Origin of the sequence: Paenibacillus sp. GCM10027629, from assembly GCF_042676425.1 — a bacterium.
Taxonomy (GTDB): Bacteria; Bacillota; Bacilli; order Paenibacillales; family Paenibacillaceae; genus Paenibacillus_K; species Paenibacillus_K terrigena.
In genome coordinates this window covers 1-57,671 of record NZ_JBHTGZ010000017.1, presented here as the reverse complement: position 1 = coordinate 57,671, position 57,671 = coordinate 1, and the positions used below count along the sequence as shown (strand labels likewise).

The following is a 57,671-nucleotide window of genomic DNA, read 5'->3' as shown; positions in this document are numbered from 1 at the left end:
TCATGCCAGGAGGGGATCGAGACGTATACGATAAAGTCGCGCCCATTCTTACCAAAATAGCGGCTCAAGTGAATGGCGACCCTTGCTGCGTTTATATCGGTCCGAGAGGAGCAGGACATTTTGTAAAAATGGTCCACAATGGGATCGAATATGCAGATATGCAATTAATCGCCGAAGCTTATACCTTTTTAAGAGAAAGGCTAGGGCTATCGGTGAATGAAGTCGCTGATATTTTCGAAACATGGAATTAAGGGGAACTCAAAAGCTATTTAATCGAAATTACAGCAGAAATTCTAAGAAAACAGGATGCCTTAACGGGCTTGCCGCTAATCGATGTGATTCTGGATAAAGCAGGTCAAAAAGGCACGGGCAAATGGACGAGCATCCAAGCGATTGATAATGGGATTCCGACTTCTATTATTACGGAGTCTTTGTATGCCCGATATATCTCATCTTTGAAAGAGGAACGTGTGATTGCGGAGAGCATCTTGGCAAGTCCCAACATAGATCAGGAGCATTTACATTTAGATAAAACCTTGTGGATTGACTACGTTAAACAGGCATTGTATATGGGGAAAGTTTGTGCATACGCGCAAGGATTTACACAATACAAAATGACTTCCGAACTGTACGGGTGGGATTTGCCTTTGAAGGATATTGCGCTCATTTTCCGCGGCGGTTGTATCATCCGTGCAGAATTTTTAAACGTAATCAGCGAAGCCTATGAGGCACAAACAGATCTTGCCAATTTATTAATTTCTCCATACTTCGCGGAGAAGGTATCGACATACCAAGACGCGTTGCGGGAGATCGTCTGTGAAGGGATGCGTTCCGGAGTTGCGCTGCCATGTTTAAGCTCATCGCTAACTTATTTCGATAGTTATCGGACCGGCATGTCGAATGCGAACCTTTTGCAAGCGCAACGTGATTATTTCGGTGCTCATACGTATGAACGAAGCGATCTGCCAGGCGTCTATCACACAGACTGGCAGTGATTCTCTCATCGCAAACGATGCGGCCTCCGTCCTGTGAAATTCAGGACGAAGGCCGCATTTTTTTCTCTTTATTCATTAACCCAACGTATTCTGAGCTTCGGATGTCGCCTCCTGCGCAATGACCGATCCGTCTTCAAGCCGCATCCATGTCTTGAACGCTCGGCTGCCCTCCTCAAGCTGGATCACGCGCGCACCTTTCAAGAACCCTTCCCTGCTATAGCTGTTGTATCCTGTCTTGCGGCCGTAACAGAGCTGGATTCGGTGCAATTCACCGATATAATCATTCGTATGGTCATGGCCGACGAAGGTTCCCATCACATCCCCCATCTCAACCATCGCGGCGAACAACCCGGTATTAATACGAGGGCAGCAGACTGGTTCGAACCGATCGCCTACCGTGTTGCCTTGCTCCCATGCAGTGACATATTCTTGGAGTGGAATGTGGAAGAACGCCAGCGCTGGCAATGGTGTGCCCCCATTCTTGGCCGTATAGGCCCTTGATTCCTGCTCATACCACGCGATCTGGCTGCGATCAATCCAGCCATAGCCGTCCACGTGAGAGACCGTCGATACGCTTCCGGAATCCAGATGATAGAGCAGCGCTGCCGGTACGCCTTGCGCATTCACAACCTCCAGACAATAATTACCGACGCCGGCGATCGATGCTGGACCCGGAACGGCGAGACAATGCGAGTTCTTCATTGCTTGTTCCATCAGCTGTTCCCGCGTAATATTGACTTCGGTATCATGGTTGCCGAATACGACCGTCCAAGGCACTTGACGCTCTTCGACGACCTGGACAGCCATCTGGAACGATTCCAGCTGATGATCTCCACAGTGGTGCGCTTCAATGACATCGCCTGTAAATACGACCAGATCCGGCTGCTCCACATCGACGATTTGACCGATCAACGCACAGGTCTGCTCATCCTTCGCGTCGCGACGCTGAATATGAATGTCTGTAAATTGAACGATTTTGAATGTACGATCCTCACGAAATTGTAATGTTGTCATTTCCCCATATCTCCTCTGTCCTCATATTGTAATGAAGCGCCTGAGCGCTTGTCCATTCATTAGAAGACTTGGCAGCCGTATTAGAGCGTTCAAAAAGTCGGCATTTCAGCACCGAGAAGGTTGCGAGAACCTGAAGGGTCTATGCTTCCGTAGGGAGTTTTTCTTCGAAAAACTTTCAGAGTAACGGAGTTTAGGCAAAACCTAAATGAGTACCTGAAATGTTTCCAGAGGAAACATACTTCGTAAGCATATTCTCTCGAAGGTGAACGCAAGATTCGATGTCGATTATGCTTCCTGAATGACTTCGTGATCAAATGATGACTTTTTGAACAATCTCTATTAGAGCGAATCTCCTACGGTCTCAAGTCCATAGATGCCTTCCATTTCGGCTAAAGTCACGACCACCTCCTCATATCGATTCACACGCTTCAGCTTCAGATGTAGTCTTACAATCAATAATCCATCCGAATCGACAACTTCACCTTCCTCTTTCTCAACGACCAGCTTATTCATCTGAATGCCCTTATCACTCAAGTAATCCACAACTTGGTTCAGACTTGAGGACCCCCGGGCCATCTTCAGGACCAACTGCCTTGTTGCCTTAGTCCGTGAGAACCGCTTCTCCATCTTATTCAAGAAGAACAAGCTGACGACGACGAGCAGGGTTAGAATACCCGCTCCGTAATAGAACCCCGCGCCAGCTGACAACCCGATTGCCGCCACCACCCATAGCGAGGCTGCTGTCGTAAGTCCTGAGATCGTCAGCCCCGTTCGTAGTATTGTCCCTGCTCCAAGAAATCCGATTCCGCTAATCACTTGTGCAGCAAGCCTTGCCGGGTCGAGACGCACATTCGGGTCAGCCGCGAATGCTGCGAAGCCATACATTGATAATAACGCGATCGCAGCAGAACCCAGACAGACTAGAATATGCGTTCGAAACCCCGCAGAATGGCCGCCAAGCTCGCGTTCCAGTCCGATCAAACCGCCCAGCAGAAGGGCAAGCAACAAACGAATGGTCATCTCTAGATTGCTAATGTGCCAAATCATTGGATCATATGTCGTGTTCACCTGGCATCTCCCTTTTACCCATCATCATGCTAACGCATTCAAAACACGGCAATCCTCCACTGGGAGGAACAGCCGTACATTCGTACCTTCCCCAACCCGCCTTGTATCCTGATCATGCAATCGATCGACGATCACCTGCATGGCCTGCACGCGAATGAAATACCGTATAACATTGCCAAGAATCATGCTGCGCTCCACCCTTCCTTCGCCGAGGCGCATCCATGCCGCATCGAACAAGCCGTCTTCTTCCTCCGTAGGAACAATCCGAATCGATTCCGGCCGCACGGCGTACAGCTCCCCGGGCGGCATCTGTGCCAGCTGGCTCTTCGAGAGCTCCTCCTTGCGCCAGACATTATAGCTGCCGATGAACTTCGCGACGAATTCCGTTGCCGGCGCCGTATAGATCTCTGCCGGCGTTCCTTGCTGTTCCATGATGCCGTTATTCATCACCACAATCCGATCCGAGATCGTAAGCGCCTCTTCCTGATCGTGGGTCACGAAGATGGTCGTCATCTTCAGCTTCCGCTGGATGTCGCGAATCTGGTGCCGCAGATGCCTGCGAATTTTGGCATCGAGCGCGCTCAACGGTTCATCCAGCAGCAGCACCTTCGGGCGCTTCACGAGTGCGCGGGCAAGTGCGACCCGCTGCTGCTGACCGCCAGATAATTGCGCAGGGTATTGATTTTCTTTGCCGCGCAAATCGATTAATGCAATCATCTCTTCCACGAGAGGGGTATAGTCACGCTTCGTCATCTTCTCCATCTTGAGCCCGAAGGCAATGTTCTCGAAGACAGACATATTCGGAAATAACGCATACGATTGGAATACCATCCCGACCTGCCGCTCCTTCGGCGACAACTGTGTGATATTCCGCCCACCGACAATGATCGAACCCGAGTCGATCGAGATCAGACCCGCGATGGCGCGAAGCAGCGTGCTTTTGCCGCAGCCAGAAGGACCCAGCATCGTGAGGAACTCGCCCTCTTCGATCGTAAAATCAATATCCCTCAGAACGGTCTGTCCTTCATACGTCTTACGCACCGTATCAATATGAATGTAGCTCATTGATCCTCTCCCCCCGGTTTCGGATGTGCGAGATAGCCTTTTGGCTTCCGCTTGCCCAGCTTCAGCACGATGCCTGAGATCAAGAAAATAAACAAAAAGTACGTTACGACCACGGCGCTCGCCGATGGACCAGACACCTTCATCGCATTATATAGATACTGTTGGACCGTCTCGAACTCCCCGCCAACAAGCATCCGACCCATGACGAACTCGCCGAATACCATCGAGAAGGATAAGAGGCAAGCGACCAACGTGCCGGACCATATATTCGGAAGAATAATTCGGAGGAACGCATTCATCTTCCCTGACCCGAGCACTTCAGCCGCTTCCATCAAATCCTTCGCATGGATCGTCCTCAGGCTGCTCCGCACGCTCTGGTAGATGAACGGCTGGATGAGGATGAAGTAGACCGCAATCAGAATCCAGATCGTACCTGTTAATGGTACTGGACCGCCGGAATAAAGCTTAATCAGACCAATCGCTGCCACAACAGGCGGAAATGCAAACGGCAGCATCACGGAAATCTGAAGCAGCTTCTCCCACTTCGGAAAGTACACGGCGAGGACGAAAATCACCGGCACCATCACCGCTAACCCCAAGGATACGGTCAACACGCCAACGAGCAGCGTACGCAGCATAGCGAACAAAAATCTCGGATCGCTGAAAATATGCCCATACCACGATAGCGTATAGCTCGTAGGCAAAATGCTAGATTGCCAATCCTTCGCGATGGAGAAGAGCAGCGTCGCGACGATCGGAAGAAATAAATAGAGTAAGAGGATCGCAATGATGATCCTCGGCCCTGCTCCCTTTCTGCGAGCAGCCGCCGGCTGCGAAGATCGCCTCATAAGCCTCTCCTCCTCGAATACCGTGTCATCCACTCATTGAGGAACATCGCGAGCAGCATGATGATCGCGAGAATCACCGCTAGTGCGCTGCCAAGCTGGAAGTTCGGGAAGATATCGCCCGATACAAGCGCGGCGATCCGGATCGACAGGAGATTGAAGTTGCTGCCGGTCAAGGCATAAGCTGTCGCATAGGCCCCTAACGCATTCGCAATCAGAATACTGAATGTCCCTAGAATGCTCGGGAGCATCGTCGGGATCCCGATATGCCTCCAGAACCGCCATGCGGATGCGCCGAGCAGCGCCGATGCTTCCTTCCACTCCTCGCGAATCCCGTGGAAGATCGGATAGACGAGCAGAATCGCGAGCGGGATCTGGTAGTAGATGTATAGTAAGAGAAGCCCGTTCTCGGTATAGAGATCGAACTTCGAGAGTGAATCCAGCCCCAGCTTCTGAAACAGCAGGGTAAATGCTCCGTTGTTGCCGAGCATGATCATATATGCAAAGGCAAGCGGCACACCGACGAAATTCGTAATCATGTTGGATGCCATCAGCATCCGATCGCGAAACCCTTCGGAGAGTCGGGTAATGGCATACCCGCATACCAAGGCAATGATGATCCCGACAATGCTCGAGATGAGCGCCACCTTCAAGCTGTTCCATATCGCCTGCAGATAAATATCGCTCGTGAAAGTTCTTATGTATTGGCCAAGGGAGAACCCTTGGCCGCTATCATCCTGAAAACTCATCACCAGCATGCCTGCAATGGGCAGCAATTCAAAAGCCACAATCCAAATCAATAACGGAATACAGACGAGCAGCATTACTTTATTTTGGATTGGACCTGTTCTAGCCATAATTGTGGCAGCTCCTTAATCGATTTCTCCCAAGCCTTGAAATCACTGATCGGTTTGGCATTCGCATACTCATCGCTGCTAATCAATTTGGAGGCAACATCATCCGGCAGCTTCACGCTGGAACGGATGGGGCGCGCATACCCTTTGGCTAGATTGATCTGACCCTCATCACTGAAAATATAAGCCCGTGCCAGCATCGCTGCGTTCGGATTCTTCGCATTTTTGTTAATGACGGAAGCATAACCGCTCGTTACGCTGCCTTCTTTCGGGATATGAATCTCAAATTTTGCCGGATCGATCTGATCCCGATACCCTAAGGAGTTGAAATCCCATAGTGTGACCACTTGGATCTCGCCTTTCTGGATGTTCGGCACGGTTGCATCGACCTTAGAGATCCGATCTTTCGACGCTAAATCCGCGAAGTAATCGAGTCCAGGCTTCAGGTTGGTCACATCCCCGCCGAACGCCATCGCCGCGGCGAGCACAACATGCTGTGCTTGGGCTGCTTTGCTGACGTCACCAAGTGCGACTTTGTAATTCCCTTCCTTCAGATCCGCCCAGCTCGTCGGGCATTTGTCGACCAAGGTCTTGTTGCAGAGGAACGAGATCGTGCCGGTATACCCAACCATCCAGTCTCCGTCATCATCCTTCGCCCATGCCGGGACTTCATCCCAGAATTCCGTTTTATATTTGAGCGTTAACCCTTTCTCTTCCGCGACCGGACCAAAGGCAATGCCAACGTCGCCAATATCGGGCGGACTGCCTTTCTCCGTCTCGAATTTGGCTAGCTCTTCCGCGCTGGACATGTCTGTATCCGTGTGCTCAATTTTGTATTTGCTGAGCAAGTCGTCCCATGTCCCTTTCCAGTTCGCCCAAGAGTCCGGCATCCCTACGCTGGCTAACTTCCCTTCCTTCTGCGCGAGCGGTACCAGCTCTTGCAGCGTTAGCGTCTTGCCTCCGTTTCCATTCGAACCCGAATCATCCCCCGTCTTCGTGTCTGATGAACAAGCTGCCAGTAAAGTCATGCTCGTTAGCGCCGCTGCAAGTGCAAGAATTGTGAAGAACCTTACGCCTCTCCAAGACTTCATACTTCCACCTCTCCCCATATCGCTAGGATTAAATCTATACAACCCAACTCCGTGAATCCCGGAATCAGAGCGGTAACTGGATCGGGTGCTGCGACTCTCGTATGCAGAGACTTATTTCACTATAAGCGTGCTTGTTCTTCAATATTCATGAATTTCTGATTAAAACAGGTATTACAATTTATTTATGTTGTTTCTTGTTGTTTATGTTTGTTTCTTTTTTGATGTTATCGCAAATTTGCGGTAGGTTCAACAATAATTCTATCTATCGGGGCAAAAAAAAGTGAAGGATCACCTTCACTGCATAACCACGCAAATGGAAATGGGTTATGCTCACACGTCAAATAAAAAGAGCATCGACCTCTCGGTCCATGCTCTTGGCCTTACTTCGATATAATGTTCTTCACGCGTCCAACTTGTCCGCTCGTGAGTCGCACCTTAATCCCATGCGGATGCTGCGGGGAATTCGTGAGAATGTCCTTCACCGTCCCTGCTGTCAAGGCACCTGTCCGCTGATCTTGTTTCAACACGATTTCCACTTCGAGACCCGGGCGAATATTCGCGCGTAACTGTCCACTCATCGCTGTCACTTCCTTCTTAGGCTCTTGGCTTGATGATCGCAATCACTTGCTTGCCGCTGACTTGAATCCCCCGCTCTAACTGGCCGGATTCAGACAAGTCGCGGACCATCTCTTCTGCAACCCGCTTCGCAGGGTCCGTCTGCTTGCGATCAACGAGTACCGTCAGCTGCACACTGTTCCCGGTGCTGAGAATGCGCTCCGCCTGTCGCTTCTTCGTGTCGTAGTCATGCTCCTCGATCGCCGACGTCACGCGAATTTCTTTGACTTTGGCAGGGGCTGACGCCTTGCGCTCTTGCTGCTTCTGCTGATTCTTCTCTTGCTTATGTACGTTCTTCGCTACGAGCTTACACGGCGGCGGGCTCGACATTAACGAGAGACAGACGAGATCGACCTTCAGCTCTCTCGCCATCCGAAGCGCTTCGGCCGTCGCCACCACTCCAAGATCCTCGCCATTCACACCGGTCAACTTCACTTCCGACGCTTTGATTTGTTCATTTGTAATCATTTTTCAACCTCCTAAACCTCCTGACTCCTCATTCAGTTATAGCATACCCTTAGGTAACAAATATACGAACGGGATGACAATGACCGCAACCAGTAAGATCATACAGAATACACTTTCGCCAAAAGACCCCGTATCGATCGCCATAAACTTCGGCAGAATACGGAATTTCCTCTTCCATGGCCAGAATAATGCTACACCCTGTTCATTCAACAAGTCAATGAGGGGATGGGATGCATACGCTAAGAGACAGGTCCAATAGAAAAAGTTCGATAAGGGCGATAAGAGAAAAGCGAGTGCAATGAGTGCAACAATCGAGTGCGTTAAGGTTCGATGCTTCACGCCGAGGAATTGCAGCAAATAAGATAAAGGCAAGAAAACCTTGGCCATTGTCGACCCTTTCTTATCGATATCCGCTAGCGGCCCGGCGAGACATCCGATCAGCAGCGCTGCACCAGATTCCCAAGAGATGAGAGGCTGCTGAAAATAAATCATAACACCTTCGGCGGCAAGCACGCCGGCTAGGCTGTGTGTTTTCTGAAGCATAATTCCATCCTCCGCGTTTCTACTATGGTGTATTGTATTCTCCTAACGGAGTACTTCATTATAGCAAACATACGATCGCATGGCGAGAGAAGATTGGTAAGCGCGATCAAAGTCAAACAATAAATAGAAAACATAGATTAGAAATGGTAAAATATGACGGATAGAGGTGAGGATATGCGGTACATATCATGTGTTCTAATCATTATATTTATATTAACAGGCTGTGCATCAGACTCTGGCAAAAACGGGCCTACCACCATCACATTAACGCCTGTCGACATGTTCAGCGGTAACGCTGCGAAATTGAAACCATTTCTTGGCACCATGTCCGGCGCATTCAAACTGCGTTATGAGGGGAAAAGGCCTAATGCTAGTCTAGATATCGATCTATGGAAAAACGGAAAAAAAACAGCCTCCTCCGGATCTATTGGGGATTTGTTCTTTAGCCCGAACGAAGAAGATAACGAAATGGAAGTCATGATATCAATGGATACGGATTACTACGCATCCGAAGGACAAGAAAAGATGATCAAGGTGAAAGTCGGAATCACCCATGCGACTGGATCCAGCCTAATGACCTTTACCATCCCATGGGATAAAAAATACACTGCGCTGGGACTGCTCAGCGAGTTTGAACCACGTACCTTCCACAAAGATGACGCGGTGCCTGTATGGGGCATGCAAGCAACGAGCACGAATACCATTCGGACGGCTGACTTGTCGACTGAATCCCTAAGCAGACTGGAAGCGGCGATCCTCTTCACGCTGCGCATTGAGGACCAATAACAGCAAGGGGAACATCAACGGACTTGATCCGTGATGTTCCCCTTGATTCGTGTTCCGGTCATGAAGCCGTCATTCGACGCTATCATTTTATCAAGTGACAGCAGAAAAGCCAGTTTCCCCCTACTATAAGGAACACCGGCTTTCATGTCGTTTCTACTCTTTTCCTATATACTTATCCATAAAGCGATCTACTTTTTGGAAATATTCAGTGGGGTAATGATTGATGGCATCGATATGCTCCGTATTATGCGGGTACCATACTTCTGCATACGGGTCGTCTTTTAATGACTCCCAAATTGCTTCTGTATTTTTATAACTAATTTGCTGATCTCCAGTTCCATGAATCAGCATAACTGGCTTGTCTTTCATCTTCTTTACTGCATCCATAGGAGATACGGAATCAAGATCAACCTTTAAGACCCATTTACCCACCCATGTCGATGTATAACTAAATGGAAAAGAAGGTAAACCTGAGAAGAAGGGCAAACCCTCTCTCAGAAATAGACCTGCATTACGAAAAGGACTATCTGCAACTACAGCTTTGATGTCTTCACTTTCACTTGCGGCTAGCAAAGTAGTAGCAGCACCCATTGAAAAGCCAATAACTCCAATGTTATCACCAGCATGGTCTCTGGATTTTAAATAGCTTACAGCTCCAAGCAAATCATATTTTTCATTGAGGCCAAGTGTAATCATATTACCATCGGATTTACCTTGCGAACTGAGGTCAAATGCCAATACATTATAGCCTTTCGGAACGAAATGCTCTACTAACTTTTTGGTCCGCCCTTTGACTAAACGATTGCTTGTATATCCATGGACGACAATAATCGTCTTATCACTTGCCTTATTGGAAAGACCAGTTGCATGAAAGAAGGAACCTCTAATCGTATTATCATTTTTCAAGCTCTTGAACTCAACCTCTTCGTAGGGAGTTTTATCGATATTCAAGTCGTAGCTGACATTCGTGTCTCTAGGATGGTGCATCAAGGTATCCATTACTTTATAGGATATAAAAAATACTAAACCCACCACAAGCAATAGCACGATCCCTAGGATCAATATAATTTTCCTCCGTTTTTTCGAACGAACGTTTAATGTCAAATTTGGTTGTAATGATGTTTCACTCATTCAGATTACCTCGCATTTTTTTATGTTGTGTAGGTGCGAACAAATATAAGGCGTGCTCCTTCAAATTTCCCCACTCGGGGTGATGAATAATACTTTCTCCAAGAGTTAAGCCTATCCCATTTAAGAAAGAGATATAGGCACGAGAGATCATAGCTGGTGAAAAATTTTTGTTGAATTCTCCCATTAACTGTCCCTTGGCATAGACGCATTCGATAGTATCTGTCATTACTTTTGTACTTTCAAGGACCTTCTGTGTAAGTTCAGGAAATCTTATCCGTTGTCCTAAGACATATTGAATAAGCCGCAATTCATTTGTATAGCAATAGATATGATTGAATTGTTCTTCTACCATGTTCTTAATCAATACGCCCGGCGTCCCCTCTTGTTTTAGACAAGCAAGCGACTTCTCCTGAATATCAGCAAGCGGCTCAATGACAGCGGCGTAGAATAAGGCTTCTTTGCTTGGGAAATATTGAAAGATGGTTCCAGCAGTCACTCCCACACGCTGCGCAATGAGAGCCGTTGTGGTATTAGAATATCCATTTTCTGCAAACAGGACAACGGCTTCTTTTAGTATACAACTACGCCGCTCCTGTCTTTTTTCTTCATTGATTGGTCTTGCCAAATTCATTCCCACTCTCTATAGATTTATTTGTAATTAGTTAATTAAATAATCAATCATTTAATTAATAATATATCTTTAATTACGAATTATTGCAAGCGTGAATTCATCCTACTCATGAGAAGAATGGAACTCCACAAATAAAAACAAGCCAGAGCGCTCCCAACATGCGCTCTGGCTTGTTTTTTTATATTACTTTGTTAGATCTAATAGCACCTTCTTGTCCGCAGGTGTTAGCTTATGCAAGCTATCCACCCGCAGCACACGATGCCATGTCGTCTCTTGCCCATTCTGCGTCTTGTATTCGCCAAGACGAACATTCGCAGCCCCTTCCAACTCGATATATCGCACATGCTCTGACACATCAAAAAAAGCGACCCATTTTCGAAGTTATCTCCGGAATGGCCGCTTATTTTTGCAAATATTAAACAATTAATTATTGCGCATTGAATGTATCTGTCAATACAGGTACGATCTGCGACTTACGAGATACAACACCTTTTAGAACTGCTTTGTTGTCCGACAACGTTACGTTGTAAGCTTTCTCCACGATGTGTGCCGATGCGCCTAGGGCTAGACCAACGGAATCATTGTTCAAGATGTCTGTTACCACAAGCAGGAACAAGTCCAATCCTTTGTCCTCGATGATTGTGTTCAGCGCCGCTTCCAGCTCGACTTGACGACTAAGAACATCGTTCACATCAACCGCATTCACTTGCGCGATTTCGACTTTTGCATTACCCATTTGGAATTCTTTCGCATCCAGAGAGATCAGTTGCGCAATCGTCTTGTCGCTTAGGTCTGCACCAGCTTTCAACATTTCAAGACCATATGCGTCTGCATCCACACCTGCGATTTCAGCAAGCTCACGCGCTGCAGCTACGTCTTGCGCTGTGCAAGTCGGGGATTTGAACAGCAAGGAGTCCGAGATAATCGCAGACAACATCAACCCTGCGATTTGCTTGTCGATGACAATACCGTTCTCTTTGTACATTTTGTTCAAGATCGTCGCTGTGCATCCTACCGGCTCAGCACGGTAGTAAATCGGACCGCTTGTCTCGAAGTTCGCGATACGGTGGTGGTCGATAACTTCGATAACACGCACCTTCTCAATGTCGTTCGCACTTTGTTGACGCTCATTATGGTCGACGAGGATAACTTCCTTCGCTTCATCCGCAACATTCTCTACAAGACGCGGCGCTTCCACCTGAAAATGCTGGAGCGCGTACGCTGTCTCGCCGTTCACTTCACCTAGACGAATAGCCTCAACGTTCGCGCCAAGCTTCGTCTTCAAGTCTGCATAAGCAATTGCAGAGCAAATCGTATCTGTATCAGGGTTTTTGTGTCCGAAAATCAATACTTTTTCCATCATCGTACTCCTTATTGATCGAATTTTATTATGTTCAAAGTATAACGTACCACTTCCATTACAATCAAGATTATAACGTGAATTTTCTTATATTCCAATCCCTTTAATAGGAATAAATTGTGAGATTCGTAGAAAATCATAACAAACACAAAAAGAGCCGATGATTCGGCTCTTTTCGCTATAGATAAGACTTATTTCGTAGCAGCTGCAGGAGGTTCTACTGGTTGCGTTATTGGTGGTGTTACAGGATTATTGAATAAATTATTAAATGTGAACCCGTTCGATGAAGTGGATAGGCTGTTGAGCGATGCACCACTTCCATTCGCTACAGACAACACATAAGCTTGGTACTCGACGTTATAATCAAGTTTTTTGCCGTAGGCATCGGTATCCGCCATCGTGAAAATTGCCATATTCCCGCCTGTCTCCACTTTTTTATAATTGCTAGAAACGACCCCGATGGCTTCCGCTAAGTTCCAATTGCTGATTTTCGATCTAGGAACTAACATCACTGCGTAAGACGAAATATTACTTTCATTTGCTGCACGATCAAAAGTGACTTTAACCGTCTGACCGTCCGCTTCTACGTTACTCTTTACATTACCTGCAGCCGGAACCGATTGATCGATCAGCGTGAACTCGCTGGAAGGCATGGAGAGTACATTACTCGCGCCAGATCTGCTATCCGCTACCGTAAGAACATATACGCGGTAAGTAGCCCCTTTGATCAACTGCTTGCCATATACATCTCGGACTTGATCGGAAATCGATTGTTTAATGATGGTTGAGTTCTGTTTCGCAACTCCTGTATAATTCGTTGCGTTCACACCATTGGCTACCGATAGATTGAAGCTGTTCACCTGATCTTTCGGAACGAACATAATGCGATACTCCGCCACGTTTGTCTCATTAGACGATTTCGTGAACGTAACCTCAATATCGCTGCCGCCGCTTTGATTGTTCACGACATTGCCTGTCACTTTCGATGCGCCGTCAATCGTTACGTTCGTTGCAAGCGTAATGCCCGTTGTATTTGAAAGTGAAGACAACGCGTAGCTGCCAGTGTAGTTGCCTCGGCCCACAGCTAGAACAAAGATCTGGTAGCTAACGCCATTACGGATGGCTGCACCATCCACATCTCTTGAATTACTATCAAGTGTCAAGCTAAGATTGCTGCCCGTTTTGCTTACGTACTTGTAGTTCGAACTCGAAATGGAGCTTGCACGAGACAACGTAAAGTTCGACGCATTGCCGGACTTCACGACCATGACACGGTAATGGTCGATATTGGATTCATCGTTCGAACGATTGAACGCAACTTGTAAGTCGCGGCCATCATTGTAATCCGCCACATCCGTACCTACGACATACGTCGGTGCGCTAATGTTGTAATTATCTGCTAATCGAATCGTCGAAGATGCATTGGATAATACATTGTCCCCGCTATTGTTGCTGTTGCTTACCGACAAGACGAAGACTTGATAATTCACGCCGTTGCGGATCGCCGCGCCATCCACGTCGCGCGCATTGGCGGCCAAGTTCATGCTGATGTTGCGGCCCGTCTTACTGACATATGTGTAATTGGAGCTAGAAACTCGGTTCGCGTCGGATACGCTGAATCGGCTCGCATCCGAAGATTTGACGACCATGATCCGGTAGTGGTTGATATACGATTCATCCGCAGCACGCGTGAATGATACGAGCATGTCGCGACCGTCATTATTGTCGCTGACATCGCTCACACTAACATTCGTCGCGCCTGCGCCCACGTTATTCGATAATCGAATCGTCGATGACGAGGAAGATAGCGCATTGTTATAGGCGTTCTTATCGCTTGCAATCGCCATCACGTAGACGCGATAGTCTTCACCATTTCCAATAGAGGAGCCATTAACCTCTCTTGCATTCGATGGCAGTGTCGTTACGATATTGTAGCCCGTCTTCGCAACGTCATAGTATCTACCGGAAGCGACGGCATTGGCATCGGATTGCGAGAAGTTCAATCCATCTCTTACACGCACTACAAAAATGCGATAATGGCTGATTTTCGATTCATTCGATGATTTGTTGAAGCTCACTTGCAAGTCGCGTCCGTCATTATAGTTGTTCACATCTGCAACGCTAGTAATGACAGGTGCACCAACAGTACTGCCTAACGTGATCGAAGTTGATGCGGCAGACAATCGGTTCGTATTCTTCGAATTGTTGCCCTCCGCAAGCACGAACACGGTATAAGCCACACCGTCTTTAATATATTCGCCAGACGTATCACGCGCTGAGGAACTCAGTGTCGTCGTTACATTCTTCCCTGATTTGTTGACAAGGGTCGAGTTCTGCGAGGACATAGCATTCGCTGCCGTAAGGTCGAATTTGTACGCGTCTTTCGTCTTCACAACAAGGATGCGATAGTTCGCAATGTTCGTCTCGTTGTCAGGCTTCGTGAAGCTAACGTATAGATCGCGTCCATCACCATAGTCGCTCACGTCGCTTGCTTTCACGTTCGTCACGGCCGATACCGGCGTGCTTGCCGTTACCGTAATCTTCTGAGAGCCGCTGGAGAGCGCGAATTGATTGCTCTTGCTAGCTGTTAGAACATAAGCAACGTACGATTGGTTCGCACGAATCAAATCGCCGTCCACATCCCTTGTTTGCGATGTTAGCGAGATATATTGATCCCCGCCAATACCGAGTACCGTCGTATAGTTTCTCGAAGATACGGACTGTGCTGTCGATGTCGTGAAATATCCTGATTTTTCAGCCTTCACGAGCATTACGCGATAATGATCGACGTTCGATTCTTTTGGTGCCTTGGAGAAGATCACCTCGATATCGCGTCCGTCACCGTTCTGCCCGGTAATACGTGCATTGACATTCGGTACAGACGTTACGCCGCCTGAAGATGTCTTGATGTATACTGCTTTGGACGAAGGGTTCCAATCCACTTCTTCCCCCATCGCTTCACTGACGAACCGAACAGGGATCATTGTACGGTTCTTGATGCTCTGTGCGGGAACATCCAGCGCTACCGACTCCCCATTGACCGTCGCCGTTTTGGATCCTAACTTCAGAACGACTGTTGTGTCATCCCGTTTTGCCGTAACCACTTTGGTCCGCTCATTCCAATCGACACTTGCATTCAAACCTTCAAAGATCGCCCGTAGCGGCAGCAGCGTTCTTCCCCCGATCGAGACTGGCGGCTGATCTGTATACAACTGATTCCCATCGATATAAATGCTAATTGAATTCGTAGGTGCCGCTTTGACGTTTGCCTGTGGCGTGAACGTAACAACTAGCGCACCAGCTAGTATTGCAGACAATAACTTTCTCACATTTTCATCCTCCCAATCACATTTCAAAACGACATGTCGAAACATGGTCTAAGAAGTTTGACGCAGTACACCCTGCAAAAGTTCCAAGAATTATATGAAAATTGTTTGTCATTTTTATAAAGATTGCAAAAAGATGGGAACCAAAACATGGTATTCTGCCTGTCGCTCACTCATCCAACAGCTATCATGGATTCTCGCAGTAACTTGTACACTAAATACCATAGTTAGTAAGCTATCGTGGATATTTGCAGCAACTTCGCATTGATTCCGACTATAAGTGACGATTCTAGCCCTCTATCCTGCAGGATTCCACTATAGCTCGCCAAAAGGCGGAAACTCAGCTGCTACAGTGGATGAAATCCAACATAGCCGAGCCACGAACTGTGCCCCAATCTAAACTAGAGTCGCTAATCACAGGTTAGTACCTCCTCGAGCACATCGAACCCGCTACTGAATCTCAAATTCCACCATCATCGCCGCATGGTCCGAAGGATAACGTACCACATGCGTGTTGATCGTACGTGCCTCTTGCGGCTGCAGCTTCCTCGTATAGCCGAAAAAAAAGCACGGGCCAAGAGAGTTACCCACTCCCAGCCCGTGCCCGCTGCACGTTCAACACGTCTACGGTATCAATAATATTTTCCCCGTACTCATGCGACTCTCTAATAATCGATGCGCTTCCGCGCCTTCGGATAATGCAAATCGCTTCGGCGCTTCAAGATGCAGTCGACCGCTACGAATTTCTTCGAATAGTGCGTTCGCACGCCTAATACGATCTGCGCGCGACGTCACATGATTCCATAAGTCTCCGCCTGTTAAGGTCTTCGAAGTATCCATCAGCATCCGAGGATCAACGGGTGCCGGATCTCCTCCAGCCATCCCATAGAAGACGATATTCCCTTTTATCTGTACTGCTGCGAAGCTATCCATTAAAGTGGAACCGACGGAGTCGTAAGCTACGCGAACGCCCTTCTCCCCTTGCGACCAACGGATAGCACCATTCACCCAATCAATGTCATACAGGAGCACCTCATCTGCCCCTGCTCGAAGCGCGACCTCTCGTTTGGCAGCCGAGGAGGTGAGCCCCAGTATGCGTGCCCCTTTGCTAACGCCCAGTTGGATGAGGAGCTGCCCCACACCGCCTGCTGCGGCATGGACGAGCATGTCATCACCAGGTTGTACCGCATAGCTGTCGTTCACGAGGTAATGTGCTGTCATCCCTTGCAACAGTACCGATGCCGCTTGCTCGAAGGAAATGTCCGAAGGCAGCGGAATGACTTTGTCGACAGGAACTTGAACCAGCTCCGCATTGGCATAAGGCACATCAGCGAACGCGATACGGTCACCGGGCTGAATCCCGTGAACATCGTCAGCGACGCGTTCCACGATCCCTGCCCCCTCATAGCCGAGAATATAAGGCGGCTGCCCCGCCAAATGGTAATTGCCGCGTCTACGATAGACGTCTGCGAAATTCAGACCGACAGCTCGCATCCGCACGACAATCGTACCTGGATCCAGAGCAGGATCTGGAATCTCCATATCGTGAAGGACCTCCGGTCCGCCAAATTGCTCAAATACCAATGCTCTCATTCTGGCTTTCCTCCCGTCGTTATCGAATAATGAAGTCTTGGTAACGCTCGTAATCCACCGAACGACATTCTAGGACTAACTTCGTCCCCTCGTTCTCATAGCTGGTCTCCTGAATATTCGCATGCTCATTGAAGTAGGACACCAGATTTCCTTTATCATAAGGAATCATCATTTCGCACTTGATGTAGTCTTTGAAAATATGCTGACGAATCACCTGTACCAGCTCATCAATCCCGATCCGCGGCTTGGCAGCAAGGTATATACGATCTTCTTGAACGCTTGGAATCGGGAAGTCAATCAGATCGGATTTGTTATACGCATAAATGGTTGTAATGTCTTGCACGCCGATGTCCTTGAGCGTATTGTTCGTGATCTCGATATGCTGCTCATGATTCGGGTTCGAATTATCCACGACATGAATGAGCAGATCTGCCTCGGCCACTTCCTCCAAGGTCGATCGGAACGCCTTGACGAGATGATGCGGTAGCTTGCTGACGAACCCGACAGTATCCGTAAGCAGGAACGACTTATTATCCGGCAGCGGAATGTTCCGAATCGACGTCTCCAACGTTGCGAACAGCATATCCTTCTCAAAGACCTGTTTCGCGGCGGTTGGATTAAACCTCTCCACGAGCGCATTCATAATCGTCGATTTCCCTGCATTCGTATACCCTACGAGTGAGACGACCGGCACATCGTTCTTCTTCCGCTGCTTGCGCTGCGTCTGGCGATGTGCGACGAGTGCCTCCAATTCTTTATTAAGTACATTAATCTTCTCTTCGATCCGACGGCGATCCAGCTCGAGCTTAGTTTCCCCGGCACCTTTATTCTTCGTACCGACACCGCCGCCGCCCTGCCGACCAAGTGATTCACGCAGACCAACTAATCGCGGCAGCATATATTGCAATTGTGCAACTTCAACCTGAAGTTGCGCTTCCTTCGTTTTGGCCCGCTGGGCGAAAATATCCAGAATGAGAATCGTACGGTCAATGACCTTGCACTGCAGGTCCGCTTCCAGATTCCGAATTTGCGATGGCGATAGTTCATCATTGAAAATCACCATATTGGCCTCATGCGCTTCCATGTGCGCGATAACTTCTTGGATTTTACCTGTACCAATGTAATGGGAAGACGTAACCCTCTGCAAATTCTGAGTGACTAAGCCTACAACCTCGACATCACAAGCCTCGGCCAGGTTCCCGAGCTCTTCCATGGAATATTCAAAATCTGTTTGTTGATTCAAATTGACTCCGACCAAAATTGCTCTTTGAATGAGTTGTTCCATATATTTATTCCTCCATTATTCACACAAAATAAAAAACACAGACTCATCGCCTGTGTTCATCGCTAACGGGTGGAGTTCAGCAAAGAAACCGGGCAGAATCCCGGGATATGCACAAAAAAAAGCACATCCCTGGTTCACGACCAGCACATTTGCTCCTCGGGTAAGGATTATTGATTTGTCCATTGTTGTTACAATTGATTCCCTGTTACAAGGCAGACCAATCCCGTTCGCTCTGCACACACGCAGAGTCTTTGAGCACTATTCAGTTAGCGGCACAAAGCATTGAAACGTAATCTGACTGCGTAAATATTGTTCACAGGAAACCCTCCGTTCATTATTCGTTAATTTCGATTGTAGCATACACCTCTGACAGACACAAATAAATTCTGAAGCCCTTGTCCCGTAAGCCTTTCGATAGCAGCGTAGCAGAACTTTATATTCCTAGTAATTATAGGAGGGCTATCTGGAGACTAGTAAATTCGTATTAAGACACAACAAGGGCTGCCGCAAGTCATTTTCTAGAATGGCTTGCGGCAGCCCTTTACGATGTTTCAGCTTCTCTCAAACTTTCGCATTCCGAAGCGATAGAAGGATGTGCTCATGACCGTAATCACCGCCATGACCGTAAACAAGGTTGCACCGCCGAAATACATGAGCAGCATCCCGCCCACCCATGGTCCAAGGAAAAATCCAAGACTATTAAACGATTGTGCCCCATAATAAGCCCCTCGCATCTCATCCGGTGCCAATTCGTCCACGAGTAGGTTCGAAGACGGGAAATTCAATACTTCGCCTAGCGTAAATACGGCCATGGACAGCAAGAACGTTACGGCATTCCATGAGAAAGCGAACCCGATATCGCCGAGCGCGAAGAGAATATTGCCCGCCGTGATAGCAACAAGAGGAGAGCGTTTCTCCGCCCACTTCGCCAGCGGAAGCTGGAAGGCGACAACAACAATCGCATTCACGCTCATGAGCAGCGCGAACAGCGTCACCCCATTCGCAACACTATTATTCACGTACTGTGATAACGTAACGGTCATCTGGGAATACCCAATTGCGCCAATAATTCCGCCGATCAAGTAGTATCTCAGCGTAACGTCTTTCCTAATAACATGCCATGTTGCCGCAATCGTGACCTTCGGTTTCTTGTCTCCTTCAATCTGCTTAATACCAAAAGCCATAAGTAACCCGTATAATACAACCGCATAGATGAAATAAATAAATCCTGTAATCAGAAAAGGTGTTGTTCCGCTGCGCATACCGAAATAGGCTCCCAGCAGAGGCCCCACCGCAACACCAATATTAATAGCTAAATAGCGAAGCGAGAACATCTGGAACCGTCGTTCCTTCGGTGTCAAATCGGCCATCAACGCCTGAGAGACCGGTTCATAGAACGATCGGCATAATCCGTTCACCATATTTAACAACATAATAATAACCGGTGCCTTGAAGATGGAGAAACCGACGAACGCGAAGACCCAGCCAAACAATGCGGCCATCATAATAACCCGTCTTCCGAATCGATCGGATAATGCGCCGCCAATAAAACCGCCGAACATGCCGGCTAAGGACCCCGCGCCGATGACGAGTCCGATCATGACAGCACTCATGGACGTTGTTTTCGATAAATAAATCGCCAGGAACGGCATACTCATGGATGAAGCTGCTCTCGCTAAGACCGTTCCGACAAGCAATGAATTGACGATGGGATGCTGCGAACGAAGCGTGTTATAACTGTTGGTCAATAATTGAATGAATCGTTTCACATGATCCCTCCTTGTAACGATAAGATTCTATTAAACTGTGGTAATCTATTATTTCCACAAATTGTTATCATAATTTATCAGAATTGGGATAGGGGTTCAAGTGCTTTTCGAAAAATCCAGAGATATTTTTGCTGCCTTCAAGTAACATGGTGGAAGATAGAGCCTAATGGAAAGAAGCGATAACAATGGCATTTGGCATAAAAAGAAAAGAATTGGAGCAATGGAAAGATGCTGTCTCGCGTGGTGAGATAGCGTATATCACCCATTATTGGGTGGAGCCGCGCTTCCCTGGAATCACGACGATCACGAAGGTCGGCTGTGCGGATATGGATCGATTGCGGGCATGGTGTATAACGCACAAACTACCACCAGAGCGAATTCATCAACGGGATGCCTTCCCGCATTTCGATCTAATTGGACCACGGCAATACGAGATCCTGAAGCAGGAGCAGCTATGGGATCAAATCGAGCGCTTCAAGCTGCAAGAATGGTACGAACAGAATCAATAGCTAACGAATCGTAGTGTGCTTATTTACAAAAAAGTGAGCTGTTTTTCGAACTAACGAATCACAGCAGCGTTATTGGGCCTAAATTGGGTAGTTTGAGGTGCTTTTTCTAGAAATAACGATGCTGGAGTTCGTTAGATGAGATAAGGCCTCATTTCTCGAGGAATAAGAACCGTACGATTCGTTAGCGATGTCATGCGAATAGGTAATCCGATAGAACAATTAAAATGAGTGATTACTCACTTCTCAAGATGAAGGAAGTAACATATAATAGGGGTGTATTGAAAATGAGTGATCACTCACTTTTATGAGGAGCGTGAATTCCTTGTCCAACATCTTAGAAATTCGCGATATATCCCGTTCTTTTCACGGGCGAACCGTCCTGCAATCGATCCATCTTCAGGTCGAGCGCGGCGAGCTTTTCGGCTTACTCGGGCCATCCGGCTCCGGGAAGACAACCTTAATCAAGTTAATGACCGGCATGGACCGTTCCGACAGCGGGGAAATTCATATCCTTGGCGAGAAAGTCCCAAAGCTCTCCCTCTTGAAGCGTATCGGTTACATGGCGCAATCGGATGCACTGTATAATGAGCTAACTGCTCGTCAGAATCTGCAATTTTTCGCATCCCTCTATGGACTGAGTGGGGCTAGACGGAACGAACGGATCGATGCGGTACTGCGTGTCGTCGATTTGCTCGATCATAAAGATAAGACCGTTGCAGCGTACTCCGGCGGCATGAAGCGACGGCTATCACTCGCGATCTCTCTCCTGCATGAACCAGAATTGCTTATTCTGGACGAACCGACAGTCGGTATTGACCCCGTGCTTCGGCAATCGATTTGGCAAGAGCTGCTCGCCTTGCGCGATCAGGGAACGACGATTATCCTCACCACACATGTCATGGATGAGGCAGACAAATGCGATCGCATTGGCCTCATTCGTGATGGTCACTTAACCGCTGTCGATTCCCCTGCAGCACTCAAAGAACGAAGCGGTACAACGACGCTCGAAGATGCGTTCATTGTCCTTGGGGGAGGTGTCCTCGCATGAGAACACGTGCATTAGCCTTACGAATCATTCGCCAGTTCCTTCGCGACAAGCGGACACTCGCGCTTATTTTCCTAGCACCGCTGCTTATCTTAACGCTGCTGAACTTCATCTTCAACGGTCAACCGATTACACCGAATATCGGTACTGTCCAGCTTCCCGCCCCGGTCATCGAGCGGTTAAATAGCACAGATGCGAATGTTACAACCTATACCAATCAAGCGGAAGCGAAGCAAGCCCTAGAAGCTAGAGATCTCGATGCGATCCTATCGCTTACAGACGGCAAGCCTGACTTGATACTCGAAGGCAGCGACCCCTCGATGAATCAAGCGATTCTCCTTCGGCTTCAGAAGGTGATGCAAGCGAATACGCCGACGATTCAACCGAACATTACCTATTTGCATGGAAAAGAAGGCATGTCCTCCTTCGACTACTTCGGACCTGTTCTGATCGGATTCTTCTCCTTCTTCTTCGTATTCATGATCGCCGGCGTCTCCTTCCTGCGCGAACGCACGACAGGAACGCTTGAACGGCTGCTTGCTACACCGATCCGGCGCTCCGAAGTCGTCGGCGGATATCTATTAGGGTTCGGCATCTTCACCTTGCTGCAAGCCACGCTTATCACGTGGTTCGCCATTGAAGTGCTCGGCATGTATATGGTCGGCAATTTTGGGCTCGTGCTCCTAATCAACCTGCTGCTCACCTTGACGGCACTGACACTCGGCACGCTGCTCTCCTCTTTTGCCAGCAGCGAGTTCCAGATCATTCAGTTCATTCCGCTCGTCATCGTCCCGCAAGTGTTCTTCTCCGGACTCTTCAATCTGGATGCAATGGCGCCTTGGCTGCAGAAGCTGAGTTACATCATGCCGCTCTATTACGGGGCTGATGCCATGCGAGGGATTATGATTCGCGGGGAAAGTATTGGCGACATTCAGCTCGATATCTATATCCTGCTTGGATTCTCGATCGTCTTCGCACTACTCAATATCGCAGCGCTGAAGAAGCAGCGCGCGATCTAATCTAGCAAGGAGTTGACCTATATGACCAAATCGCTGGAGCCATGGATGGAGGAGCTCTTGCAAGGCGATCCTACCGCTCCACGAACCGCCAAGCAAGTGCGAATCTTCGAAGCAGCGATTGAAATATTCGCGGAGAAAGGCTATGCGGCATCTTCAACGAGCGAGATCGCCCAGCGGGCTGGCGTCGCGGAGGGAACGATATTCCGCCACTTTAAGACCAAGAAGGACCTGCTGCTCTCGATCGTCACACCGGCCATGGTGAAGCTGCTTGCCCCCTTTCTTCTGAGAGAGTTCAAAGATGTCCTCTCCAGAGATTACGATAGCTTCGATCAGCTCCTTCGGGCACTGATCGACAATCGCATTACTTTCCTGCAGCAGAATCGCAGCTTGTTCAAAATTGTGGTGCAGGAATTGCCCTTCCACCCCGATCTCCAGAAGCAGCTGCAGCAGCTCGTCTTCAACGAGATGAAGGGACGATTCGAGAGAATTATTCATAAGCTGCAAGGCGAAGGAAAGCTGATTGATCTCCCCTCCCTCACCATTATGCGGCTTAGCGCCTTCTCTATCTTGGGCTATGTACTGTTCCGTTCCATCTTGGAGCCCCAAGAAGGATCAGATTGGGATGACGCACTGGAACGTGAAGCCACGATCCAATTTATTATGAAAGGGTTGGCACCTTAACAAAAGACGGGCTGCTTCCCAGCATCACTCTGAGAAGCCACCCGTCTTTTATTTTACCGTTATGATGTTATTGATTCACAGCCTTCATCGCTGGCTGCGACGCCGCCGAACGGCTTGCCTTCTGCGGGAATTGCGGCAGCTCATTCACCGAGACAATCGCATCTGTCTTCTTCTTCGGCTTCTTCCAATATGCTTCATTCCCCGGCAGATCATCGAACCATGACGCATCCTTCGGACAAGGCAGCATCATAAATTTACCGTAATGGTCATCTCTCGATTGATGATACTTCAAGTAAGCTTTTCCTTTCTCAATCGCGAGAATTTCGATTTTACCGGATGTATGACTCATCGATAGTCGGATTCTTTTGCCGAGGCCGGATGTCTTCGCTTTGGCTTCTTCAACGAGGCGATACACCTGTTCGAGCGGCAGGACAAAATCCCGATTTCCCGCAACAGGGCGGTTAACGAAGAAGTAATATGGCGTGACCCCCGCCCAAGACAACTTATCGAGCAATTCCGCTAAGACATCAGCGTTATCATTAATGCCCCGAAGGATCGGGGTCTGATTCACGACGATCGCTCCAGCTTGATGTAACGCCTCAAACCCTCGTCTTGCTTCAGGCGTTATTTCACGCGGATGATTGATATGGGCCATCACATAGATCCGGCGATCACTATTCGAGAATGTCCGAATGGTATCGAGCAGCTCCTCATCCTCATAGATGCGCATCGGGTTGAACACGGGAATTTTGGAGCCGAGCCGAATAATCTTCACATGTTCAATGTCTCGCAATTGCTCAATAATCATTTTCAATTTGGGTGTTGCCAGAATCAAGCTATCTCCGCCTGTCAGGAGCACATTGTTAATCTCCGGATGCTGCCGAATATATTCGATGCCCGGACTCACATCCGACATCGCTTCTTTTACATCATTACGGAACAGACGTTTACGGAAGCAGTACCTGCAGTACGCACCACATACCTCGGATACGATGAGCAGAGCCGTCGTCTTATACTTATGCTGACAACCCGGAACCACGTAATTCGTGTCCTCATCGGACGCATCCCATCTACCGTATTCGGATAATTCTCCCTCATTCGGGATTACCAATTTCTTAATCGGGTCATTCGGGTCGTTCCAGTCAATCAGCTTCAAGTAATAATCATTCACGCGAAATACGAACTTCTCCGTTATTTGCTTCAACTTCGCCCGTTCTTGCTCCGGGATCTCCACAATTTTATCGATATTCGTGATATATTTCGGCTGTGCCATATTGTTGTTCCTCCTTGAAAGTCAGATTTATGGTAACGCTGTGTCCCTCCTCTCGTTCTTCAACATAAAAAATGACCCGCAGTCCGCAAGCGTAAGCATGTGCTTCGTCCTTGCAGGCAACCGGGTCACTCTCGATTAGACGCAAAAAGACCCGGTTCAACGGGTCAGGGGTGCGGAAAAAGTGTCTATGATTGACCCATCCACTGCTGACGAGGTTAGCTGTCGGGCTCGGGAAAGATGGTTCCCTACAATACATCCTTGATTCGCCCCTAAAAATTGGTTCCCCCGCTTTCCGATCTCATATCCGGAAATTAAGCGTATTTCCATTTTACAACAATTTATCTTAGACAGTCAAATATTAAATTATCGTATATTTCAAGAAGTCACATTTCAACCTAATTGGCGCCGGAAATGCTGCGGTGTCGCATGGTAGACCTTCTTGAACATTTTCGCAAAATAGGAGAAATTGCTGTATCCCAGCGATTTGGCAATATCCGAAATCGGCATCGACGATGTAGCGATTAATTCCTTTGCTACCTTCATCCTTTCATTCAAAATGTAATCCGTGATCGATTCGCCCACTTCACGCTTGAATAGCCTGGACAAATACGCAGGATTCAGATGCACATACTCCGCGAGCTGTTCTCTTGTAATCACTTCGCTCAGATGATCGGCGATGTAACGTTGAACTTGTTCAATCACTGAATCGTTCTGATGCAAGGAATGGGACACCAGCCCGATGAGCTTCAATGCCCAAGCATGCATCTGATCCAGTGTTCGAGGTGCGGCCCCGTTCAATTGCCCCTGCCCCTCATGCAGCAGTTCATGCGCAGACACCCCATTCTTGTGCAGGATGTAATGAATCATCTGAAGAAATCCATGATTGAATGCCTGCAGTGCGCTCGCAGATAGTCTTGCGTCCGACCGGAACGCTGCAATACACCGCGCCAGCTCCTTCTCGATCTCTTCCCGCTTCCCCTGCTCGATCAGAATCGTCCAAGCAGTGAAGAGCGGCAGCTTCATCATGCCGGTCTTCTCCCGGTTGCGCAAGAAGTACACTTGATTGGATTTGTGCAAGTTGTTGTATTCCAGCTCGAGCAATTCATGATACATCTCGCTCACGTTAAATAACGAAGTGACTTCCCCAATATAGCAAGAGATCTGACAATTGAAGTACTGCTGACAAGACTGAATATACTCCTGGCACGCCTCGGACAGCCCTGCACTTCCGCTATGCCCCTCGTCCAAATAACGAATCACGACATTCACGCCCTGACGTGTCTGAATGACAACCCCATTCGCCTCATGCAGCAGCAGCTCGGACGCCCCCTTCCGAATGGCATACTCCATCATTTCTTCATCTCTTGTACTGAACTCCCGTTGCCATGCTTCAACACTAATAAGAAGAGGTAAAATCTTAATATCCGGCTTGAACGTCAGATCATGCTCCTCGAGCAAACTCTGCACATTGGTCGGTGTACAGGTAATGCGATTCGAGAGTACGTCATTCCAGAATTTATCGGCAATGAGCGGCTTCTTCTTCGTCCAGAGATCATAATAGGGCTTGTATTGTTCGCGCAGCTGCAGCAATTCCTTCTCCTGCTCAATCGATTGCAGCATCTTGGCCAAGGTCGACTGCAGCACTTCATATTCCACAGGCTTGAGCAAATAATCGAAGCTATCGAGCTGGACCGCTCGCTTCACGAAGCTGAAATCGGCATGTGCTGTCAAGAACACCGTCTCGGTCGCAGGCGAGTGTGCATTCACCCATTCAAGCAGCTCAATACCCGTCCCCTTCGGCATCTCGATATCACAGATGAGAATATCGATCGGTGTACGTTCGAATACCTTCATCGCTTCCCGCATGTTATAGGCTTCATGGACTTCCGATACTTGCAGCTCCTCCCAATTCACACCGCTCTTAATCCCCAGCACAGCATAAATCTCATCATCCACGATCAGCGCTCTATACATCGTTACCCCTCCCAAGGTCCACTATCATAAGAACTGAACTGCGTAAGCGTGCGATAAGGAAGTACAAGCCTCACTTTCGCGCCGGCACCCGGCTCATTCGCGAATTCAAGCACTGCCGCTTGCCCGAAAATATGTTTCAATCGATGATGCACATTCCAGATGCCGAGATGCTCATCCTGCGGCTGCGTGAAGTAACTTCCATTCTGCAGCGATTCAAGCGCCTCTTCAGGAAACCCGCTTCCATTATCCACAATGACGATTTCATATAAATCTGGCTCTGCTAAGCGAGCTATACGAATCTCCATGTGAAACGGACGATCCATAAAATCAAACCCATATTTGATCGAATTCTCAATGAAAGGTTGGATTAGCAGAGGCGGAATACAGGCTCTATCCAGTCCTTCCGCAATATGGTACGAATACGTAACCCGCTCAGGGAAACGCAGCTGCTGAATCCGGATATAGCTCTCCATATGCTCCATTTCCTCCGCAATCGTCACAACGACTTGATTCGTCTTTGTCGCGAATCGGAAATATTTCACCAGATTCACGCACATGACCTGAATCAGCTTGTAATTCTTAATCTCAACCAAGTTGTAGATGATGTTGATCGAGTTTAGCAGAAAATGCGGATTGATCTGGAGCTGTAGATGCTTCAATTCTGCCTTATGCGCCTTAATTTGCTCCTCGTAGACGTTAATCTTCAACGCCTGAATTTCAGAAGCCATATCGTTATAAGCATCATTAATAATCGTGAACTCTCTCGTCTTCGGATTGTGCAGGCGGAAGGACCACTCGCCTTGCTTGATCTTACGCATCCCGCGGATGAGGTTGTTCATCGGTTTCAGCATAATGTCATTGAGATAGATCAAATAAATAATCAATAAGAAGCCAGCCAGAATCGGGATAATAAAAATAAAGCTGCGGAACTTCGTTAATTTCTGCAATAGTTTCTCTTCCGGAATAAAGGCGCTTAACATCATATCCGTATCCTTGATTGGATTGCTGACGACGATATAATCCTCTTGCTGCAGTCGGAACCGTTGATAGGTGTCATTCATCCCAGCAAGGAGCGAGGCATCTAGCTTGGCTTGTTGAGTGCCCTCTTTGTTCGTCATAATGTCGCCTTGTTCTGTCAGGAATGCCGAGAACCCCTCTTGTCCGAGGCCAATGAAGTCTAGCGGAATCATCAGGTTTCGTAATCGTACACAGGCTCCTAGATAGACACCCGACCCCGTATCCACAATACGGACCAATGCATATTCGTGAAGAACCGGGATGACTTTCCATTCACGAAAATATGGACTGTCTGGCTTCGCATCCTGCAGCAGGCTGCCTAACGTCGATTGCAGCGCTTCCATTTCCTCATAGCTGGTCGCCTTCATCGCCGTGTTGAAGAAATCTTTGTTCTGAATCGTATAGATAAATTCAAAATCAACGCCACTATTGAACCGATGGTCACGGTTCAAGATATTCAGAACACGTCCTTTATTGAGGAAATATTCATCCGGGTCATGAATCGACCGAGGCAGCGCGATAATATTCGGATCTTCAATCGCAAGGTTATAGAGCAAATTCACCTCACGGTTAAGTAGCGTCTGAATCTGATTCGAATAGAGAATAATCATATTCTTATTCGATTCAGCGACCTGCTCTCTCACCGTGTTGGATGCATAGAAATTGTTATAGAGCAGCAGCACCATCAGCGGAATCGCGAGGGTCATAAATCCGATAATTAGCTTAAATCGAAGAGAATGGCGTATACTCATAGATTTCCTCCCGCTTCGGTCATGGATCTTCATCATTAGACACGCAATCGATACTAATGTGATGATAGCACATAAGGAATCCCTCTCGGTTCACTTTTGCAAGCGCCCCGTGAAGGATTCCCTGTTGTATTGTTAATTCATGCCTATTTTTGCGCGGCAGCCCACTCCTGCAGCTGCTTGTCGACCTCTGCCTTCACTTTGGCGAATCCAGCCGCATCGCGTTTCTCTTTCCATTTCGCAATCGTCTTCTCGGCATCTACCGCACCTGTTCCGAGCGATGCCTCGAACTCTTTATTGACGTTCTCGATCGCAGCCATTTCAGCTTTAACCGGTTCTTGATTGAACGCAAAGCCTAGAATAATGGACCGCTCCGCGCTGTCATTGAGCTTCTGGAATTGCTCCCATTTCTGCGGATCTTCATTTGCCCATAGGTACGAGTTGAATTGGTTCCCGAACATCCAGCCGCCAGGGCTTGGGTAAGCTTGTGTATCAGCATTAACGCCCTCTGGAAAGTCAATTATATTCTCCGACTTCTTCACGTAGTGCTTGCCTTCAACGCCCCAATCGAGCATATTCAGGAGCTTCTTATCTGTATAGAGCAAGTTCAAGAACATCATCGCTCTTGCTGGATCTTCTGAAGTACGGGAAATGCCGAGCATCGCGCCTTGTGCATCCCCTGTTGTTGTGAACGGATCGGCTGTCTCCATTTGGACAACTTCAGTCCCCGACGTGAGGCTCATCTCTTTATCTTTGCCAGGCTTGAGGGATGATGCAACGGCGAATCCTTTACCAGCTTTAATCATATTCATCGCTTGATCCGTGTCGGATGTCAGAATATCTTTGTCGAACCATCCATTCTTATACCAGACATTCATCCGTTTGTAGAAATCGATATATTTGGGATCTTCCAGCTTATCGATCGCTTTGATCTCTTTGCTGCCGCGTGCCACAGCGATGTGCGCAATAATATTGTCGTAGTTAGCCGCTTCCCAGACATTCGTGAATTTACGGCTAATGATCGGTGTTACGCCTGGCTCATTCGCTTTGATTGTGCCGAGCATTTTCTCTACATCTTCAATCGATTTAACCCCGTTAATATCGAATTTATATTTATCGACCAGCTTCTTGCTGAGCAAGAGTCCGAAGCCTTGTCCGAATTCTTTCTTGGTCGGCAATGCGTACAATTTACCGCCGATGCGCGAGCCTTTGATGAAATCCGGGCCAAGCACGTCCGGAATATCTTTACCGTATTGATTCATCAGGTCATCCAGTTCAAGATACTGACCTTTCGCAGCATCCCGAGGATAGTAGTACCAGCTCGCTGTGAACATCAGGTCGAACGGTTCATTGGAGATTTTCATCAAATTCGTCTTATCGTCCCATGAACCCCACTCAATCGGCTTCAGTTCAATCGTTGCATTGATTTTCTCCGTCAAATATTTGCTCATCTCTTCTTGTACAACCGCTAGATCCTTCTGCGCTGTGCCTGGGTAGACGAGCGTAATTTTATATGGTTTTAACTTCCCGTCTTCCGCCTTGCCCCCTGCTGCTGCTTGCTCATCCGTCCCCTTCGCACCGCAGCCTGCGAGTGCAATCATACTGACTAACATCGTTAACATCGCGATTTTACAAGATTTCTTCATAGCTTATGAATCCCCTCTCATCTGATCATTTCTATAGCAAGTCTCGAAATCGATTCGCATTTCCTATTGCTGCAAAATTGTCCATAGCGCGCTATCTTGCTGCGCACCATCCCCTCCTTTCAGCGCACTCGTTGTGAACTGTCTTACCCTTTGACAGCACCACTCGTAATGCCGCTGATGTAATATTTCTGGAAGAACGGGTATGCAAATAGTAAGGGCGCGATCCCAACGATGGCAAGTGCCATTCGAACCGTCTCTCGCGGCATCTTAGCGAGCAAATCTCCGGCCTGTGCCGAACTGCTTGATTTCATAATCAGATATTGAATATTGGTGAGTGTCTTCGTCATGAGATATTGGATGTTGTAGAGCTCCGGCTTATCGATGAAGAGCATGCAATTATACCAATCATTCCAATACGACAGTGTATTGAATAGACCAATCGTCGCCATGATTGGGAGCGATAGCGGTACGACAATTTTGAAGAAAATCATAATCTCACTGGCCCCATCAATCGTTGCCGACTCTACCACCGATTCCGGGATCGAATTCGCGAAGAAGCTTCGCATGAGCAGCACATTAAATGCGCTTAACAAGAGGTTCGGAATAATCATCGAGAGCAATGTATTCTTCATATCGAACATATTCACGTAAGTCATGTACCAAGGTACCATACCACCGCTAAATAACATCGTGAAGAAAATGTAAAAGGACAATGTTCGTCTAAAGGGCAGGCCCGCTCTGGACAGCGGGTAAGCGAATAGCGCTGTAATCAGCAAGCTTACGGCCGTTCCAATCACCGTCGTGATCATCGTGACCCCATACGCCTTCGCGATCTCAGAGAAATCGTTGAATAAGAACGTATAGGCGGCAAAGCTGATTTTACTCGGAAATAAGGAATAGCCATTCATGGCAATCGAATCTTCATCTGTAATGGAGACCATAAAGATCAAGGCAAAAGGAATCAACGATACGATCGTAAAGAGCCAGAAGAACAGATGAATCATCGAGGTGCTAAATATATTTTTCTGCTGCAAGATAGATCCGTCCCTTCTCCTAGAATAGTGCATCCTGTTTATTCACACGTCGAACGGCTGCATTCGCAACTAAGATTAAGACAAAGCACGCTGCCGATTGATAGAATCCTGCCGCCGCTGACATCCCGATATCGCCCGAGCCAATCATCGCCCGATACACGAACGTATCGATCGTATTCGTCGTTGGAATGAGCGCACCGGTATTCATCGGCACTTGATAGAAAAGTCCGAAATCGGAGCGGAGAATGCCGCTGACCGAGAGCAATGTCATCGTCGTGATGATCGGCGCAATGAGCGGCAGCGTAATGCGAGTCATCTGCTTCCATTTGCTCGCCCCGTCAATCGTAGCCGCTTCGTAGAATTCCTTGTCGATCCCGATGATCGATGCGAAATAGATAATCGATAGGTAGCCCACATTTTTCCACGCATTCACGATAATGAGGATATACGGCCAGTAGCCTGCCTCGCTGTACCAAGAGATTGGATCGACGTGGAACCATTTAACCAGAAGTCTGTTCACGAGGCCGCTCTCTGCGTTTAAGAAGCTGTACACCAAATACGCAACCACAACCATCGAGATAATATGCGGCAGTAGAAATGTACTTTGATAGAAGCGAGAGATGACTTTATCTTTAATCTCGTTAATCGTCAATGCCACGAATAATGCAAGAACTAGATTTAAGATGATAAAGGCAAAGTTATACAGGAATGTATTCCTCGTAATGACATAGGCCGTGTCCGAGTTGAATAGGAATTTGAAGTTATCGAGTCCCACCCAATCGCTTCCCCAGATGCCCTTCGCATAGTTCAAGTTCTTGAACGCGAGAATGACGCCATACATCGGAATATAGTTATTGATGAATAAATACACAACCCCTGGGAGCGTCATTAGCAGCAGCCATTTGTATTTTTTCAGGCTTCTGATGAAATGACCTTGCTTCTTAGCCACCGCTTGGTGTGCTGACTTGTTCAGTAACGGAGCCGTCTCTGCAGCTTTCATGACCTCACCCTTTCGCTCATCTCAATCGTTTACTCCGTCATTGTAATCCTCCGATAGACCTGCTCACCACTAGAATGGTGACTTCCTTTTGCAACAATAGTGACATGTTGTAACGGCCATCGATTGTTGTATTGACAGCGGTTACTCGACTCATTATGCTATAGGCGAAATAGATTTAATCCATATTAAGGAAATTCAAAAACACTGACAGAAGAAGCGAAGCGCCACGAATCTATATTCATCAAAACAATAAAAGGAGGCCAATTGCCATGTTAATCTATCAAGTCGTTAGTACGAACGAATGGCTATTCTCGGATAGTGCAGTATCCAGCGATGGAGCCCGCAGCATTTCTCTGATAGCTGCACGCGGGAGCCGTGCCAGCTGCCAGATTCTCATCAATCATGTACCTGCGGAGACAGAGATTCGTTGGAGCTATAGACCGTCGTCTCAGGCTGGACTCGATGTGGAACTCTACCAAATGATCGATGTCCTCGTGAACGAGAATACAGGACCGGATGTCTCAACGGTACCGGTGGGCACCCTTGCGGATTACGCAACTCGCCTCGCCCCTTTCCGCGTCTATGATGCGCTGCAGCCTGTTGGTCCTGCGTTCTCGTCACGGTCAACTACGGAAGCGCTGTATGTCAGTTGGGACATTCCTCTATCGCTAACAGCAGCGGACTATTCTGGGGTTTTCGAATTGTGGATTGGCGATGAAGTACTCACGATTCCCGTGACGCTTCAGGTTGTTCATGCGAGCGTTCCAGAGCAGGCTACACTCTCGACGACGAATTGGATGTCGATCCATAATATCGCGAAGAAGCATCAGCTCGAATTATGGTCAGAACCCTTCTGGGCGATGGTTCGCAAATACGGAGAAGCGATGCGCAGAGCCAAGCAAACCCACTTCCTCGTAGGCATCGAATTCATTCAAATTCAAGCGGCACATGGACAGTATACCTTCGATTTCTCGCGTGCTGAGCGGTTGATCCACCTGTTCCTCGAGCTTGGATTTACAGGCATCGAGGGCGGACATGTCGCCGGACGGACAGATTGGAATGCGCCGAATTTCGTCTTGTCCTATGACAACAAGATCGACGCGACGGGAACCGAAGGATTCACCTTCCTCGCGCAGTTCTTGACGGCATGGCATCAATTCCTAAGCGAGCATGGCTGGTTGGGTCTGACCATTCAGCATATCGCGGATGAGCCGATCGAAGAATCCGCTGCGGATTTCCGGATATTGTCTGGCATCGTACGCAAGTTCATGCCAGGGGTCCCGCTGATTGAAGCGATGATCTATCCGGCGATCGAAGGCTCCATGGATATTTGGGTGCCGACGAATGAGGGCTTTGATAAGCACCGCGAACATTTCGAACGCGTTCAGAAGCTAGGCGATACCGTCTGGTTCTACACCTGCTGGAATCCAGGCGGCAAATATTTGAACCGCTTCATGGACCTGCATCTCTTGAAGACTCGCTATCTGCACTGGGGGAATTACAAGTATGGCCTAACAGGCTATCTCCATTGGGGCTTCAATCAATATTTGGGTGACCAAGACCCGTATGAATTGACTTGTCCATTCCTCGCGCCGAGCGTCCATTCGCGCCGCGTCCCTGCAGGGGATACCCATATTGTCTATCCGGGTGCAGACGGACCACTGCTCAGTATGCGACTGGAAGCGATGCGATCGGGTGTTGAAGATTATGAGCTGCTCCAGCAGCTTGCGGCATATAACCGCGAGGCGGCCGATGAAATCTTGAACACCTGCATGACCAGCTTTACGGAAGTGAATACCGATTTGTTCGTGTTCGATGAGGCCTATCGGATGCTCCTCGAGACACTGTCCTCCTATATTCAGCAGGATTCCAATGTGGAGGAGCGAGTGTAATGCGCAAACAACTCAAGTTCCGCGAGGACGGGACTTTCAAAATTGTACAATTCACAGATACCGAGTTCTGCAATGGCGGAGACGATGAGCTTAAGATGGAAGCCATGATGCGACGGGTATTGGAAGATGAGGAGCCTGATCTGGTCGTCTATACCGGCGATGTCATTGCAAGCGGTGGATGTGCGGATGTCGCTCAAGCTTTTCGCAATGCTGCAGCCATTCCTGAGGAGATGGAGATTCCGTGGGCAGCCGTGTTCGGCAACCATGATTCCGAAGCCGCGAATGTGACGCGCGAGCAGCTCCATGCGCTGCAATTGACACATAAATATTGTTACGCCAAGCCAGATCCGCCGAATGTGCACGGCGTAGGCAATTATGTCCTGACGATTCACGATGATACCCAGCAGCCTGCTGCAGCGCTGTATTTTCTCGATTCCGGCAGTTATTCGCCACTCGAGTATTCGCGCCTTGGCTTCTACGATTGGATTCGCCGCAGTCAGATCGACTGGTACACGAATGAATCGTATCGCTTAACGGCGCAGAATGGCGGCGAACCGCTGCCTTCACTCGGCTTCTTCCACATCCCGCTTCCGGAGTACAACGATGTGTGGGACTTCTCGGTATGTTACGGCCAGAAGCTGGAAAAAGACATCTGTGCGCCATGGATCAATACGGGCTTCTTCGCCGCGATGATCGAGATGGGTGATATCATGGGCACATTCGTTGGTCATGACCATGGTAATGATTTCTGGGGGACGCTACACGGCATAAGGCTTTGCTATGGTCGTACTTCACGCTACGCCGATATAAACCAGCCGTTCCTAACCGGTGCGCGCGTGATTCAATTGACTGCTGGAGAGCGTGATTTCGATACATGGCTGCATTTGGAGGAAGGCACGATTGTACGCAAACAGCCTGCGCATCAACCAGAAGGACGCCAGGTACAAATCGGAACGAAATAACAAAAGAGAGACCGAAGAACCCCACGTGATCGTGAAGTTCTTTGGTCTTTTTGGTGCGCTTGACAATTTCATCCAATCGTCCTATAATCTTATTGTGAATATAAAATAAAATTATTCACAGAATCATGATTTGAGGTGAAATTCCATCTATGCCTAAAAAATTCAATGATCAAGAGAAAGAACTCATCCAACAGAAGCTGCTCAAGGCAGGGCAAACTAGCTTCCAAACCTTAGGTCTCAAAAAAACAAGTGTTGAAGATTTAACGAAGGCATCCGGGATTGCTCAGGGATCTTTTTATCTATTCTATAAATCCAAAGAAGAGCTCTGCTATGAAATTCTACTGATGGAAGAAGCCTCGATTCGAGAACAGCTGCTTCAATCGATCGCTTCGAATCCTGCGGTAACCAAAGAGAGTATTCGCGAATTTATGTTAGATGGATTTCGCCTGATGAGTGAGAACCCGCTTATTCGCCAAATGTATCTTGAAGGAGAATTCGAATACCTCCTCCGCAAGCTGCCGCATGAACTGCTCGAGCAGAACTATCGCGATGATCAAGATGCGATGATGCCCGTCGTTCAGAAATGGCAGGATAGCGGCATTCTAACAGATGTCGAGCCTGAACTCATCGTCAGCATGTTCCGGGCGATTGTTCTCTTATCCCTGCATAAGAAGGAAATCGGCGAGCACAGCTATACCCCCACCATTGAGCTTCTCGTGGACGTATTGGCGGAGGGCATGGTTGCGAGATGTGCAAGAAAGGACGGATCACAAGATGATTGACGTCGAACAATTGGAATACAGCTATCCGGGGACCAGTAAAAAGACGCTGCAAGGGATCGATTTTTCGATTGCCCGTGGTGAAGTTTTCGGATTCCTCGGGCCTTCCGGGGCAGGCAAGAGCACAACCCAGAAAATATTAATCGGCGCGCTGCGCAACTACACAGGGAGCGTGCGAATCCAAGGGCAGGAAATACGTCATCTAGGTTCCGATTATTATGAGCGGATCGGCGTCGCTTTCGAATTCCCGAATTTCTACAGTAAATTTACAGCACTTGAGAATCTGAAGCTGTTCCAATCGTTGTACCGAGCATCCAAAGACGATCCGATGGATTTACTGGGTAAAGTTGGACTCGATCAGGCTGCCCATATGAAGGTGTCCCAATTCTCGAAAGGCATGAAAATGCGGCTGAACTTCTGCCGTTCCATTCTCCATCATCCCGATATCCTATTCCTTGATGAACCGACTTCGGGGCTCGATCCGCTCAATGCCAAGATCATGAAAGACCTGATCCTAGAGCAGAAGGCTGCTGGGACTACGGTGCTGATCACGACGCATAACATGCATGCGGCCGAAGAACTGTGCGATCGGGTCGCCTTTATCGTGGATGGACAAATTCCGCTCATTGATTCGCCGCGAGCTTTGAAGCTTCATCATGGGCAGCAGCGGGTTCGGCTCGAATACACGTCTTCAGAAGAGAAACATATCGAGGAATTCCCGACCCATAATCTAGGGAATAATGAACGATTCCTACAGTTGATTCGACAGCATCCCATTGAGACGCTGCATTCCCTGGAAGCAACACTTGATCAGATCTTCATTGATGTGACTGGGAGAACATTGGTATGAGATGGGGCAACGCACTTGCACATGATATTCGGTTCCAATGGCGGCACGGGTTCTATGGGGTATACATTCTCGTCTGTCTTCTTTACCTACTGCTGCTGCATTTCGTTCCTGCAGATAACCAAGCATCCATCGTGGTTCTGCTCACCTTCTCGGATCCAAGCGCAATCGGCTTGATTCTAGCTGGGGGCATCATTTTACTGGAAAAGGATCAAGGCATACACCACCATCTCTTCGCCACCCCACTGCGGCTGCAGGAATATTTGATTGCCAAAGCCCTGTCCATCTCGATCTTATCGGCCAGCGCCGCATGGGCGATTCATGGCTTCTCGATCGGTGTACCCGCGTCACCAATCCTATTCACGCTAAGTATTCTGCTCTCATCCAGCTTCTTCACCTTCTTATCCATCGGCGTCGTCTCGCGTGCTCGATCCATTAATGGGTTTATCCTGCTCTCGCAAGTCTATGTCCTGCCATTTGCATTGCCGCTGCTCTATTTCTTCGGCATCGGCCGAGAGATCTTGTACTTGATCTTCCCGACGCACGGATCGCTTCTTCTGCTTCAATCGGCGCTCAGGCCGCTATCATGGCGGGAGATCGTCTATGCCCTAGCCATTCTGATCGTATGGAATGGGATCGCCTTCCTCTGGGCGCAGCGATCCTTCGAACGCCGGATTTTGCTAAGAATAGGCGAAAGGAGGGATAGACGATGAGGAACTATTATCCGCTGCTCGTTCAGGATACCCGGCAGACGTTCAAGGACCCGATGCTGATGGCCAGTCTATTCGGCCCCCTTGCCGTCATCTTATTCGCTCGATTTGGCTATCTCCCGTTATCAGAGTGGATTGAGCTGCACTATGGCTTTCGCTTAGCAGACTATACCGAGTTCATTGCGTCATTCCTGGTCGTCACGATTCCGCTCTTGCCCGGTACGATGACAGGGCTGCTCATGCTCGATGAACGCGATGAGAACATGATCAGTTACTATGCCGTAACGCCGCTTGCCCGCCAAGGCTACTTCATCTATCGCTTATTCCTGCCCAGCCTATTAGCATTTGCGTTGACGGCATCCTTCTATCTATTCTCCGGGCTCGCAGACAAGGGACTAGGCAGTGTATTCGCTCTGATTCTGCTTACCCTTGAGGCGCCATGCCTTACGTTATTCCTCGCCGCCTTTGCTGCGAATAAAGTGGAAGGGCTGGCACTCTCCAAGCTGTGCGGGCTGTTATTCGCCGGACCTGTCGTGGTCTCGTTCGTTCCACTCCCGTGGCAGTACGCTGCCGCGTGGCTACCGACATTCTGGCCAGCCAAAGCGCTGCTCACAGACCTCGCAGGCGAACCCGTTCGATCCACGATCATCTTCGTCATTGGGCTGTTGCTGCATCTGATCCTCCTGCAAGGCTTAGTTCGCGTCTTCCTGCGACGAATCGATTAAGCTGCATACAGAAAACGACCGCTCCCTTGATCCAAGGAGCGGTCGTCTGCTTATTCGTCCCATTGTACACGCTGCAATAATCGATATCTCATCAGAGCCAGTATAAACTCCTCGTAGAAGTCCTGCCGCACAATGAATTGGTACTCGTGATTTTTGTACACATAAGAATACACATCACTCAATATCTCATTCTGCTCGAATCGTTGTTGAACCCGTCTGATCGCCGCATCAATCGCATCGCCGCCTAAGGCCCGAATGCGGAATTCCATATCCTGTTCATTTGCACTCTCACGAATCTCAATGATGCTCGAATCGTACGTATAGGTTAACATATCGAATCCGTCCTTTCGCTACATTAAATATCTGACGTATAAGTAAATACTCGATAGCACAATCGATAAAATCATCAGCGGGAAGCCGATCTTCATATATTTCATGAATGAAATCGGATAACCTTCTTTGCCTGCAAGCCCTGCCACGATTAGATTGGCGCTAGCACCGACCAATGTACCATTCCCGCCGAGGCAAGCTCCGAGCGCTAGACTCCACCATAACGGCTCCAGATTCGTAATCCCCATTGTCCCCATATCTTGAATCATCGGAATCATCGTGGCGACGAATGGGATATTATCGAGGAAGGCCGATGCGATGGCGCTTAACCATAAGATGAGCATTGATGTCATCAACGGGTCTCCTCCGGTCAGTTCAATCGCTTGCTCCGCTAACTTCGCAATCACCCCTGTCTCGACAAGGCCAGATACAAGCACGAACAATCCGATGAAGAAGAACAGTGTCGTCCATTCCACATGCTGCAAGGCTTCTTCGAGCATATGCTCACCCGTGATCAAGAGGAGCAAGAACGCCCCGGCCAAGGCAACCGTCGCGGATTCCAGATGAACCAGCTGATGCAGGAAGAACCCAATAATCGTCAACCCAAGAACCGTCAGACATTTATAGAGCAGCTTCCGGTCCGTAATCATGGTTCGTTCATCCATCTCCATAATGCGCTGCTGAAGTTCAGGCGTTGATTGAATCTTCTTCCCGAACATCCATAGAAAGATGGGCAGATAAGCAACTAAAATGATGATGGCAATCGGTGCTAAGTTGCTGATAAACGAGACGAACGTTAACTCCTTCACCGCACTCCCGATCATGATATTCGGTGGATCCCCGATGAGCGTAGCCGTCCCCCCTACGTTCGACGCAATAATCTGCGTGATGAGGAATGGAAGCGGATTGATCCGGAGTTGTCTTGTAATGCTAAGCGTCACAGGAACCATGAGCAATACGGTTGTGACGTTATCAAGGAAAGCGGAACTCACCGCCGTAATCACGGCGAGCGCGATCATAATTCGTTTCGGTTTCCCTTTGGAGACTTTGGCCGCCTTGAGTGCAATATACTTGAACAGCCCTGTCTTCGACGTAATACCGACGATAATCATCATACCCACCAATAACCCCAATGTGTTGAAATCAATATGATGGATCGCCGTATCCTGGTCCACAATCCCGAGCGTGATCATGAGGATGGCCCCAATCATCGCCAAGATCGTACGATGAATTTTCTCGGAAATAATAAGTGCATAAATCACTAGGAAAATACCGATAGCCCAAATTGCTTGTTGCTCCATGTCTTTCTTTTCCCCCTATCCATCATTATGGTTTACATAATTTACCATTTTATGCACACAAAAAGAGCCTGTTGGTGACAGGCTCCTCCGAACATCCCTATGTGCAATTTAAGTCTTTAGATTTATTAAATATACATGGTTTCGATTCACGTGTAAAGAATTTCCCAAAGATTCGGACATAAGCATCATTCACGCACGGAACAATATACCCCATTTATTTTCCCCTTGGCTTGGCCTGAACTCCCTAACTTCAACGCATCCCGAACCGGCTTGGCTGGGCGATTTACCAAGGTAATGCCGATCCCTGTGCAGAGCCCTCCCGCAATGACATACCAATGAATAGTCTCGCCTAGAATGAGTGCTCCCGACAGTATACCGAACAGTGGGACAAGGAACATAAACGTGCTTGCCTTCGAAGGGCTGTAATGCTTGAGCACGTAGAACCAGGGCAAGAACTGAAAGATCGAGCTGAAGCAGATCATCCAGATCAGCACGGTCAGGGTTAACCCCCATGAGTTACCGTTGCTCACAAGGTGCAGATAAGGCTGTTCAAGGGTCAGACTAGCCAATAAGAGTACAATCCCTGCGAACAGCATTTGATAGGCCGTTAATACCCAGGTATCCATCGCTTTGCTCCATCGAGATGCTACTAATGTGCCGAAGCCCCAGAACATCCCGGCGAGCAGCGCATAAATCGTCCCTTCATTCATTTGCATGTTGAAGTTCTGTGTAACGATGACGCCCATAAATCCGATGACGACACCCACCCACTGCACCGCGCGATAACGCGATCGAAAGAAGAGAAACGCGAACAAAATCGTCCAGATCGGATTCGTCGACGATAAGATCGCCGATGTGCTCGCGGAAATCGTATGCAGACTTAGATAAATGAACGTCATGACCAAGATCGTCTGAAAGAGACTGACCCCAGCGACATGCAACCATTGCTTCGCGCTCGCCGGATGTTTTCGACGAATGACAAAGGGCAGCAGGAGCAGACCCGAACCCAAGAACCGGATCGCGAGCAGAAGGAAGGGAGAAGCGATATGCAGACCCAGCTTCGCCATCGTATAATTCAACCCGCCGACCACCGTTGTCAGTAGAATACAACATGCAATCATTCCTTTATTCATCAACGCTCCTCATTTCTGTTCCATCATTTTTCTTGATTTTACAAGCGAATAACCATCATGTAAAATGAAAATAAAAGATGTTAAAAATCACTTTTTCTGATGGATGAGGAGAGATTAAACAGATGGAGAGCGGAGATTTGCGAATATTTCAAGCTGTAGCACGCGAAGGAACGATTACGAAAGCCGCCAGTTCGCTCGGCTATGTGCAGTCGAACGTTACCGCCCGCATTCAACAGCTGGAACAGGAATTAAATACGTCCTTATTCCATCGGAGCAAACGCGGGATGATCTTAACAACAGCTGGCCAGACCTTGCTGGGCCACGCTGACAAAATTCTATCGCTGCTCGATTTGGCACATAAACAAATGTTAGACAACGATATTCCGAGAGGCTCGCTGAAGCTGGGTTCCATTACGACGGCAGCCGCCGTCCATTTGCCTTCTCTGATGCTGAACTACCGCAGGCAATACCCGGATGTAAAGCTATCGCTGCTTAGCTCGAATACGAATGATCTGATCGAGAAGGTCCTTCGCTATGAGCTGGATGGAGCCTTCGTGAACGGACCCTTGCCCCATGCCGAGCTGGAACAAATCCCGGTTTTCCCCGAGGAGCTTGTCCTCATCTCCGAGCCAGGCGCTAACAAACTTAGCGATGTGCTGATGGAGCCCATGTTATTCTTCAGCGTGGGTTGTTATCATCGCGGTACGATGGAGAGTTGGCTGCGGGAGGAAGGGCTTCCTGTACCCGAGATCATGGAATTCGGAACCTTGGAGGCGATTCTCGGCGGCGTAGCTGCAGGCCTCGGCACAACCATCGTCCCTCGATCTGTCATTCGTCGTAAGGAAATAGAAGGCTCGGTGCAGGTCCATCCCCTTCCCGATCATTACCGTAATGTGACCGTACAGTTCATCTATCGACGGGATCATTTCAAGACAAGCGCGTTCCATAAATTTATCGAATTATTGCAGCAAAAAGCCTGAAGACTCGTATGATGAGTTTCTTCAGGCTTTTTCACATGGCACCGTAATGATCACCCTTGCACCGCCTTCGACACGATTTCCTGCTTCGATACGCCCTCCGTGCTTCGCAATAAGCAGCTGTGCTGTATACAATCCAAGCCCGGAATGGCCTTTGTCCAGAGATCTAGATGGATCGCCTGAATAGAATTTATCGAACATCCGCCGTAAATCGAGAGCGCTGAACCCATTCCCCGTATCCTTCATGTCAAAGGTAATCTGTGTCTCTTCTACGATGACCGTCCACTCGATCCTTCCCTCCGCTGGCGTAAATCGTAAGCTATTGGTTATCACGTTATCGATTACTTGTTCCAACCGTGATGTATCCAGAAGAAACTGCTGTTCTTGGTCGCATCGACTATTCACATAAGAGAAATCAAATGCAATCCCCTTCTCACGGCATAACAATGCATATTCATCTTTTTTCCGCTCACAGAAGGCGAGTAAATCCGCTCTCGTATACTGGAGGACAAAATCAGGCGTGTCGATTTTATTCAGGAACAGCAATTCCGTCAGCATTTTGTCCGCACGCTGCGTACTGTTCTGAATGGTTAACAAGTACTTCTCCAGCCGTTCGGGACGGCGTGCACCGCTCTCGATTAAATTATCTACATGACCTTGAATGATCGTCAGCGGTGTCCGCAAATCATGGGCAATCGCAGAGATCATGTCGCGTCTCTCCTGCTCCAGCTTCCACTCACGCTTCAAGGATTGCTCCAGCGCGATCCGCATCTCTTCGAAGGCATCGGAGAGCTCGATCAGCTCCTTCGACCCACCCGCTCCTACGACGGAGAAATTCAGGTCATTCTGCTGGATTCGTCTAGCTCCCCCGATGATCCGTGCGATCGACGGTTCGAGCCGTTTGCCCAATTTTCTCGCGAAAATAAAAGAGAACAAGACGATGAAGAAGAACGGTGCGATCAAACTGCTCAAAATAAGCGTAACGAGCAGCCCGTTTCCAGGGTTATTCGCGGACACACTCAGACTGTACCGCAGCACCAGCATCCCCTTTAATTTTTTCTGCGAATCAAGAATCGGGTGGTAGTTAATATATTTCCCGCCCTGTTTCTCGTTCTTGTTCAGCTTGCTTAGCACGTTCTCCGGGCTATTGACGAAGGTCTGCCCCTTCCAGCCGTAGACGATTTGCCCCTTCAGATCCACGATTTGGTACTGCATACCTTTCGTCGGAATAACATGCTCCAGCGCATTCTGCATCGAAGGAGATAATAAGGTGTCTTTTTGCTGATCCACATAACCTAGAATCTTGGGAATTTGCTGCTCATAATAATTGGCTGGTAGAATGCTCTTGTCCGTTTGATTAATCAGAACATAAAGCGTACTGCCCCATACCAGCATCGAGCCGATGAAGCTATAGAAAAGGACGAGGGTAAATGCGCCCATAAACTGCCTGCGCAGCGGTTTTCGACTTGCCTTTACTTCCTTTCGAATTTGTATCCTACCCCCCATACCGTCGTAACAAAGGTCTTCTCCGGTGCTGCGCACGACAACTTCACCCGGATATTTTTGATATGTTCGGTGATTGTGGCTGCGTCTCCCTCCGCATCGAATCCCCAGATCTTCTCATAGATTTGTTCCCGCGAGAATACTTGATTCGGATGCATGAATAGAAGCTGGAACAATTCGAACTCCCGGCTGGTCAGCGGAATCGGGAGGTTCTGGTAGAATACCTGCTGGCTGTCCAGATCCATCGTGAGATCGCCCTGGTGCAGTAGCTTCGGCTGATGATCAAGATGGCTCCGCTGCTCCCGGCGAAGATGCGCTCTTATTCTCGCCTTCAATTCTTGCATGCTAAAAGGCTTCACGATATAGTCATCGCCACCGACGGCGAGTCCTTGGATCCGATCCGCTTCATTGGAGCGCGCGCTTAAGAACAGAATCGGACACGAGACCCGGTCACGTATCGCTTGGCATACTTCGAGCCCATCGAGATGCGGCATCATAATATCCAGAATGATCAAGTCAGGCGTCTCTCTCAGTTGATCGAACACTTCCCTGCCATCATAAGCCACCGATACCTCATACCCATCATCCTGCAGCGCATCGCGCATAAATTCGACGATTTCTCGCTCATCATCGGCGATTAATATCTTTTCTCTCATCTCTTGGATTTCCTTTCTCGTCTATCAATCTAGCAGCTATATCCCCTCATTGTACCTTCTTGCGTGGCAAAAATCCCCCTGAAGCGTAACACACGGTGTTCACGACAGGGGGAACAATTAAATTTTCAGGTATAACCGAGTTAGAACTTCGTTGTCGGTTCTTTGACTTTATCGAAGACGATGATCCCGTCATATTGCTCTTTCGGAATGAAGCGCATCGACATCGGCATAATGATCTCGGACGTCATGCCATCCTCGGCTGCATAGATCGGTTTGAACATCCAAGCGTTATTTTTGTTCGGAGACTTGTGCTTGGATAGATCCGCAAACGCAATCTTATAACCGCTCTGCATCATCAGCTGTTCCAGACTCCCCTTCGGCATCGGCTGAATATCGAAGATCTTCTGTGTCGTAATCGTACTTGCCTTACCGCTGTTCATGTACAGACCCATCACGTAGACCTTATCCTTCAGCTTCTTATGCAGCAATTCTCCCATACTCGTAAAGCTGCTGATCCATTTCCCTTGTTCTTTCGTTTCGATTTTGGACGTATTCTTCGCCAGATGATCGTTATGCGCCCATAAAATTACTTTTTTGCCGGGATACATCACCTTCATTAACCACTCCACGTTGTCAGCCATGATCCGATCGCGGAATTCATAGCTTTCCTTCGTATCGTACATCCCCATCTCGATGAATTTGACCCGATCCTCCAACGTCTTGACAGCGATATCCACCATATGCGGGTTCGCAGGGTAGTCCGCCGCAAGTTGTTCTTTGTTCTCTTGGATGAACTGGATCAACGCCTTGTATTTCGGTTCGTACGCATCCTTCACCTTCTTGATTTCTGCCTTCGCCTCCGGATGACTATCGTCCATGCCATATTGGTTGAGCACCTTATAGAAATCCGTCATCGCTTGCATTTCGAAGTTGAAATAATTCTCGCCCTGATCCTTGTCTACCTTGGCAATCCAACCGGCAATAAATTGCGTTAAGTACCCTGATGTGAACTGCATGTCATAACCTGCTAGATATAAGGGATCGTTCGTCCCCTGCTTCTTCTTGATGTAATCGAATAAATTCAGCGTTTCCTTGGAATGCCAGATGGGAAAAATGGAACGCTCCATCATTTGTTGCGATGTCCATGTTCCTGCATTCTCGTACGTCATGAAGGAATCCCCAAGGCCCGACTCAAATGCAATCACGTCAAAATCCAGCTCTTCGTGTAAATATTTGATCAACCTTGTCTTCATGCTGCTGTATTCTGCGACACGGTGGAAGTTCTCGCCAAGGCTAACGACCGTCTTATCCTTCAAGATCGGCTTCAGAAACGCTAAATCTTTATAGTCCGATGACGTCAAAGATTTAATCTCTTGGATATTCTCCTTCGACCCCGTATTCTTCTGCGCGGCCGCCGAGGCGCCCACTGGCGATAGTAATAGTGAAAATGCCAGGCCCAAGGCCATGATACCTGTTAATCGTTTCGTTGCTTGCATGTTGAATGTTCTCCTCCTTCGAAATCCATTATTACGTCGTTCTCTTACCATGCAGAGACATCGTAACAGGAACTTCTAAGGAATCTATAAAGATAAGAGAATCATTCTTCAATGCGCGTGACATACCCGCTTCTTCACAAATCTCACTGCCATATATAAGACGAGCAGGATCATCCCGATATTGATTGCATAATCCGCTAGATTGAGAATGCCTCTCCCCGATCGAGACATGATAAAATCCGTGACCTGCCCGAACACCAGTCGATCAATCCCGTTACCAACCGCACCACCGACCAAGAAACCAGCGATCATATCCGCCAATCGACCTTTCCAGGCACCCATGCTGCGATAATAGAACACGCCGATGACGAACAAGATGGCGATCACCCCAAATAACCACGCGTAACCTTGGAATAAACTAAATGCCATCCCGCTATTCTCATAATGCGTGATCTCCCATCGTCCGAAGAACAAGCTATCTCCGATATCCAGGTTCATCCGAATCCAAATTTTCGAGACCTGATCGATCAAGATGACGACCATCGCGATCATATAAAACCACATGAAGCCACCCTCTTTCTTCTCAGCCTATGTACAACCATGTAACTGCCTTGTGCTCATCATACTACAAAACATGTGGCATCGAAAAATAAAGGCACGCCCGAAGGAGTGCCTTATTCTTGTTCTATGATTACTCATCTTCCTTGAAAATCGGACGAATGACGAACTCGCATGTGAATTCCTTCTCATCAAGTCGATATTGCTTCATCAGTTCTGGCCCGCAAGACCTTGATCCCACACCGCTTACTTTATAATCCAGATGCACCGTCGTCTCTTCGCGCCGTACAAGATCATACGTATGACGCGCCGCTGTCAGATCCGCTGGCGTGTAATGGGAGGCATTGAAGGAGAACGGCTCTGCGGAGGCAAAATGTAGCCCCATCCCCAGTTCATTCGATACCGCTGCCCATTCGGTGCCGTAACGTGATCCATGCTCTTGTGGCATGACATAGGCCTCATACATGTCATCCACCGTAAGCAGATATTTCCCTTTGCGAACACTCTGGCGCTTATCGATATAGCTCTCATGCGGTCCATGACCTAAGTATTCGACTTCTTCTGAGCCTGCTGGCATCGTCAGTTCTAGTCCGAAGCGCGGTAAGAACGGAAGCTCTTCGCGAACCTTCACCTTCACCGCCACGGTTACTTCACCTGTACCCTCTACCGTCCACAGCGCTTCCCCATGGAGGAATGGTATACGAATATAAGCGCCTAGCGAGAAGGATACGCGTACCGTCACCCGAGCTGGCTCTGGTTGTTCCCATTTGCTGCTGTATACCTTCATCTGCACCTTATCGAAGCCTTCACGGATCCATTCATGGCGCGGATCGTTGTCTATAGGTGCTCTCCAGAGATTATACTGCATAGGCTTCGATAGCAGCTTCACGCCGTGCTTGCTCATCGACTGTATTACGCCAGCTTCAAGATCGAAGCCATGCTCGAAATGAAGGCCGCGGATGGACAAGCGTCCTTCTTCCTCGATGACGGTGATCGGACCCGATTGATGCGCCGGCAGCATTTCAGCTGGAGCAGACGTATTGCTGAACGCGAAGGATTCGAAGGTCACCTCATAGCCCATCGGCGCCCATGCATTCTCTTGGTTCTGCCAGACGGACACGGATAGATATGTCCCGCGATCCGCATGCTCCGGCATCATGTAAGGGAGCTGCACGTCAACGGTCGTCTGCGGAGCAGCCTCCAACTGCCAGATCTGGCCTTGCTCTAAGACGCGGCCTTCTTGTTCGACTTTCCAATGCAGCGCAAGATGCGATAGGCCCATGAAATCATACCGGTTCGTAATCTTCAGCATCCCTTTGGCTACATCGACGGCTCCAATCGATACGGGCGCAAGAACCTGCTTCAATTCTAGCAGCCCCGTATGCGGCTTGCGATCTGGGGTCACCAAGCCATCGATGCAGAAGTTGCCGTCATTCGGTCGATCTCCGAAATCACCGCCATAAGCATAATACGGTTGTCCATCCGGCGTCACTGCCGCAATTCCATGATCACACCATTCCCAGACGCAGCCACCCATCAGCTTCGGATATTGATAAATCAAGTTCCAGTAATCCTTCAAATCGCCCGGCCCGTTGCCCATCGCGTGCGAGTATTCACAGAGGAAGAACGGTTTTGTCTTCGTCTCATCGAGCGCATACGCTTCCGTATCCTGAATTGAAGGATACATGACGCTCTTCACGTCCAGGCATTCAACACTCGTATGGTGATCCCCGAATGGCGCCTCCCCTTCATAATGGACGAGACGCGATGCATCCCTTGCCTTCGCCCATTCTGCCATTGCGACGTGATTCACGCCATACCCGGATTCGTTCCCGAGGGACCACATAATGATCGATGGATGGTTCTTATCCCGCTCCACCATGCGAACAACGCGATCCACATATGCATCTCTCCATGCGGGGTCAGCCGACAACCAATGTGGTTTGCCTACGGCGCCCACCCCATGGGCTTCAAGATCCGCTTCATCCACGACGTAGAATCCATATTGATCACAGAGCTCGAGGAATCGTGGGTCATTCGGATAATGCGACGTTCGAATCGTATTCACGTTATGCTGCTTCATCAGCTTCAAATCTTGAATCATATGGTTGATTGGAATGGTCTGTCCCAGCTTCGGATGCGAATCATGGCGATTCACCCCTTTGAGCTTGATCGCCTTGCCATTGACCATGAAGATGCCGTCACGAATTCCAACGTTACGGAATCCAACGCGAATGAGGATCGTCTCCGTTCCATCCTGGAGATACAGTTCATAGAGATACGGCTGTTCCGCGTTCCAGAGCGTCGGATGCGCTACTTCCAGTGCCAATGTTCCTTGCCCGTTCATATTCGACTCGCCTGAAGCGACAAGTGCACCGCTCGCATCCTGCAAATGCGCACGGACCGCGGTGTCTCCTGTCGTCTCCATTTCAATGCGAAGTGTGGCATGCGAGAAATCGGATGTGAGATCCGTATTCACGAATACATCGCGAATGTGTGTCTTCTCTCGAGACAATAGATACACATCCCGATAGATTCCTGAATAGCGCCATGCATCCTGATCCTCTAGGTATGTACCGTCACACCATTTCAAGACGAGCAATGTCATACGGTTCTGACCCGGTCTCACGTATTCCGTTAGATCGAACTCCGCTGGAATACGGCTGCCTTGGCTGTAACCTACGAACGTACCGTTCACCCACAGATAGAAGCAAGAGTTGACACCCTCGAATACAACATACGTCTCCTTCTGTTCCCACTGTGTTGGCAATTGGAAATCCCGTACATAGACCCCTGCCGGATTCTGATCCGGTACGAAGGGGGGATCACATGGGATCGGATAATTTACGTTCGTATAGTGCATCTGATCGTAGCCATTCGTCTGCCAGCAAGAAGGGACAATGAGATCATCCATCCCGTTCACATCAACATCCGTCGCATAGAACGCACCGTTCACTTCATGAACGCTGCGATAATATTGAAATTTCCAGCTTCCATTCAAAGTTTGATAGAAAGCGGAATGTCCGCGTTTTCCTTGCTTGGCGCCAGCTGTATCGGGGTAAGGGATATAATGAGCCCGGGCAGGCTGTCGGTTGATCTGCAATACTTCAAGGTTTTCCCAGTATTTTGTAAGCGATGTCATAAGAGTACTCCTTCGATTCGATTTGCTCTTATTATAGAGGTGAGGTACCATCAATTCATAGGAACCAAAACAGACAAAACATCGTACAAAATGGACATAACAATAAACCTATAAGGAGGAATCCCATGCAAACACTGCCTTTACGCAGCAATATGCGACGGGACATTGAATTCGATATCCCCTTTTCTGTCTACACGGTCGGCACAGACATTCAAAATCCGATTACACGGCTTAGTGGATTCTCTGCCAAACAAATTCTATTCACCTTCTCAGGCTCTGGCCGTTTCCGTAGACTCGGACAGGACAAATGGGACATTCTTGATCCCGGTTCTTGTCTGTACATCCCGGAAGGCTTGCCGCATGAATATGTATCCCTGAAGGGAGAAACTTGGCATGTGGGGTATGTGACTTTCGTAGAGCGACGCGAAGGGATGCTGGCAAGCTGGGGGTTCGGGGCGTCACCTACCTATTCCCGTCTAGCAGATATCGCCACGATTTTCCCATTGATCGAGCGTATCTGGGCAAGTTCTGGCACGCATGAAGATCCATGGTTAACGACGGAGGTATTATTCTCGCTCTTCCTGGAGATCAAACGGCAGAACCAATTGTTCCAGGTCGGTGATACGCCGATGTTCCACAGCAGACTGAATCGCTATCGGGAATCTGCCGTTGAGAGCGCCGTGCGATTTCTACATGACCACTTGAACCGTTCTATTACGATGACGCAGCTCGCAGCCCATGTTGGCTACTCACAAAAACAGCTCACCCGCTTATTTCGCGATGAGCTGGGTCAGACGCCCTTGCAATATTTGCAGCATATTCGAATGCAGACGGCATTAACCTTATTAAATGAGCACACAGATATTACGATTCGCCAAGCAGCGGCCTATGTCGGAATGGATCCCACCTATTTTACGAGGCTCCATCGCCGCATGTATGGTTACGTCCCGTCGCAACGCTAGGATCATTTCGGAAGCCAGACTTGAAACGTCGTACGTTCGGAATCGCTACTGACGTGGATCTCTCCTTCATGGAGATCCATAATACTTTTGGCAATCGCAAGCCCAAGGCCTGAACCCCCGGAATACTCGGACCTAGACTTCTCCACCCGATAGAATCGATCAAAAATATGAGGAAGATCAATCGCGGGAATCCCTTCGCCGTAATTCGTGATTTCGACGATGACTGATCGTTCCGTATCCCGCAGGAGGATGTCTACGTACTTGCCTTCTTTGCCGTAATTCAGCGCATTGGAGATGAGATTCTCGAATACACGGACAAGCTTCCGGCCATCGGCCGGGACGATCGGATGTACCACTTCATATTGCTGCCGGCATTCCATCCCTGCCTGCTTAAGCTGAGGATCGAACTGAACGACCAGTTGATCGAGCATTTCGGCCAAATTGATCGGTTCTTTATTCAGGATCATCCCTTTATTCTGCATACGCGTAAACTCGAACAAATCATTGATTAGTTCGTGCAGACGCTTTGCTTTCTCATGCACAATTTGGGTGTAATATCGAAGTTCCACCTCATCCCGATATTTATCGCCGTTAATTAAATTGAGATAACCAAGAATCGACGTCAGAGGGGTACGCAAATCATGGGAGACGTTGGTTACGAGATCATTTTTGATTTTCTCAGCCATCCGTTCTTCTTCCATAGACTTCTGCGCTTGGAAGACAATGTTGTTAATGCTCATGGCTAGATCACCCAGCTCATACGAATCCACAACTTCTACCTGCTTATGAAAATGACCTGCGGCGATATGACGGATCTCCCCGATCATATGATGGATTCGCATCGTAATATATCTTTTTTTCTCATGGCGGTAACATAGGAATAAACAGAATCCGATGAGGAGAATGAGGACAAGCATGAAAATAAAACGCCTCGGAACAAAGCGCAGGAACACATCCGCAACACCTTGAAAGACACCCAAATGATCATAGATATAGTATAAGAAATAGTATAGGGCACCCGCAAAGAACAACGAACTGACTACATAAAACAGTATTCTATAGATGGACATATTCCGTAGGACGGCCATTGGACTACTTCTCAATTTTATAACCTACTCCCCATACGGTCTGAATGAATGTCTCGCCAGGCGCAGCCGCTTCGAGCTTATCGCGAAGGTTGCTGATATGTACCATCACCGTTTTGTTCGAACCTACCCCTAATTCATCCCACACGCGTTCAAAAATTTCTTCGGAACTAAACACACGGCCCGGATTGCTCGCGAGCAAATACAGAATATCGAACTCGAGCGACGTTAACTTCACAATCTTCCCTTCTACGCTTACCGTATGACTTTCCTTGTTAATCTCGAGCGACTGAATCTGAATCGCGCTGCCTTCAATCTGCGCGGAATGTTGGTAATTGGCTCGCCGCAGCAACGCCTTCACACGCGCTGTTAATTCGAGCGGATTGAACGGCTTAATCATATAATCATCCGCACCGGTCATAAGACCAAGAATTTTATCCATATCCTCCACCTTCGCGCTGAGCATCAGGATCGGGATATTACTCTTCTTGCGCACCTGTCTGCACACTTCCATCCCATCCATTTTGGGCATCATAATATCAAGGATTAAGAACTGAAACGTCACGCTCTCCATTTTCTTCATGGCCTCTACGCCGTCATGCGCTTTATGAATGGTATAGCCTTCGTTGCGAAGGTACACTTCGATGAGCTCTGCAATTTCTTTGTCGTCATCGACGATCAATACGGTTGTACTCACACCCATTGCTCCTTTATCGCTTTGACTTTTACTAGTATGGAACGAATAGTTGGGATATAGACGGAGTCGAATCCCAAAGCCATTAACTTCTGCGTCTCTACGAATCGCGTATCCGAATCGTTCGTTCCCATGACGACCGAGATGAGCCGGCGCCCATCGCGTGATGCTGTCCCTGTGAAGCAATAACCTGCTTTATTCGTATAGCCTGTTTTCAACCCATCCATTCCTTCGACCGTTAATTCCGGCTTCAACAGCATGTGATTGGTGCTCTGAACTTTCTCGCTGCTAAATTTTAATGTGTACGCGGGTAGGCTCGATGTCTTGAGCACCTCCGGGTAATCGCGCAGCAATGCCTGGGCCAGCTTCCCAAGATCCTTGGCCGTCATTTGGGAAGCTTGATCCCCTTCCGTTAATCCCGTTGCATTGATGAAATAAGAATTCTCTAGCCCCAGCTCAAGCCCTTTTTCATTCATTCGTGCAGCAAAATTAACCTCAGACCCTGCAATATGCTCAGCTAACGCAACGGCCGCATTATTCGCTGAAGAAATTAACATGGCAGCATACAAATCCTGCACGGTCACGCGATCTCCAACCCTTAGATCAATTTTTACCCCGTCAGTACTCGCCGCATCAGAGCTGATCGGAACCTCATCGTTCCAACTTATCTTCCCTTGATGTAATTGTTCAAGTACCAGATATTCCGTCATCATCTTCGACATGCTCGCTGCTGGGAGCGACATGTCCGCATTTTTCTCATACAGAACTTCACCTGTCTTCGCATTGATTAGCAATGCGGCTTGTGCTTCTATAGTAGGTTCAACGATATGTTTAAGGAACATTACGGTACAAATGGCAGAAACGACGGATATTCCTGTGATCAGTCTAGTTTTAATCATTTTCATGCACTCCTATCTAACAGATTAATGCTAGTATAAAGAGCGGATTCTAAGAGAACAGAAAGAAAAGATTAAGAATTTCTAAGGAATTGTTCAAAACGATGGATCCATGATAAACATGCAAAAACCCACCTTGTGATCGGTGGGTTCATGATTCCTTACTGCTAGTGACAAGGTCACCCCTGCTGAACATGCACGCGAGGAACGCGCGCCGAAATGCTGCAGACCAGTTCATTGGTGATCGTTCCAGCTAATTCCGCTAGAGAGGATAGCATTACTGTATTTCCCTGATCCTCTCCCACGAGAACGACCGCGTCGCCAAGACGGACATCATCTATGTCCGTGACATCCACCATAAGCTGGTCCATGCACACCTTGCCAATTTGCTCAGCATATTGTCCATGAATAAGGACTTGTGAGCCTTTCCCGGATACACTTCGCGGATACCCATCCGCATAGCCAATTGGTATCGTCGCAATCTTCATATCCCGTTGTGCTACATAATTCCGTCCATACCCGATTTCAGCTCCCTTAGGAACGTACTTCACCATTGCAATGGTGGCCTTGAGCTGCATCGCCGGCTTTAACTGGAGGTCTTGGCTCATTTCTCCAGAAGGAACACCAAATAGCAGCATTCCCGGACGAACCAAGTCATAGTGGAAATCCGGATAATTTACGATCCCAGCACTGTTCTGGATATGGGTCAACCCTACGGGATACTCTCGCAGCTGGTACAAGCACGAATCGAAGCGATCCGCTTGCATCCGCGTATAGGCCTCCTCTTCAGGATTCAACTGATCCGCGACAGAGAAATGGGTGAACACCCCTTGAACATGTAACCCTGGATACGCAAATAGGTCCTTCACCACATCCATGTCTTCATAAGCAAAACCAATCCGGTACATGCCTGTATCTATTTTAATATGAATCGGAAACCGAATTTGGTGATCCAGCCCGTATTGATTCAGCTGTTCAGCATACTCTGGTGAAAATACCGTCTGCGTAATCTGGTAGGCTGCCAGCTGTTCGAATCCTTCCTGGGGCGTAGCACCAAGAATCAATATCTCCCCTCTAATGCCGTACTGCCTTAGGGAGATCGCTTCATCCAGATTGGATACCGCGAACCTCGTCACACCTAATTCCGTCAGCAATTGAGCGGTTCGCCTTGCCCCATGCCCATAGGCATCCCCCTTCACAACAGCCATGATCTGTGTCTTCGCCGGGAGGATGGACCGGATTTGTTCCAGATTATAAGCGATATGATCTAGATTAATTTCAGCCCAAGCTCGTCTTTGCAGCATAACGTTTCCTCCTGACCCATAGATGTGATAAGGCGAATGATAAGATGAAGATGACGAAAAAATATAAAAGACTACTCGCTTTTAAAATCGGAAGCTGAAGAGATAGGACCCTGACGGCGAGGATCACCGCAGGGTGGATCAAATACAATACCATGCTGATCTCAGAAGCATATCGATAGAATGATTTTTCTCGAATATCGAGCCTCAGCAGGAAAATAAATCCCAAACTTACCACTGGGACGAGCATGAGATACATACTGTCATGATGCGGCCATCCTAAGATTTGCAGCAACGCTGCTTCGAAGACCATCCACCCGAATGCGAAGAGAAGACCGAACTCACAGAGTGCATCTGACAGCTTCCATTGTGGTAATTCCTTGGAAATTAAGGCGCCCAGCGCAACGAAAGGGAGACCGAAAAAGAACCCATTTCGGCTATACTCAAATACAGCCAGATACCCGTTAACGATGTCATTCAGCACTGGAGCTTGCACGGCTAGTCCATAATAGGAATCAGCCAACAAGCCTATCGTATAAAGAAGGATTGAAATCGCTGCGATCCATCGAAGCTGCATCCTCTGCTGCAAGAAATAGACGATGGCAATGGCGCACATAAGCGCAGGTAGGAACCATAAATGATAATAGGTACCAACGAAGATCACTTGCTTGATATAGTGCAGAAGCCATTCCTTCGTAAAGCCTTCGTTCATCCAGACATACATATTCACCGGAAGGTAAATGGCACTCCAGAGCACATAGGTGACTCCGAGCTTCTTCATATACTGCACGAATTGCGACATCGATCTTGATTTCAAGAAAAAATAATAACCCGCAGTCATAAAGAAAAAGGGAACCGCCACCCGCGCGATCACCCTCGTTAGAATAAAATTACCTGTATCGGAATACGATTCCAGCGGGTCCGTATGGATACAAATTACCAAAAAGGCCATGATAAGCTTGGTGATATCAAGTGCATGGTCTCGTTGCTTGGCCATTTCCTACGACTCCCTTGCCAGTTCGATCAACCGATCAATCAATTCGCTATAGGATAGGCCTGCAGCTGCGATCATGGCAGGGTAACGACTAGATGCAGTGAACCCCGGCATTGTATTAATCTCATTAAATATAATTTCGCCTGCTGGCGTGATAAAGAAATCTACACGTGCTAGTCCTCTGCAGCCTAAGACGCGGTATACTTCCATACCACGCTGTTTCACCGCTTCGAGCACTTCCGATTGAACTCTAGCGGGTACATGCTGCTTGATCTCTCCAAGCAGATACTTATCGTCGTAATCCAGGAAATCGCGACTAGGCTCAATCTCCCCAATCACACCCGTGGACAATTCCTCATTGCCATAGACCGCACAGCCCACTTCAATTCCTCGAACTTCCTTCTCGATAATGACTTTACGATCAAACGTAAATGCATATTGAACCGCCCGATCCAGTGCTTCTGCATCACGCACCTTCGTTATGCCAACTGAAGAACCGGAGCTCGAAGGCTTCACGAATACCGGGTAACCGAAGTTCTCATGGATGTGCTTATCGATACGCTTCGCATCATATGTTGCTTGCGTGACATACAGATACTCTGTCGTAACGATTCCCGCACTCTTGACGAGATCTTGCGTGAATGCCTTGTCCATCGAGACCGCAGATGACGTCGTGTCACACCCTACATAGGGGATCCCTGATAATTGTAGTAAGCCTTGAACTGTACCGTCTTCGCCGTTCTTGCCATGTAAGACAGGGAACACGCAATCGACATGAACATGTTCATATTGCCCGTTATCGTCTAATAACAGAATCCCTGGCCGGGTCGGATCAACGAGAATGCTAGCCGGACGACATGTCGTATGTTGATGCCAGCTGCCATCCCGAATCCGATCGATACCACCGATATAATGAAGCCATTTGCCCTCCTCTGTAATGCCGATACACATCACTTCATATATGTCGTGCGGTATATGTTCAATCACTGCCGCTGCAGATTGTAATGACACCTGATGTTCTGTGGACATGCCGCCAAATAAAACCGCTATCTTCACTCGCTTCATTTCCATCTCTCCCATTCTTTTTCTTGTTCGTATCGATAGTATAAAGAACGGAAACTAAGAGAAAAGAAAGAAAAGGTAAAGTTTTTCATAAGAAATAACGTTGAGGATAACGAAAAAAACTTGCAGCCTTCTCTGTGTTAGAGCGGAGCTGCAAGCTTGGATGATGTTAGGTAATGATTTAGGCTGGTGGCAGGTCGTAGGCGGAGTGGTGCTTCGAAAACTAACGAACACTAGTAACCTTATGGTCTTAAAAATCGGGATATTTGGTTGTAACGAATCTCTATAACCTTATTAAAGGGAATGACGTGCAAAATGGCCCATTCATCGTCTAATAGGGTGTCTAGGATTCGTTAGCAGCAAAAATTCCTTTTTATCCTTTGATAAGCATCATACAATTCGTTAGCTGCGATAACAAAAAAAGCTCTAACGACATTTCATGTCATTAAAGCTTTATCTTATAAATAAATGGTCGGGATGACACGATTTGAACATGCGACCCCCTGGTCCCAAACCAGGTGCTCTACCAAGCTGAGCTACATCCCGACAAAAAAGAAATGGCGCGCCCTAAGAGATTCGAACTCCTGGCCTTTTGATTCGTAGTCAAACGCTCTATCCAGCTGAGCTAAGGGCGCATATAAAGTTGTAATGGAGCGGACGACGGGAATCGAACCCGCGACCCTCGCCTTGGCAAGGCGATGCTCTACCGCTGAGCCACGTCCGCATATGAAGTTGATCAAGAATAAAAATGGCGGAGCTGACGGGATTCGAACCCGCGGTCTCCTGCGTGACAGGCAGGCATGTTAGGCCTCTACACCACAGCTCCACAGTATAAACTCAGTAATAATTTGGTTGCGGGGACAGGATTTGAACCTGTGACCTTCGGGTTATGAGCCCGACGAGCTACCGAACTGCTCCACCCCGCGATAATTTTCATGGTGACCCGTAGGGGATTCGAACCCCTGTTACCTCCGTGAAAGGGAGGTGTCTTAACCCCTTGACCAACGGGCCATGTCTAACTTTCGTTATGTGAACCATCTGATGGGCAAAAAAAAACCACAAAAGTGGTATCCGCTTGGCATCGTCCTACTCTCCCAGGACCCTGCGGTCCAAGTACCATCGGCGCTAGAGGGCTTAACGGTCGTGTTCGGGATGGGTACGCGTGGAACCCCTCCGCTATCGACACCAAACGGATTATGTTCAGAGTTTGATCTCTGAAAACCGGATGCGAAATAAATTTGCGTTTTAATTTTAGGATAAGCCCTCGACCGATTAGTATT

51 protein-coding genes, 6 tRNA genes, 1 rRNA gene, 1 pseudogene and 1 riboswitch (1 of these 60 running past the window's edge) are annotated in these 57,671 nt (G+C 48.3%); of the genes and pseudogenes, 14 read left to right on the top strand and 45 right to left on the bottom strand.

Going from position 1 to position 57,671, the window contains the following annotated elements; translation table 11 throughout:
- Positions 1–995 (top strand): annotated as a pseudogene (gene gnd / locus ACFQZR_RS25945) (decarboxylating NADP(+)-dependent phosphogluconate dehydrogenase); it begins 415 nt to the left of the window's first position.
- 75 nt (positions 996–1,070) lie between these two features.
- Here the strand turns inward: gnd and ACFQZR_RS25940 are convergent.
- The 9 genes from ACFQZR_RS25940 to ACFQZR_RS25900 form a co-directional block, all read right to left on the bottom strand.
- A complete protein-coding gene (locus ACFQZR_RS25940) occupies positions 1,071–2,009 on the bottom strand; it encodes a metallophosphoesterase family protein (RefSeq protein ID WP_379351250.1) in 939 nt (312 codons plus the stop codon).
- A gap of 339 nt (positions 2,010–2,348) precedes the next feature.
- Positions 2,349–3,077 (bottom strand): MgtC/SapB family protein, encoded by a 729-nt coding sequence (locus ACFQZR_RS25935; protein WP_018757388.1) that lies wholly within the window; start codon positions 3,075–3,077, stop codon positions 2,349–2,351.
- Between the two features lie 24 nt (positions 3,078–3,101).
- The gene (locus tag ACFQZR_RS25930) at positions 3,102–4,142 is read right to left on the bottom strand and encodes an ABC transporter ATP-binding protein (protein WP_379351249.1); all 1,041 of its coding nucleotides are present in this window, start codon (positions 4,140–4,142) and stop codon (positions 3,102–3,104) included.
- On the bottom strand, positions 4,139–4,990 hold the full coding sequence (locus ACFQZR_RS25925; protein WP_379351248.1) for an ABC transporter permease: 852 nt from the start codon (positions 4,988–4,990) through the stop codon (positions 4,139–4,141). Before ACFQZR_RS25925 ends, ACFQZR_RS25930 begins: the two co-directional genes overlap by 4 nt.
- Positions 4,987–5,844: an ABC transporter permease gene (locus tag ACFQZR_RS25920; protein ID WP_379351247.1), complete on the bottom strand. Its 858-nt coding sequence runs from the start codon at positions 5,842–5,844 to the stop codon at positions 4,987–4,989. Before ACFQZR_RS25920 ends, ACFQZR_RS25925 begins: the two co-directional genes overlap by 4 nt.
- The gene (locus ACFQZR_RS25915; RefSeq protein ID WP_379351246.1) at positions 5,811–6,932 is read right to left on the bottom strand and encodes an ABC transporter substrate-binding protein; all 1,122 of its coding nucleotides are present in this window, start codon (positions 6,930–6,932) and stop codon (positions 5,811–5,813) included. The genes ACFQZR_RS25920 and ACFQZR_RS25915 overlap by 34 nt, the downstream gene beginning before the upstream one ends.
- A gap of 380 nt (positions 6,933–7,312) precedes the next feature.
- On the bottom strand, positions 7,313–7,510 hold the full coding sequence (locus ACFQZR_RS25910; protein ID WP_018757383.1) for a YwbE family protein: 198 nt from the start codon (positions 7,508–7,510) through the stop codon (positions 7,313–7,315).
- A 16-nt stretch (positions 7,511–7,526) separates the two neighbouring features.
- The gene (gene infC / locus ACFQZR_RS25905; protein WP_379351245.1) at positions 7,527–8,015 is read right to left on the bottom strand and encodes a translation initiation factor IF-3; all 489 of its coding nucleotides are present in this window, start codon (positions 8,013–8,015) and stop codon (positions 7,527–7,529) included.
- A 36-nt stretch (positions 8,016–8,051) separates the two neighbouring features.
- Positions 8,052–8,558 (bottom strand): metal-dependent hydrolase, encoded by a 507-nt coding sequence (locus ACFQZR_RS25900; RefSeq protein WP_379351244.1) that lies wholly within the window; start codon positions 8,556–8,558, stop codon positions 8,052–8,054.
- Between the two features lie 174 nt (positions 8,559–8,732).
- Between ACFQZR_RS25900 and ACFQZR_RS25895 the strand changes: the two genes are divergently transcribed.
- Positions 8,733–9,344 carry a hypothetical protein gene (locus tag ACFQZR_RS25895; protein WP_379351243.1) on the top strand — a complete coding sequence of 204 codons (612 nt, stop codon included), beginning with the start codon at positions 8,733–8,735 and terminating at the stop codon, positions 9,342–9,344.
- Positions 9,345–9,497: 153 nt separating this feature from the next.
- Here ACFQZR_RS25895 and ACFQZR_RS25890 read toward each other — a convergent pair whose 3' ends face one another.
- From ACFQZR_RS25890 to ACFQZR_RS25850, 9 genes are all read right to left on the bottom strand, one after another.
- Positions 9,498–10,475, bottom strand: coding sequence for an alpha/beta hydrolase (locus ACFQZR_RS25890; RefSeq protein ID WP_379351242.1), 978 nt, complete (start codon positions 10,473–10,475; stop codon positions 9,498–9,500).
- Positions 10,468–11,106 carry a TetR/AcrR family transcriptional regulator gene (locus ACFQZR_RS25885; protein ID WP_379351241.1) on the bottom strand — a complete coding sequence of 213 codons (639 nt, stop codon included), beginning with the start codon at positions 11,104–11,106 and terminating at the stop codon, positions 10,468–10,470. Before ACFQZR_RS25885 ends, ACFQZR_RS25890 begins: the two co-directional genes overlap by 8 nt.
- Positions 11,107–11,289: 183 nt before the next feature.
- On the bottom strand, positions 11,290–11,460 hold the full coding sequence (locus tag ACFQZR_RS25880) for a tyrosine-protein phosphatase (RefSeq protein ID WP_379351240.1): 171 nt from the start codon (positions 11,458–11,460) through the stop codon (positions 11,290–11,292).
- Between the two features lie 73 nt (positions 11,461–11,533).
- Positions 11,534–12,466, bottom strand: coding sequence for a manganese-dependent inorganic pyrophosphatase (locus tag ACFQZR_RS25875; RefSeq protein ID WP_379351459.1), 933 nt, complete (start codon positions 12,464–12,466; stop codon positions 11,534–11,536).
- Between the two features lie 191 nt (positions 12,467–12,657).
- Positions 12,658–15,795: a copper amine oxidase N-terminal domain-containing protein gene (locus ACFQZR_RS25870; RefSeq protein WP_379351239.1), complete on the bottom strand. Its 3,138-nt coding sequence runs from the start codon at positions 15,793–15,795 to the stop codon at positions 12,658–12,660.
- 447 nt (positions 15,796–16,242) lie between these two features.
- Positions 16,243–16,383 carry a hypothetical protein gene (locus ACFQZR_RS25865; RefSeq protein ID WP_379351238.1) on the bottom strand — a complete coding sequence of 47 codons (141 nt, stop codon included), beginning with the start codon at positions 16,381–16,383 and terminating at the stop codon, positions 16,243–16,245.
- Between the two features lie 33 nt (positions 16,384–16,416).
- A complete protein-coding gene (locus ACFQZR_RS25860) occupies positions 16,417–17,385 on the bottom strand; it encodes a quinone oxidoreductase family protein (protein WP_379351237.1) in 969 nt (322 codons plus the stop codon).
- Between the two features lie 19 nt (positions 17,386–17,404).
- Positions 17,405–18,670 (bottom strand): GTPase HflX, encoded by a 1,266-nt coding sequence (hflX, locus tag ACFQZR_RS25855; protein WP_379351236.1) that lies wholly within the window; start codon positions 18,668–18,670, stop codon positions 17,405–17,407.
- A gap of 551 nt (positions 18,671–19,221) precedes the next feature.
- Positions 19,222–20,439, bottom strand: a complete 1,218-nt coding sequence (locus ACFQZR_RS25850; RefSeq protein WP_379351235.1) for an MDR family MFS transporter — start codon at positions 20,437–20,439, stop codon at positions 19,222–19,224.
- Positions 20,440–20,624: 185 nt separating this feature from the next.
- On the opposite strand from ACFQZR_RS25850, the gene ACFQZR_RS25845 reads away from it, so the two are divergent.
- From ACFQZR_RS25845 to ACFQZR_RS25830, 4 genes are all read left to right on the top strand, one after another.
- On the top strand, positions 20,625–20,948 hold the full coding sequence (locus tag ACFQZR_RS25845) for a hypothetical protein (RefSeq protein WP_379351234.1): 324 nt from the start codon (positions 20,625–20,627) through the stop codon (positions 20,946–20,948).
- A 304-nt stretch (positions 20,949–21,252) separates the two neighbouring features.
- Entirely contained in the window at positions 21,253–21,996 is a 744-nt protein-coding gene (locus ACFQZR_RS25840; protein ID WP_379351233.1) for an ABC transporter ATP-binding protein, read from the top strand.
- On the top strand, positions 21,993–23,012 hold the full coding sequence (locus ACFQZR_RS25835; RefSeq protein WP_379351232.1) for an ABC transporter permease: 1,020 nt from the start codon (positions 21,993–21,995) through the stop codon (positions 23,010–23,012). The genes ACFQZR_RS25840 and ACFQZR_RS25835 overlap by 4 nt, the downstream gene beginning before the upstream one ends.
- Positions 23,013–23,033: 21 nt before the next feature.
- Complete coding sequence (locus tag ACFQZR_RS25830) at positions 23,034–23,693, top strand: TetR/AcrR family transcriptional regulator (protein WP_379351231.1); 660 nt, start codon at positions 23,034–23,036, stop codon at positions 23,691–23,693.
- Positions 23,694–23,760: 67 nt separating this feature from the next.
- On the opposite strand, the gene ACFQZR_RS25825 is transcribed toward ACFQZR_RS25830, so the two are convergent.
- The 6 genes from ACFQZR_RS25825 to ACFQZR_RS25800 all read right to left on the bottom strand — a co-directional run bounded on the left by ACFQZR_RS25825 (position 23,761) and on the right by ACFQZR_RS25800 (position 32,386).
- On the bottom strand, positions 23,761–24,966 hold the full coding sequence (locus tag ACFQZR_RS25825; protein ID WP_379351230.1) for a KamA family radical SAM protein: 1,206 nt from the start codon (positions 24,964–24,966) through the stop codon (positions 23,761–23,763).
- A gap of 189 nt (positions 24,967–25,155) precedes the next feature.
- Positions 25,156–25,294, bottom strand: a riboswitch (cyclic di-AMP (ydaO/yuaA leader).
- Between the two features lie 62 nt (positions 25,295–25,356).
- Positions 25,357–26,940, bottom strand: coding sequence for a response regulator transcription factor (locus tag ACFQZR_RS25820; protein ID WP_379351229.1), 1,584 nt, complete (start codon positions 26,938–26,940; stop codon positions 25,357–25,359).
- A 2-nt stretch (positions 26,941–26,942) separates the two neighbouring features.
- A complete protein-coding gene (locus ACFQZR_RS25815; RefSeq protein WP_379351228.1) occupies positions 26,943–28,709 on the bottom strand; it encodes a sensor histidine kinase in 1,767 nt (588 codons plus the stop codon).
- 143 nt (positions 28,710–28,852) lie between these two features.
- Complete coding sequence (locus ACFQZR_RS25810) at positions 28,853–30,352, bottom strand: ABC transporter substrate-binding protein (RefSeq protein WP_379351227.1); 1,500 nt, start codon at positions 30,350–30,352, stop codon at positions 28,853–28,855.
- Positions 30,353–30,495: 143 nt separating this feature from the next.
- A complete protein-coding gene (locus tag ACFQZR_RS25805) occupies positions 30,496–31,386 on the bottom strand; it encodes a carbohydrate ABC transporter permease (protein WP_379351226.1) in 891 nt (296 codons plus the stop codon).
- A 19-nt stretch (positions 31,387–31,405) separates the two neighbouring features.
- Complete coding sequence (locus tag ACFQZR_RS25800; protein ID WP_379351225.1) at positions 31,406–32,386, bottom strand: ABC transporter permease; 981 nt, start codon at positions 32,384–32,386, stop codon at positions 31,406–31,408.
- 269 nt (positions 32,387–32,655) lie between these two features.
- Between ACFQZR_RS25800 and ACFQZR_RS25795 the strand changes: the two genes are divergently transcribed.
- The 6 genes from ACFQZR_RS25795 (at position 32,656) to ACFQZR_RS25770 (ending at position 38,301) form a co-directional block, all read left to right on the top strand.
- Complete coding sequence (locus ACFQZR_RS25795; RefSeq protein ID WP_379351224.1) at positions 32,656–34,278, top strand: DUF4091 domain-containing protein; 1,623 nt, start codon at positions 32,656–32,658, stop codon at positions 34,276–34,278.
- A complete protein-coding gene (locus tag ACFQZR_RS25790; protein WP_379351223.1) occupies positions 34,278–35,240 on the top strand; it encodes a metallophosphoesterase family protein in 963 nt (320 codons plus the stop codon). Before ACFQZR_RS25795 ends, ACFQZR_RS25790 begins: the two co-directional genes overlap by 1 nt.
- Positions 35,241–35,389: 149 nt before the next feature.
- Positions 35,390–36,022, top strand: a complete 633-nt coding sequence (locus ACFQZR_RS25785) for a TetR/AcrR family transcriptional regulator (protein ID WP_379351222.1) — start codon at positions 35,390–35,392, stop codon at positions 36,020–36,022.
- Entirely contained in the window at positions 36,015–36,869 is an 855-nt protein-coding gene (locus ACFQZR_RS25780; RefSeq protein WP_018757350.1) for an ABC transporter ATP-binding protein, read from the top strand. Before ACFQZR_RS25785 ends, ACFQZR_RS25780 begins: the two co-directional genes overlap by 8 nt.
- A complete protein-coding gene (locus tag ACFQZR_RS25775; protein WP_379351221.1) occupies positions 36,866–37,579 on the top strand; it encodes an ABC transporter permease in 714 nt (237 codons plus the stop codon). Before ACFQZR_RS25780 ends, ACFQZR_RS25775 begins: the two co-directional genes overlap by 4 nt.
- Entirely contained in the window at positions 37,576–38,301 is a 726-nt protein-coding gene (locus tag ACFQZR_RS25770) for a hypothetical protein (protein WP_379351220.1), read from the top strand. The genes ACFQZR_RS25775 and ACFQZR_RS25770 overlap by 4 nt, the downstream gene beginning before the upstream one ends.
- 50 nt (positions 38,302–38,351) lie before the next feature.
- Here ACFQZR_RS25770 and ACFQZR_RS25765 read toward each other — a convergent pair whose 3' ends face one another.
- The 3 genes from ACFQZR_RS25765 to ACFQZR_RS25755 form a co-directional block, all read right to left on the bottom strand.
- Entirely contained in the window at positions 38,352–38,633 is a 282-nt protein-coding gene (locus ACFQZR_RS25765) for a hypothetical protein (RefSeq protein WP_018757347.1), read from the bottom strand.
- Between the two features lie 18 nt (positions 38,634–38,651).
- The gene (locus ACFQZR_RS25760) at positions 38,652–39,932 is read right to left on the bottom strand and encodes an ArsB/NhaD family transporter (RefSeq protein WP_379351219.1); all 1,281 of its coding nucleotides are present in this window, start codon (positions 39,930–39,932) and stop codon (positions 38,652–38,654) included.
- A 185-nt stretch (positions 39,933–40,117) separates the two neighbouring features.
- Positions 40,118–41,065: a DMT family transporter gene (locus ACFQZR_RS25755; protein ID WP_379351218.1), complete on the bottom strand. Its 948-nt coding sequence runs from the start codon at positions 41,063–41,065 to the stop codon at positions 40,118–40,120.
- Between the two features lie 122 nt (positions 41,066–41,187).
- Here ACFQZR_RS25755 and ACFQZR_RS25750 point away from each other — a divergent pair, with 122 nt between their 5' ends.
- Positions 41,188–42,045, top strand: a complete 858-nt coding sequence (locus tag ACFQZR_RS25750) for a LysR family transcriptional regulator (protein WP_379351217.1) — start codon at positions 41,188–41,190, stop codon at positions 42,043–42,045.
- A 21-nt stretch (positions 42,046–42,066) separates the two neighbouring features.
- Here ACFQZR_RS25750 and ACFQZR_RS25745 read toward each other — a convergent pair whose 3' ends face one another.
- From ACFQZR_RS25745 to ACFQZR_RS25725, 5 genes are all read right to left on the bottom strand, one after another.
- Entirely contained in the window at positions 42,067–43,482 is a 1,416-nt protein-coding gene (locus ACFQZR_RS25745) for a sensor histidine kinase (protein ID WP_379351216.1), read from the bottom strand.
- A gap of 32 nt (positions 43,483–43,514) precedes the next feature.
- Positions 43,515–44,201, bottom strand: coding sequence for a response regulator transcription factor (locus ACFQZR_RS25740; protein ID WP_379351215.1), 687 nt, complete (start codon positions 44,199–44,201; stop codon positions 43,515–43,517).
- 140 nt (positions 44,202–44,341) lie between these two features.
- Positions 44,342–45,697: an erythromycin esterase family protein gene (locus ACFQZR_RS25735; RefSeq protein ID WP_379351214.1), complete on the bottom strand. Its 1,356-nt coding sequence runs from the start codon at positions 45,695–45,697 to the stop codon at positions 44,342–44,344.
- A gap of 108 nt (positions 45,698–45,805) precedes the next feature.
- The gene (lspA, locus tag ACFQZR_RS25730; RefSeq protein WP_018757340.1) at positions 45,806–46,261 is read right to left on the bottom strand and encodes a signal peptidase II; all 456 of its coding nucleotides are present in this window, start codon (positions 46,259–46,261) and stop codon (positions 45,806–45,808) included.
- A 127-nt stretch (positions 46,262–46,388) separates the two neighbouring features.
- Entirely contained in the window at positions 46,389–49,397 is a 3,009-nt protein-coding gene (locus ACFQZR_RS25725; RefSeq protein ID WP_379351213.1) for a glycoside hydrolase family 2 TIM barrel-domain containing protein, read from the bottom strand.
- Between the two features lie 125 nt (positions 49,398–49,522).
- Between ACFQZR_RS25725 and ACFQZR_RS25720 the strand changes: the two genes are divergently transcribed.
- The gene (locus ACFQZR_RS25720; RefSeq protein ID WP_379351212.1) at positions 49,523–50,359 is read left to right on the top strand and encodes a helix-turn-helix domain-containing protein; all 837 of its coding nucleotides are present in this window, start codon (positions 49,523–49,525) and stop codon (positions 50,357–50,359) included.
- 2 nt (positions 50,360–50,361) lie between these two features.
- On the opposite strand, the gene ACFQZR_RS25715 is transcribed toward ACFQZR_RS25720, so the two are convergent.
- The 13 genes from ACFQZR_RS25715 to rrf all read right to left on the bottom strand — a co-directional run bounded on the left by ACFQZR_RS25715 (position 50,362) and on the right by rrf (position 57,581).
- On the bottom strand, positions 50,362–51,462 hold the full coding sequence (locus tag ACFQZR_RS25715) for a sensor histidine kinase (protein ID WP_379351211.1): 1,101 nt from the start codon (positions 51,460–51,462) through the stop codon (positions 50,362–50,364).
- Complete coding sequence (locus ACFQZR_RS25710) at positions 51,452–52,147, bottom strand: response regulator transcription factor (protein ID WP_379351210.1); 696 nt, start codon at positions 52,145–52,147, stop codon at positions 51,452–51,454. The genes ACFQZR_RS25715 and ACFQZR_RS25710 overlap by 11 nt, the downstream gene beginning before the upstream one ends.
- Positions 52,138–53,037, bottom strand: a complete 900-nt coding sequence (locus tag ACFQZR_RS25705) for a D-alanyl-D-alanine carboxypeptidase family protein (protein ID WP_379351209.1) — start codon at positions 53,035–53,037, stop codon at positions 52,138–52,140. The genes ACFQZR_RS25710 and ACFQZR_RS25705 overlap by 10 nt, the downstream gene beginning before the upstream one ends.
- Before the next feature lie 176 nt (positions 53,038–53,213).
- Entirely contained in the window at positions 53,214–54,338 is a 1,125-nt protein-coding gene (gene alr / locus ACFQZR_RS25700) for an alanine racemase (protein WP_379351208.1), read from the bottom strand.
- Positions 54,313–55,332, bottom strand: coding sequence for an acyltransferase family protein (locus ACFQZR_RS25695; RefSeq protein ID WP_379351207.1), 1,020 nt, complete (start codon positions 55,330–55,332; stop codon positions 54,313–54,315). The genes alr and ACFQZR_RS25695 overlap by 26 nt, the downstream gene beginning before the upstream one ends.
- A 3-nt stretch (positions 55,333–55,335) precedes the next feature.
- The gene (locus ACFQZR_RS25690; RefSeq protein ID WP_379351206.1) at positions 55,336–56,394 is read right to left on the bottom strand and encodes a D-alanine--D-alanine ligase family protein; all 1,059 of its coding nucleotides are present in this window, start codon (positions 56,392–56,394) and stop codon (positions 55,336–55,338) included.
- 466 nt (positions 56,395–56,860) lie between these two features.
- A tRNA-Pro gene (locus ACFQZR_RS25685) sits at positions 56,861–56,937 on the bottom strand.
- A gap of 12 nt (positions 56,938–56,949) precedes the next feature.
- Positions 56,950–57,026 (bottom strand) — tRNA-Arg (locus ACFQZR_RS25680).
- A gap of 14 nt (positions 57,027–57,040) precedes the next feature.
- A tRNA-Gly gene (locus ACFQZR_RS25675) sits at positions 57,041–57,115 on the bottom strand.
- A gap of 25 nt (positions 57,116–57,140) precedes the next feature.
- A tRNA-Asp gene (locus ACFQZR_RS25670) sits at positions 57,141–57,217 on the bottom strand.
- Positions 57,218–57,240: 23 nt separating this feature from the next.
- A tRNA-Met gene (locus tag ACFQZR_RS25665) sits at positions 57,241–57,317 on the bottom strand.
- Between the two features lie 10 nt (positions 57,318–57,327).
- Positions 57,328–57,402, bottom strand: a tRNA-Glu gene (locus ACFQZR_RS25660).
- A gap of 62 nt (positions 57,403–57,464) precedes the next feature.
- Positions 57,465–57,581: ribosomal RNA gene (gene rrf, locus ACFQZR_RS25655) — 5S ribosomal RNA — on the bottom strand.
- Positions 57,582–57,671 lie beyond the last annotated feature (90 nt).

What these genes read in the sequence shown, in the direction of transcription:
- ACFQZR_RS25940 (WP_379351250.1), bottom strand. Translation starts at nt 2,009, where the DNA reads ATGACAACATTACAATTTCGTGAGGATCGTACATTCAAAATCGTTCAA.
- ACFQZR_RS25930 (WP_379351249.1), bottom strand. Translation starts at nt 4,142, where the DNA reads ATGAGCTACATTCATATTGATACGGTGCGTAAGACGTATGAAGGACAG.
- ACFQZR_RS25925 (WP_379351248.1), bottom strand. Translation starts at nt 4,990, where the DNA reads ATGAGGCGATCTTCGCAGCCGGCGGCTGCTCGCAGAAAGGGAGCAGGG.
- ACFQZR_RS25920 (WP_379351247.1), bottom strand. Translation starts at nt 5,844, where the DNA reads ATGGCTAGAACAGGTCCAATCCAAAATAAAGTAATGCTGCTCGTCTGT.
- ACFQZR_RS25915 (WP_379351246.1), bottom strand. Translation starts at nt 6,932, where the DNA reads ATGAAGTCTTGGAGAGGCGTAAGGTTCTTCACAATTCTTGCACTTGCA.
- ACFQZR_RS25910 (WP_018757383.1), bottom strand. Translation starts at nt 7,510, where the DNA reads ATGAGTGGACAGTTACGCGCGAATATTCGCCCGGGTCTCGAAGTGGAA.
- infC (WP_379351245.1), bottom strand. Translation starts at nt 8,015, where the DNA reads ATGATTACAAATGAACAAATCAAAGCGTCGGAAGTGAAGTTGACCGGT.
- ACFQZR_RS25900 (WP_379351244.1), bottom strand. Translation starts at nt 8,558, where the DNA reads ATGCTTCAGAAAACACACAGCCTAGCCGGCGTGCTTGCCGCCGAAGGT.
- ACFQZR_RS25895 (WP_379351243.1), top strand. Translation starts at nt 8,733, where the DNA reads ATGCGGTACATATCATGTGTTCTAATCATTATATTTATATTAACAGGC.
- ACFQZR_RS25890 (WP_379351242.1), bottom strand. Translation starts at nt 10,475, where the DNA reads ATGAGTGAAACATCATTACAACCAAATTTGACATTAAACGTTCGTTCG.
- ACFQZR_RS25885 (WP_379351241.1), bottom strand. Translation starts at nt 11,106, where the DNA reads ATGAATTTGGCAAGACCAATCAATGAAGAAAAAAGACAGGAGCGGCGT.
- ACFQZR_RS25875 (WP_379351459.1), bottom strand. Translation starts at nt 12,466, where the DNA reads ATGGAAAAAGTATTGATTTTCGGACACAAAAACCCTGATACAGATACG.
- ACFQZR_RS25860 (WP_379351237.1), bottom strand. Translation starts at nt 17,385, where the DNA reads ATGAGAGCATTGGTATTTGAGCAATTTGGCGGACCGGAGGTCCTTCAC.
- hflX (WP_379351236.1), bottom strand. Translation starts at nt 18,670, where the DNA reads ATGGAACAACTCATTCAAAGAGCAATTTTGGTCGGAGTCAATTTGAAT.
- ACFQZR_RS25845 (WP_379351234.1), top strand. Translation starts at nt 20,625, where the DNA reads ATGGCATTTGGCATAAAAAGAAAAGAATTGGAGCAATGGAAAGATGCT.
- ACFQZR_RS25840 (WP_379351233.1), top strand. Translation starts at nt 21,253, where the DNA reads ATGAGGAGCGTGAATTCCTTGTCCAACATCTTAGAAATTCGCGATATA.
- ACFQZR_RS25835 (WP_379351232.1), top strand. Translation starts at nt 21,993, where the DNA reads ATGAGAACACGTGCATTAGCCTTACGAATCATTCGCCAGTTCCTTCGC.
- ACFQZR_RS25830 (WP_379351231.1), top strand. Translation starts at nt 23,034, where the DNA reads ATGACCAAATCGCTGGAGCCATGGATGGAGGAGCTCTTGCAAGGCGAT.
- ACFQZR_RS25825 (WP_379351230.1), bottom strand. Translation starts at nt 24,966, where the DNA reads ATGGCACAGCCGAAATATATCACGAATATCGATAAAATTGTGGAGATC.
- ACFQZR_RS25820 (WP_379351229.1), bottom strand. Translation starts at nt 26,940, where the DNA reads ATGTATAGAGCGCTGATCGTGGATGATGAGATTTATGCTGTGCTGGGG.
- ACFQZR_RS25815 (WP_379351228.1), bottom strand. Translation starts at nt 28,709, where the DNA reads ATGAGTATACGCCATTCTCTTCGATTTAAGCTAATTATCGGATTTATG.
- ACFQZR_RS25810 (WP_379351227.1), bottom strand. Translation starts at nt 30,352, where the DNA reads ATGAAGAAATCTTGTAAAATCGCGATGTTAACGATGTTAGTCAGTATG.
- ACFQZR_RS25800 (WP_379351225.1), bottom strand. Translation starts at nt 32,386, where the DNA reads ATGAAAGCTGCAGAGACGGCTCCGTTACTGAACAAGTCAGCACACCAA.
- ACFQZR_RS25795 (WP_379351224.1), top strand. Translation starts at nt 32,656, where the DNA reads ATGTTAATCTATCAAGTCGTTAGTACGAACGAATGGCTATTCTCGGAT.
- ACFQZR_RS25790 (WP_379351223.1), top strand. Translation starts at nt 34,278, where the DNA reads ATGCGCAAACAACTCAAGTTCCGCGAGGACGGGACTTTCAAAATTGTA.
- ACFQZR_RS25785 (WP_379351222.1), top strand. Translation starts at nt 35,390, where the DNA reads ATGCCTAAAAAATTCAATGATCAAGAGAAAGAACTCATCCAACAGAAG.
- ACFQZR_RS25780 (WP_018757350.1), top strand. Translation starts at nt 36,015, where the DNA reads ATGATTGACGTCGAACAATTGGAATACAGCTATCCGGGGACCAGTAAA.
- ACFQZR_RS25775 (WP_379351221.1), top strand. Translation starts at nt 36,866, where the DNA reads ATGAGATGGGGCAACGCACTTGCACATGATATTCGGTTCCAATGGCGG.
- ACFQZR_RS25770 (WP_379351220.1), top strand. Translation starts at nt 37,576, where the DNA reads ATGAGGAACTATTATCCGCTGCTCGTTCAGGATACCCGGCAGACGTTC.
- ACFQZR_RS25765 (WP_018757347.1), bottom strand. Translation starts at nt 38,633, where the DNA reads ATGTTAACCTATACGTACGATTCGAGCATCATTGAGATTCGTGAGAGT.
- ACFQZR_RS25760 (WP_379351219.1), bottom strand. Translation starts at nt 39,932, where the DNA reads ATGGAGCAACAAGCAATTTGGGCTATCGGTATTTTCCTAGTGATTTAT.
- ACFQZR_RS25755 (WP_379351218.1), bottom strand. Translation starts at nt 41,065, where the DNA reads ATGAATAAAGGAATGATTGCATGTTGTATTCTACTGACAACGGTGGTC.
- ACFQZR_RS25750 (WP_379351217.1), top strand. Translation starts at nt 41,188, where the DNA reads ATGGAGAGCGGAGATTTGCGAATATTTCAAGCTGTAGCACGCGAAGGA.
- ACFQZR_RS25745 (WP_379351216.1), bottom strand. Translation starts at nt 43,482, where the DNA reads ATGGGCGCATTTACCCTCGTCCTTTTCTATAGCTTCATCGGCTCGATG.
- ACFQZR_RS25740 (WP_379351215.1), bottom strand. Translation starts at nt 44,201, where the DNA reads ATGAGAGAAAAGATATTAATCGCCGATGATGAGCGAGAAATCGTCGAA.
- ACFQZR_RS25735 (WP_379351214.1), bottom strand. Translation starts at nt 45,697, where the DNA reads ATGCAAGCAACGAAACGATTAACAGGTATCATGGCCTTGGGCCTGGCA.
- lspA (WP_018757340.1), bottom strand. Translation starts at nt 46,261, where the DNA reads ATGTGGTTTTATATGATCGCGATGGTCGTCATCTTGATCGATCAGGTC.
- ACFQZR_RS25725 (WP_379351213.1), bottom strand. Translation starts at nt 49,397, where the DNA reads ATGACATCGCTTACAAAATACTGGGAAAACCTTGAAGTATTGCAGATC.
- ACFQZR_RS25720 (WP_379351212.1), top strand. Translation starts at nt 49,523, where the DNA reads ATGCAAACACTGCCTTTACGCAGCAATATGCGACGGGACATTGAATTC.
- ACFQZR_RS25710 (WP_379351210.1), bottom strand. Translation starts at nt 52,147, where the DNA reads ATGGGTGTGAGTACAACCGTATTGATCGTCGATGACGACAAAGAAATT.
- ACFQZR_RS25705 (WP_379351209.1), bottom strand. Translation starts at nt 53,037, where the DNA reads ATGATTAAAACTAGACTGATCACAGGAATATCCGTCGTTTCTGCCATT.
- alr (WP_379351208.1), bottom strand. Translation starts at nt 54,338, where the DNA reads ATGCTGCAAAGACGAGCTTGGGCTGAAATTAATCTAGATCATATCGCT.
- ACFQZR_RS25695 (WP_379351207.1), bottom strand. Translation starts at nt 55,332, where the DNA reads ATGGCCAAGCAACGAGACCATGCACTTGATATCACCAAGCTTATCATG.
- ACFQZR_RS25690 (WP_379351206.1), bottom strand. Translation starts at nt 56,394, where the DNA reads ATGAAGCGAGTGAAGATAGCGGTTTTATTTGGCGGCATGTCCACAGAA.